This window comes from Ruminococcus sp. (assembly GCF_045129435.1).
Lineage (GTDB): Bacteria > Bacillota > Clostridia > Oscillospirales > Acutalibacteraceae > Ruminococcoides.
Genome location: NZ_JBGVJL010000118.1, coordinates 1 through 57206 on the forward strand (window position 1 = coordinate 1; position 57206 = coordinate 57206).

General features: G+C 39.9%; 50 protein-coding genes. 33 read left to right on the forward strand and 17 right to left on the reverse strand.

Annotation, left to right across the window (positions count from 1 at the left end):
• Both ACJMMI_RS05820 and ACJMMI_RS05825 read right to left on the reverse strand, forming a co-directional pair.
• The coding region (locus ACJMMI_RS05820; protein ID WP_405354264.1) for a carbohydrate ABC transporter permease at positions 1 to 1181 on the reverse strand (1181 nt) is incomplete at its 3' end.
• Between the two features lie 206 nt (positions 1182 to 1387).
• Entirely contained in the window at positions 1388 to 2677 is a 1290-nt protein-coding gene (locus ACJMMI_RS05825; protein ID WP_405354265.1) for an extracellular solute-binding protein, read from the reverse strand.
• A 497-nt stretch (positions 2678 to 3174) separates the two neighbouring features.
• Between ACJMMI_RS05825 and ACJMMI_RS05830 the strand changes: the two genes are divergently transcribed.
• Complete coding sequence (locus ACJMMI_RS05830) at positions 3175 to 4647, forward strand: UDP-N-acetylmuramoyl-L-alanyl-D-glutamate--2,6-diaminopimelate ligase (protein ID WP_405354266.1); 1473 nt, start codon at positions 3175 to 3177, stop codon at positions 4645 to 4647.
• Positions 4648 to 4718: 71 nt separating this feature from the next.
• The gene (locus tag ACJMMI_RS05835; RefSeq protein ID WP_405354267.1) at positions 4719 to 5258 is read left to right on the forward strand and encodes a DUF6985 domain-containing protein; all 540 of its coding nucleotides are present in this window, start codon (positions 4719 to 4721) and stop codon (positions 5256 to 5258) included.
• A gap of 252 nt (positions 5259 to 5510) precedes the next feature.
• On the opposite strand, the gene ACJMMI_RS05840 is transcribed toward ACJMMI_RS05835, so the two are convergent.
• From ACJMMI_RS05840 to ACJMMI_RS05860, 5 genes are all read right to left on the reverse strand, one after another.
• The gene (locus ACJMMI_RS05840) at positions 5511 to 6848 is read right to left on the reverse strand and encodes an MATE family efflux transporter (RefSeq protein WP_405354268.1); all 1338 of its coding nucleotides are present in this window, start codon (positions 6846 to 6848) and stop codon (positions 5511 to 5513) included.
• Positions 6849 to 6930: 82 nt separating this feature from the next.
• On the reverse strand, positions 6931 to 7365 hold the full coding sequence (locus tag ACJMMI_RS05845; RefSeq protein ID WP_405354269.1) for a MarR family winged helix-turn-helix transcriptional regulator: 435 nt from the start codon (positions 7363 to 7365) through the stop codon (positions 6931 to 6933).
• A 125-nt stretch (positions 7366 to 7490) separates the two neighbouring features.
• On the reverse strand, positions 7491 to 7823 hold the full coding sequence (locus tag ACJMMI_RS05850) for a cupin domain-containing protein (protein ID WP_405354270.1): 333 nt from the start codon (positions 7821 to 7823) through the stop codon (positions 7491 to 7493).
• A gap of 6 nt (positions 7824 to 7829) precedes the next feature.
• Entirely contained in the window at positions 7830 to 8081 is a 252-nt protein-coding gene (locus ACJMMI_RS05855; RefSeq protein ID WP_405354271.1) for a Smr/MutS family protein, read from the reverse strand.
• Positions 8082 to 8145: 64 nt separating this feature from the next.
• Positions 8146 to 9936, reverse strand: a complete 1791-nt coding sequence (locus tag ACJMMI_RS05860) for a VanW family protein (protein ID WP_405354272.1) — start codon at positions 9934 to 9936, stop codon at positions 8146 to 8148.
• A 291-nt stretch (positions 9937 to 10227) separates the two neighbouring features.
• On the opposite strand from ACJMMI_RS05860, the gene ACJMMI_RS05865 reads away from it, so the two are divergent.
• Positions 10228 to 11352 carry an MGDG synthase family glycosyltransferase gene (locus ACJMMI_RS05865; RefSeq protein ID WP_405354273.1) on the forward strand — a complete coding sequence of 375 codons (1125 nt, stop codon included), beginning with the start codon at positions 10228 to 10230 and terminating at the stop codon, positions 11350 to 11352.
• Positions 11353 to 11366: 14 nt separating this feature from the next.
• The gene (locus tag ACJMMI_RS05870; RefSeq protein WP_405354274.1) at positions 11367 to 12683 is read left to right on the forward strand and encodes a serpin family protein; all 1317 of its coding nucleotides are present in this window, start codon (positions 11367 to 11369) and stop codon (positions 12681 to 12683) included.
• A gap of 481 nt (positions 12684 to 13164) precedes the next feature.
• On the opposite strand, the gene ACJMMI_RS05875 is transcribed toward ACJMMI_RS05870, so the two are convergent.
• From ACJMMI_RS05875 to ACJMMI_RS05890, 4 genes are all read right to left on the reverse strand, one after another.
• The gene (locus tag ACJMMI_RS05875; RefSeq protein ID WP_405354275.1) at positions 13165 to 15483 is read right to left on the reverse strand and encodes a SpoIIE family protein phosphatase; all 2319 of its coding nucleotides are present in this window, start codon (positions 15481 to 15483) and stop codon (positions 13165 to 13167) included.
• A gap of 343 nt (positions 15484 to 15826) precedes the next feature.
• Positions 15827 to 16840: a sugar-transfer associated ATP-grasp domain-containing protein gene (locus tag ACJMMI_RS05880; protein ID WP_405354276.1), complete on the reverse strand. Its 1014-nt coding sequence runs from the start codon at positions 16838 to 16840 to the stop codon at positions 15827 to 15829.
• 286 nt (positions 16841 to 17126) lie between these two features.
• Positions 17127 to 17396 (reverse strand): zinc-ribbon domain containing protein, encoded by a 270-nt coding sequence (locus tag ACJMMI_RS05885; RefSeq protein ID WP_022235006.1) that lies wholly within the window; start codon positions 17394 to 17396, stop codon positions 17127 to 17129.
• Between the two features lie 60 nt (positions 17397 to 17456).
• On the reverse strand, positions 17457 to 18053 hold the full coding sequence (locus ACJMMI_RS05890) for a sigma-70 family RNA polymerase sigma factor (RefSeq protein WP_405354277.1): 597 nt from the start codon (positions 18051 to 18053) through the stop codon (positions 17457 to 17459).
• 207 nt (positions 18054 to 18260) lie between these two features.
• Here ACJMMI_RS05890 and ACJMMI_RS05895 point away from each other — a divergent pair, with 207 nt between their 5' ends.
• Positions 18261 to 19790: a YifB family Mg chelatase-like AAA ATPase gene (locus ACJMMI_RS05895; protein ID WP_405354278.1), complete on the forward strand. Its 1530-nt coding sequence runs from the start codon at positions 18261 to 18263 to the stop codon at positions 19788 to 19790.
• Between the two features lie 133 nt (positions 19791 to 19923).
• Here the strand turns inward: ACJMMI_RS05895 and ACJMMI_RS05900 are convergent, their stop codons facing one another.
• A complete protein-coding gene (locus ACJMMI_RS05900; protein ID WP_405354279.1) occupies positions 19924 to 20175 on the reverse strand; it encodes a type II toxin-antitoxin system RelB/DinJ family antitoxin in 252 nt (83 codons plus the stop codon).
• Between the two features lie 270 nt (positions 20176 to 20445).
• Between ACJMMI_RS05900 and ACJMMI_RS05905 the strand changes: the two genes are divergently transcribed.
• From ACJMMI_RS05905 to ACJMMI_RS06000, 20 genes are all read left to right on the forward strand, one after another.
• On the forward strand, positions 20446 to 20889 hold the full coding sequence (locus tag ACJMMI_RS05905) for a CtsR family transcriptional regulator (RefSeq protein ID WP_405354280.1): 444 nt from the start codon (positions 20446 to 20448) through the stop codon (positions 20887 to 20889).
• An 18-nt stretch (positions 20890 to 20907) separates the two neighbouring features.
• Positions 20908 to 21408: a UvrB/UvrC motif-containing protein gene (locus ACJMMI_RS05910; protein ID WP_405354281.1), complete on the forward strand. Its 501-nt coding sequence runs from the start codon at positions 20908 to 20910 to the stop codon at positions 21406 to 21408.
• A gap of 2 nt (positions 21409 to 21410) precedes the next feature.
• Positions 21411 to 22409 (forward strand): protein arginine kinase, encoded by a 999-nt coding sequence (locus ACJMMI_RS05915; RefSeq protein ID WP_405354282.1) that lies wholly within the window; start codon positions 21411 to 21413, stop codon positions 22407 to 22409.
• Between the two features lie 38 nt (positions 22410 to 22447).
• Complete coding sequence (locus ACJMMI_RS05920) at positions 22448 to 24901, forward strand: ATP-dependent Clp protease ATP-binding subunit (RefSeq protein ID WP_405354283.1); 2454 nt, start codon at positions 22448 to 22450, stop codon at positions 24899 to 24901.
• Between the two features lie 143 nt (positions 24902 to 25044).
• Complete coding sequence (locus ACJMMI_RS05925; RefSeq protein WP_405354284.1) at positions 25045 to 25242, forward strand: DUF1858 domain-containing protein; 198 nt, start codon at positions 25045 to 25047, stop codon at positions 25240 to 25242.
• A gap of 42 nt (positions 25243 to 25284) precedes the next feature.
• Entirely contained in the window at positions 25285 to 25941 is a 657-nt protein-coding gene (locus ACJMMI_RS05930; protein WP_405354285.1) for a class I SAM-dependent methyltransferase, read from the forward strand.
• Positions 25941 to 26693, forward strand: a complete 753-nt coding sequence (locus ACJMMI_RS05935; RefSeq protein WP_405354286.1) for a Nif3-like dinuclear metal center hexameric protein — start codon at positions 25941 to 25943, stop codon at positions 26691 to 26693. Before ACJMMI_RS05930 ends, ACJMMI_RS05935 begins: the two co-directional genes overlap by 1 nt.
• Positions 26694 to 26799: 106 nt before the next feature.
• Positions 26800 to 27471, forward strand: a complete 672-nt coding sequence (gene trmB / locus ACJMMI_RS05940; protein ID WP_405354287.1) for a tRNA (guanosine(46)-N7)-methyltransferase TrmB — start codon at positions 26800 to 26802, stop codon at positions 27469 to 27471.
• 18 nt (positions 27472 to 27489) lie between these two features.
• A complete protein-coding gene (locus ACJMMI_RS05945) occupies positions 27490 to 28833 on the forward strand; it encodes a hypothetical protein (RefSeq protein WP_405354288.1) in 1344 nt (447 codons plus the stop codon).
• Between the two features lie 38 nt (positions 28834 to 28871).
• Complete coding sequence (locus tag ACJMMI_RS05950) at positions 28872 to 29573, forward strand: response regulator transcription factor (protein ID WP_022235019.1); 702 nt, start codon at positions 28872 to 28874, stop codon at positions 29571 to 29573.
• A 33-nt stretch (positions 29574 to 29606) separates the two neighbouring features.
• A complete protein-coding gene (locus ACJMMI_RS05955; RefSeq protein WP_405354289.1) occupies positions 29607 to 31079 on the forward strand; it encodes an ATP-binding protein in 1473 nt (490 codons plus the stop codon).
• A 15-nt stretch (positions 31080 to 31094) separates the two neighbouring features.
• Positions 31095 to 32084, forward strand: coding sequence for a DUF1385 domain-containing protein (locus tag ACJMMI_RS05960; RefSeq protein ID WP_405354290.1), 990 nt, complete (start codon positions 31095 to 31097; stop codon positions 32082 to 32084).
• Positions 32085 to 32105: 21 nt separating this feature from the next.
• Positions 32106 to 32957, forward strand: coding sequence for a peptide chain release factor N(5)-glutamine methyltransferase (prmC, locus tag ACJMMI_RS05965; RefSeq protein WP_405354291.1), 852 nt, complete (start codon positions 32106 to 32108; stop codon positions 32955 to 32957).
• A 118-nt stretch (positions 32958 to 33075) separates the two neighbouring features.
• Entirely contained in the window at positions 33076 to 34194 is a 1119-nt protein-coding gene (recA, locus tag ACJMMI_RS05970) for a recombinase RecA (protein WP_405354292.1), read from the forward strand.
• Positions 34194 to 34811, forward strand: a complete 618-nt coding sequence (locus tag ACJMMI_RS05975; RefSeq protein ID WP_405354293.1) for a regulatory protein RecX — start codon at positions 34194 to 34196, stop codon at positions 34809 to 34811. Before recA ends, ACJMMI_RS05975 begins: the two co-directional genes overlap by 1 nt.
• Positions 34801 to 36147 (forward strand): 30S ribosomal protein S12 methylthiotransferase RimO, encoded by a 1347-nt coding sequence (gene rimO / locus ACJMMI_RS05980; protein WP_405354294.1) that lies wholly within the window; start codon positions 34801 to 34803, stop codon positions 36145 to 36147. The genes ACJMMI_RS05975 and rimO overlap by 11 nt, the downstream gene beginning before the upstream one ends.
• A 68-nt stretch (positions 36148 to 36215) precedes the next feature.
• Complete coding sequence (gene pgsA, locus ACJMMI_RS05985) at positions 36216 to 36806, forward strand: CDP-diacylglycerol--glycerol-3-phosphate 3-phosphatidyltransferase (protein WP_405354295.1); 591 nt, start codon at positions 36216 to 36218, stop codon at positions 36804 to 36806.
• Positions 36807 to 36835: 29 nt separating this feature from the next.
• Entirely contained in the window at positions 36836 to 37486 is a 651-nt protein-coding gene (gene epsC, locus ACJMMI_RS05990; protein ID WP_405354296.1) for a serine O-acetyltransferase EpsC, read from the forward strand.
• 12 nt (positions 37487 to 37498) lie between these two features.
• On the forward strand, positions 37499 to 38896 hold the full coding sequence (gene cysS / locus ACJMMI_RS05995; RefSeq protein WP_405354297.1) for a cysteine--tRNA ligase: 1398 nt from the start codon (positions 37499 to 37501) through the stop codon (positions 38894 to 38896).
• Positions 38897 to 38972: 76 nt separating this feature from the next.
• Positions 38973 to 39758, forward strand: coding sequence for a polysaccharide deacetylase family protein (locus ACJMMI_RS06000; protein ID WP_405354298.1), 786 nt, complete (start codon positions 38973 to 38975; stop codon positions 39756 to 39758).
• Between the two features lie 523 nt (positions 39759 to 40281).
• On the opposite strand, the gene ACJMMI_RS06005 is transcribed toward ACJMMI_RS06000, so the two are convergent.
• The 3 genes from ACJMMI_RS06005 to spoIIID all read right to left on the reverse strand — a co-directional run bounded on the left by ACJMMI_RS06005 (position 40282) and on the right by spoIIID (position 44683).
• A complete protein-coding gene (locus ACJMMI_RS06005) occupies positions 40282 to 42711 on the reverse strand; it encodes a hypothetical protein (RefSeq protein ID WP_405354299.1) in 2430 nt (809 codons plus the stop codon).
• A 326-nt stretch (positions 42712 to 43037) separates the two neighbouring features.
• The gene (locus tag ACJMMI_RS06010; protein ID WP_405354300.1) at positions 43038 to 44243 is read right to left on the reverse strand and encodes a DegT/DnrJ/EryC1/StrS family aminotransferase; all 1206 of its coding nucleotides are present in this window, start codon (positions 44241 to 44243) and stop codon (positions 43038 to 43040) included.
• A 173-nt stretch (positions 44244 to 44416) separates the two neighbouring features.
• A complete protein-coding gene (spoIIID, locus tag ACJMMI_RS06015; RefSeq protein ID WP_405354301.1) occupies positions 44417 to 44683 on the reverse strand; it encodes a sporulation transcriptional regulator SpoIIID in 267 nt (88 codons plus the stop codon).
• Between the two features lie 272 nt (positions 44684 to 44955).
• On the opposite strand from spoIIID, the gene ACJMMI_RS06020 reads away from it, so the two are divergent.
• On the forward strand, positions 44956 to 46482 hold the full coding sequence (locus ACJMMI_RS06020) for a dockerin type I domain-containing protein (RefSeq protein WP_405354302.1): 1527 nt from the start codon (positions 44956 to 44958) through the stop codon (positions 46480 to 46482).
• Between the two features lie 609 nt (positions 46483 to 47091).
• On the opposite strand, the gene ACJMMI_RS06025 is transcribed toward ACJMMI_RS06020, so the two are convergent.
• Positions 47092 to 47964 (reverse strand): DUF624 domain-containing protein, encoded by an 873-nt coding sequence (locus tag ACJMMI_RS06025; RefSeq protein WP_405354303.1) that lies wholly within the window; start codon positions 47962 to 47964, stop codon positions 47092 to 47094.
• Between the two features lie 359 nt (positions 47965 to 48323).
• Between ACJMMI_RS06025 and ACJMMI_RS06030 the strand changes: the two genes are divergently transcribed.
• From ACJMMI_RS06030 to ACJMMI_RS06050, 5 genes are all read left to right on the forward strand, one after another.
• Positions 48324 to 49670, forward strand: a complete 1347-nt coding sequence (locus ACJMMI_RS06030) for an ABC transporter substrate-binding protein (RefSeq protein ID WP_405354304.1) — start codon at positions 48324 to 48326, stop codon at positions 49668 to 49670.
• 89 nt (positions 49671 to 49759) lie between these two features.
• Complete coding sequence (locus tag ACJMMI_RS06035; protein WP_405354305.1) at positions 49760 to 50638, forward strand: carbohydrate ABC transporter permease; 879 nt, start codon at positions 49760 to 49762, stop codon at positions 50636 to 50638.
• Positions 50638 to 51543 (forward strand): carbohydrate ABC transporter permease, encoded by a 906-nt coding sequence (locus ACJMMI_RS06040; protein ID WP_405354306.1) that lies wholly within the window; start codon positions 50638 to 50640, stop codon positions 51541 to 51543. Before ACJMMI_RS06035 ends, ACJMMI_RS06040 begins: the two co-directional genes overlap by 1 nt.
• Before the next feature lie 109 nt (positions 51544 to 51652).
• Entirely contained in the window at positions 51653 to 52252 is a 600-nt protein-coding gene (locus ACJMMI_RS06045) for a TetR/AcrR family transcriptional regulator (protein WP_405354307.1), read from the forward strand.
• Positions 52253 to 52270: 18 nt separating this feature from the next.
• Positions 52271 to 53116, forward strand: a complete 846-nt coding sequence (locus tag ACJMMI_RS06050; protein ID WP_405354308.1) for an aldo/keto reductase — start codon at positions 52271 to 52273, stop codon at positions 53114 to 53116.
• 622 nt (positions 53117 to 53738) lie between these two features.
• Here ACJMMI_RS06050 and ACJMMI_RS06055 read toward each other — a convergent pair.
• A complete protein-coding gene (locus ACJMMI_RS06055) occupies positions 53739 to 55694 on the reverse strand; it encodes a fructose-1,6-bisphosphatase (protein ID WP_405354309.1) in 1956 nt (651 codons plus the stop codon).
• Between the two features lie 200 nt (positions 55695 to 55894).
• Between ACJMMI_RS06055 and ACJMMI_RS06060 the strand changes: the two genes are divergently transcribed.
• Positions 55895 to 56539: a hemolysin III family protein gene (locus tag ACJMMI_RS06060; protein WP_405354310.1), complete on the forward strand. Its 645-nt coding sequence runs from the start codon at positions 55895 to 55897 to the stop codon at positions 56537 to 56539.
• A 147-nt stretch (positions 56540 to 56686) separates the two neighbouring features.
• Positions 56687 to 57206, forward strand: a 520-nt coding sequence (locus tag ACJMMI_RS06065; RefSeq protein WP_405354311.1) for a LytR/AlgR family response regulator transcription factor, incomplete at its 3' end; no start/stop codon positions are given.

Genomic DNA, 57206 nt, shown 5'->3' on the forward strand with positions numbered 1-57206 from the left:
ATACGAGCTGATTCGTAAAGGTCCTCAGGAATATTCATAAGAATACCTGACATTGAAAGAATGGTGTAAGGAATACCTACCCAAAGGTTTACAATGATAACTACGATCTTTGCAAGGTTAGGGTCAGTGTTAAGCCACTTAATTTCAACCGCCGCAGCCTCCGGGCTAAACCAACGAGTAATATCTGTAAGTAATACGTTGAAAGCACCATCAGTCTGAAGCATCTGGTTCATAAGAAGAAGTGATACGAACTGTGGTACAGCGATTGCAATAACAAAGAGAGTTCTCCACAAAGCTTTGAACTTGATACCCTTCTTGTTGATCATAAGAGCAACAATCATACCAAGGATATAGTTTGTGAATGTAGCACATACAGCCCAAACGAGTGTCCACTTAGCAAGTTCAACGAATGTTGTAGCTCTTGTTGCTGAGTTTGCCACATCGAATACTGATGTAAAGTTCTGGAAGCCTACCCAATGGAAGAGTGTTCCAGGAGGCATATGCTGAAGGTCATAGCTTGTGAATGCTATGAGTACCATAAAGATGAGTGGAAGAATCTGGAAAATACCAATCATCAATACAGGGAATGACAAAAGTGTGATGTGATACTTGCCATCAAGGAATTCTTTCATATCATGTCTTAATGATGTTGGCTTTTTGCCAGCAGAAACAAGAAGCTGATGTTTGTACGCATCTTTAATGTTTGCAATGTAGATTGCAAATACAACTACTGTAATTACAATAGTAAGTACAGAGTAGAGAAGGATAAGCATTGAGTTATCACCATAAACGGTTACAGGGAAAATGCCGTCCATCTCTGTGTGAGTCTCAACAGTACCAAGTGAACCAAACTTGGAAATGTAACCCCAACCAAAGAATACCATATAGAGAATGTACAAAACTTCTGAAAGGAAGAATAAAATACCCTTGTAGTACTTACCCTTTGCAAGGTCGCCAAGGCCAAAGATGAGGTAAGAAAGCTTTGTCATAATATCTCCGTTTACAAAGGTTTTGCCGTAATTAGCAAAGCCCTTGCCAATGCCAACGAAAAACTTCACAATAGCATTTCCTATTGCTTTAAAAAAGCCTGCCACTTTACCAGGCAAAGCTTTGAAAAAGTTTTTAGCATTATAGGCAAACTTCTGGAAAGGATTAAGCTGTACATAATCAATATATTTCATTAATAAGCTCTCCTTAAAATAGTTTGCAAAACTTACACCAAACTAATAATATATTCTGCGTTATCAATTAGCATCATAAATACATTAGTAGTTTGGTGTAAATTAATTACAATGTCTGCGACATTGATAACGAGTTTTCGCTCATTGGGGCTCTCAGCGACTTGAGAGCCCCACGAGTATGAGAAGATTTATTTTGAAATCTAAAATTATTCGTCTCTTACGTTTGCGATTGTGTCTGTGATTAACTGCTTGAAGAAGTCAGCGTTTGAAGGATCTGTTTCGTCAGCAACGAGCTTGTTACCGAGGTTTGCATATGGATCCCAGAATGTTGAAGCAACATTTACCTGTGGTACAGCGAACTTACCCTGATCAGCGATAGCTGTAAGTACTGCACTACCTGTAACAACTTCTTCACCGTTTACAGTCTGGTTTGAAGGACCCCAACCGAGCTCTGTAGCTCTTTCTCTCTGGCACTCTTCGCCTGCGAGATAGTTAGCAAGGATCTGAGCTGAACGTGGGAACTTAGAAGATGCGTTTACACCGATGAACTTGTAACCGAGCATTGAAACCATCTGCTTAGCTTCGCCGTTTACATCGATTGTTGGGAGCTTAGCTGCACCAAAGTTGTCGCCAAGAGCTTCCTGGTTAGCAATTGTGTTCCAAGAACCGTCGATACCTGCACCGCAAGTCTTCTGTGAGAAACCTGAAGAAATAGCGTCTGTTGAAAGTGCCTGGAATGTACCCTTATAGTCGTGCATAAGCTTTGAGAAAGCCTGGAGTGTTGAAACTACCTCAGCCTCATCATAATCTGTGAACTTCTGAGTAATGCCATCTTCCTCAAGACCATCGATCTTAAGACCGGCTGTGAATGTGAATACACATGAGTAGAAGCCGTTACCAGCGTCCATGATGAACTTCTTACCGCCTGCCTTACAAGCTTCGAGGATATCCTCAAATCTGCCTGCCTGCTCGTCAGAAACTACTGACTTATCATATACGAGGTAGTAACCGTTGTCACCTGTTTCAGGATAAGCGTAAATCTTACCGTCGATTGTTGCAGCTGAAACTGACTCTGCTGTATCTCTCTTAGAAATGTCATCAGCATAAGCAGCCTGTGAAATAACGCCTGCTGTCTGGAGCTTGTTGAGCTGGTCACTTGCGAAACCAAATACATCGGCAGCAACTGAAGCATCGTTAAGGAGCTGTGTAGCAGCATCGCTCTCAGCCTGAGCAACTACTGTAATATCAATCTTCTTGTCCGGATAAAGAGCCTTGAAAGCTTCGCACTCTTTTTCAAAAGTAGAAACTGCCTTATCAGGAGCCCATACTTTAAGTGTAATGTTGTCTTCGTCACCAAAGTCGCTGCTTGCTGCAGAAGCACTGTCACCCTTTGATTCTGTGTTTGAAGCTGTACTGCTGTCACCTGAACCACCGCAGCCAACGAGTGCTGTAGCAGCCATCATGCTTGCCAAAAGAACGGCAAAAATCTTTTTCATCGGATATTTCCTTCTTTCATAAAAATATAAATCTTTCATTCCTTGTGAATGATGTGAGGACAGTCCCTCTGTCCTTTCACTACATTTATGATACCAAAAAATCATACAAAAAGCAACTACCTTTCTACTTTTTATACAGAGTGTTAAAACTTTAAAATATTTTTGTGCAAATTGTGAATTAAAATTTAACTTTTTGATTTTTATTACAATTTCATCATTGGTTTTTTGTTTAAATTAACAGTTTTTCATTTGTGCAACTTGTCTATTTAAGATTTACAGAATTAAATTCACAAATCTCGAATTTATTCTTTTTCCCGACTAAATACATACAAATTAGATTTTTTTAATGTTTTTTCGGTAATTTTTACCAATGGTCTAAATATTTCTTTTCGCACAATTAACACATAACAAAAAATTTCATTATTATTGTTGTATTATTTTCCGCTAATTGCTATAATGTATTAGTAATCACAAGTTTTTAGATGGAGTGAGTTTATATGAAACTAAGCGATTTGCTTGTAAACATTAAATATACCGCCGTAAATGACGGCAACCCTGAAATTTCGGATATTATATACGATTCCCGAAAGGTTACAAACGGCACAGCATTTGTCTGTCTTAAAGGCTATACCTCAGACGGACACAAATATGCACAGTCTGCCGTTGAAAAAGGTGCGGCGGCACTTATAATCAGCGATGACCTCGACTTTGAAGTTCCAAGTGAAGTGGCAGTTATTAAGGTTGAAAACACAAGAGAAGCACTCGCCTATATGAGTGCCGAGTTGTTCCAAAGACCTGCCGAAAAGCTTAAAACCATTGCAATCACAGGTACAAAAGGCAAAACCACCACTACCGCAATGATTGCCTCAATCCTTGAAAGTGCCGGAATTAAGACAGGCACAATTGGCACACTTGGTATTCTCTATGACGGAAAGGTGGTAAAAACCGACAACACCACACCTGAATCATATGAAATTCAGAAATCCATGCACGATATGCTTGAGTGCGGTTGCGAGGCTATGGTAATTGAGGCAAGCTCAATAGGCTTAAAGCACTACAGACTTGCAGGTATTACCTTTGATGTCGGTATATTCACAAATTTCTCTCACGACCACATCGGCGGTGTAGAGCACAAGGATATGGCTGAGTACCTTTACTGCAAGAGCCTGCTCTTTGGGCAGTGCAAACACTCGGCAGGAAATATTGATGACGAAAAATTTACCGAAGTAACCAAGCTTGCAAAAGAAAAGCCTGTAACCTTTGGCTTTTCTAAAAACGCAGATTTTGTTGCATCCGGCGAACATTTATTATTTGAGAATGGCTTTATCGGTGTACATTTTGAATTGAGCGGCAGAAAGCAACTTTCACTTGATGTAAATATTCCGGGCAAATTCAATGTATATAACGCACTTGCGGCAATCAGTGCCGTAGCTTTCTTTGATGTTCCGGATAAAGCTATAGTAGAGGGACTTCACAAGGCAAAAGTTAAGGGCAGAGTTGAACCTGTGCCTGTACCGGGCAACTATTCTCTTATCATTGACTATGCCCACAACGCACTTTCAATGGAAAATGTGCTTTCCACACTTCGCCTTTACAAGCCAAACCGTCTTATTACAATGTTTGGTGCAGGCGGTAACCGTCCTAAGGTAAGAAGATACGAGATGGGAGAAACCTCAGGCAGACTTTCCGACCTTTCTGTAATCACAGAAGATAACTCTCGCTTTGAAGATGTTATGGATATTATCGAAGACATCAAGACAGGTCTTGCAAAGACAGACGGTAAATATGTAGTTGTTCCTAACCGTAAGGACGCAATAAGATATTGTATGGAAAATGCACAGGACGGTGATATCATCGTGCTTGCCGGTAAGGGACATGAGGACTATCAGGAAATCAAAGGCGTAAAATACCATATGGATGAGCGTGAACTTGTAGCCGATATTATAAAAGAAATGGCAGAAAAGAAATAAAATTGCTATACATTAATATGTTTCTTTGCTAACGGATTAGTAAATTGAATTTTTTGAAAAGAGATGATAAAATGTCAGCTATCAGAGATTTACAAATAGATGAATACAATCTATTTGCTCACGGAAAATTTGATTCACAATCTTTATTTCAAGGAGAGATGAATCTTTCTATATTTGTAGATGATGGTGCAACAGAGGAAGATGCTATTAAATGTATAGAGCATTATAACAGTTTACTGTGCAAGCCGGAGATATGTAATCAGATTCAAAAAGGTTTGGAAAAGTTTTTTCTATATATGTATCACGAATGGATTGATTTTGGCGACATATATGGCGATATTGCTAAATCTTTAGAGCCGGTTATGGATGGATATAAAGCCGGAAAGCAGTTGATTACATATTTGTATAAACCTACATTATGCATTTTTCCGCAATTAAAAAACGAGATTGGTTATGGGCTTGAATGTGAATGTCCGTGGGAACCTGAACATCAATGTTTAATTCTGATTCGCAATGATAAAGTTGTTTATGTTGGACCTTCCGAGGGCAATGATCCATGGGGCGATGAAGACGATTATTATTGTATCTGGAATGACAACGACGAGGGATAAATATCTAAGCAATTTCGGTTCCTATGACACAAGCATCATTCTTTCGTGCTTAACATAGGTTTAAAATAATATCTAAAAAATAAACGCTAAAAATTCAGCAGCCGTAATCTTGCGATGACGGCTGCTTTGTTTTTTCTGTAAAATTGGACAAATTAAAAATTTTAAACCTTTTATAAATAGAACAGAAAATAGAATAGTAAATAATTTTTTTAAGTTCTTTTTTCAAGCTGTAAATTAGTTTAACCATAATTATTAAACTAATTTTTTATTTCTCCATGTGCCGTGCCTATAGCGAAGCAATGCAAAAACAGCTGTTACAGTCCATGTAAGTCCTGTAGTCAACCATATTCCCCACATTCCAATAAAAGGGATTGCAGTAAGACTTATTGCAAACGCTACTCTTGCAATAACTTCTACCACACCATTTATCAGGGCGTATACAGAATCTCCTGCTCCATTCAACATATATCTAAGAATCTGTACACCGCCCAAAGCAATAAGGAACAAACTCGTAATACGAATACCTGTTGCAGCGATAGAAATAATATTTTGATTTGCAACAAAAATACTCATTATCGGCTTTCCGAACAACCAGAATACCGCTAATAAAACAGCCGATATAACGGCACTGATTTTCATTGCCGCAACAACACCGTCAGATATTCTGTTGTGTTTACCTGCTCCTATATTTTGACCAGTATAAGTCACCATTGCCGATCCTAATGCCGAAAAAATCTGTTGTACCAATAATTCAATTTGAGTAGTTGCTGTAAAAGCACCGATAACATCTTCTCCAAAACCATTTACAATTCTTTGTAAAATAATGCTTGATACATAAATTAAAGCATACTGTAATCCTGTAGGGATACTTACTTTTAAAGTTTTATTAATTAAACCTCTGTCTATTTTTCTATATACAAAAGCCTGTTTAAATTGAGGAACTTTTACAAAAGCATAAATCACACATAACACTGCCGCAATAGCCTCTGATAAAACGGTTGCAAAAGCCGCACCGGCTACACCTGTTTTGAATACAACAACAAACAGTAAGTCCAAAACAATATTTAAAAGACTGCAAAGCACGAGAAAAATAAGCGGTGTCTTTGAATCTCCCAATGCTCTTAAAATAGAAAACGGAGTAAAATAAGCGGATACTGCAATTAAACCGCCCATAAAAATATACATATATGTAAGTGCATCCGGAAGAAGTGATTGCGGTGTATTTAATAAAAGTAAAATCGGCTTTGTTGAAACCATTGCAATTACTGTCATAATAATTGTAATTAATATACAAGTATAAGTTCCATTTGCAATAGATGCCGCAGTTCCTTTTTCGTTTTTTGCACCAAAATATTGAGAGACCACAACACCTGTACCTATTGCAGCACCCATACACATTGACATAAATGTCATAGACAATGCATTTGTCGCTCCTATTGCGGAAAAAGCCGTATCACCTACAAACCTACCAACTATAATTCTGTCAACCAGCGTATATATTTGCTGAAACAAATTACCGATTAATATAGGAATCGAAAATTGTATAAGCAATTTAATTGGATTGCCCTTTGTCATATCTATTATTTTCATTTGTTTTCTCCTTTTGTAATACCGTATTGTTTTAGGACTATATATCTAAAAACAAACCACTTGCACCGCATAATGCAAGTGGTCATTCACCGAGCATTTCTTTGCGAAAAGTCGAAGCATATATATCTATCAGTTTGAGCAATGTATCTTGTTGTTCTTCAGTCAATGCTTCCATAGCTTTACAGTCTGCCTTATGAATATGCGGAATAAAGTTCATTGCATACTGCATACCCTTCTGTGTTAAATAGATTGTTTTTATTCTGCGATTTTCAGGAATCTCTTTAAGCTCAATATATCCATTTTTAAAAAAACTTGTTATCACATTATTTACAGTCTGTTTAGGCAGCAAAGTTTTATCACATATAAGCTTTTGCGTGCAATTATCTGTATATAATATTGCATTCAAAATGTAAAGACTATTATATGAAATTCCACATTTTCTAGCATAATCTTCATAAATGATACTTATGCTCTGCCAAGCATTACAAAAAGCTCTTGTTTTTGATTCTATATCCAAAGCTATCATCTCCTTTATTAGTCTTATTTTAGGACTATTATATCTTCTTTCGTGATTTCTGTCAATATAAAATCTTAAATTTTATTTCAAAGAGTAGGATAACTTTATATATATGCAAAGTATGTTTATCTCAGTTCCGGCACAACTGCAAAAAAGATTAAATCTTCGTTGCTGTCATTGATAAGACTATGGCTATGACCTTTTGGACAATAATGGCAAGAGCCGGCTGTCAGCTTTTCCTCTGTATCGTCATACTTCACCTTGCCGTTACCGCTGAGAATATAAATAATCTCGCAATTACCATCGTGAGTATGAAGTCCGATTGATGCACCGCTTTCAAGTCTGCCACGCATAATTTTAGTTTCGCCGTCATCAAACATATCTGCTCTGAAAACCTTTTCTCCTCCCTTAAAGTTAGGGAGTTCCTTTGTCTGCATATTATCAAAATCTATATACATTATATATCACCTTTCTGTCTTTACTTTCGGAATTAATAAAAATGTGGTTTCACCCTGATTAAGTCCGAGAATTTTTCTCTCAATTCTCGGATTTTTATATCTTCTCACCATATCTCTGAGGGCAGTTCCGCCATTGTATCCATGCAAAATTCTTACTTCACGCACATCATTCGGCAGTTGCTTTAGTCTTTGTGTTAAAAGCCTGCCCGCACTTTCAACAGTTTGCCCGTGTAAGTCTATCTGCACAGAATATGGCATTTTTGCACCTCTTTTCTAAAATTTTACCTCCGCACAAACTGTACGGAGGATTTTTTGTAAAATATTATTCTTCAACTGCCGGTTCTGTAGGAGTCGGTTCCGGGTCAGGCTCCGGTTCGGTTGGAGTAGGAGTTGGCTCAGGATCAGGCTCCGGAGTTACAGTTGGCTCAGGTGTAGGTTCGGGAGTCGGTTCCGGATCAGGCTCAGGAACATACGGAGTATCGTGAGATGAACTGCTGCTTGATGACGAGCTGCTTGATGAGCTTGAGCTGTTGTTTGAGTTAGAAACCGCACCATTATCGCCGTCTGCTGAACCGCCGCCAATACCACCGCTGCTTTCATAGGTAGATGACGGAAGCTCTTCCCTGTCAACCTCTTTACCGTCTTTATAATATACTCTCCATGCTCTTGCAGAAAATTCCTTGCCGCTTGTAGAGCCGATTTCGTTTTCTGTTCTGATTTCGTCATAATCAGGACTCTGCCAACCCCAGAAAGTAACTGAAAGTGTTGTGCCGTCCATTTTACATTCAATAAACATCTGATAATCAGTCTGATTAGAGAACTTCAAGTCAAGATTTGGGTAGTCAATAGTAGCGTCAAGACCTGTTGGCACATAGTCAGATGCCCAAAGGTGGCAATATCTCTCCTCAATCTCAACATTTGCCCTGATAGCTGCATTGTAGATTGTGGAGCTTGCCTGACAGATTCCGCCGCCGTTGCCCTGTACAAGCTTGCCGTCTGCAATTACACCTGCCGGCTTATAGCCGTTTTCAGAAAGGTTTGAGTCACCTGTACATTCGTTGAATGACCACACATCACCCGGCTCAAGCACAGAACCGTTGCAAGCCTCAAGGGCAGTTTTCATATTTGAATTACCGTTTTCATTGTTGTAAGAAACGGTCTGGTATGTAGAAAGCTCAACAATATTTTTCTTGACCATATCAAGAGAAATACTTGCGTCAACATCTTTTACAACAGCGTTGAGTGCCATTGTACCGTTGCCGTTTTTTATTGCCGAAGAAAGCTGAGTAATAAGGTCTTTTTCGTCAAGCTCAGCACCCTTCTGAGCATCCTCGTATTTAAAGCGATTGTCGCCATCATAAGGATTAAATTCAGAAACACGGGCGTTCTGTGCCTTTACATCAACCTCTTTTTTGATTTTATCTGCATTGCTCTTTATTGACTCATCTGTGCAGGTTGCAATAACCGTATAGGTCTTTGCGGTTTGACTTGATGATTCTTTATTGATTTCATCTTGCTTAAGCTGATTTAAAACTTCCTCTGTGTTGTAGGTGTATTTTAAATCCTTTTCTGTAATTGTGTATGTCTTGTCCTTTGCCTTTACAGAAATTGAAACCGGTGTAATGAATGACTGTTCTTTTGAATTTAAAAGCTTTAATGCCTCATCATAGGTTTTGCCTGCAAGTGAAATGCCCGATACCTTTGCATCATCGGAGAAATGGAAGCCTAATCCGAGGTTATCAACAGTAGTCTGTCCGTTTTTGCTTGGCATAAGCATAACCACACCTGCCACAGCAATACCTACTACCACCGCACCTGCTGCACAGCTGGCAATAATAATTTTCTTTTTATTGCTCTTTTTGCCATTATCGGAGGTCTTTTTATCAGAAGCCTTTTTGCTGTCCGAAGCACCGTATTTTCCGCCCTTTTTTGCCTTACTCTCTGCCTTTTCATCGTAAGACATTACGCCCTCAAAATGGCGTGGGCTGTCGGCTGAATGTTTATTTTTAGAGCCTGTCTTTTTGTCCTTTTGTTTAACACCGTTAGAAACATCTACAAGCTCATCGTCATATGAATCATCGTAAAAGATAAAATCTTTATCAAAGTTTGCCATTAAGAAATCCCCTCCGTTGGGAAATATATTTACAGTTTCTTTATTATGTATATATCTATAATTTTACTACACTTCCTTTTAAAAATAAAGAGCAAATTTCAAAAATAAAGCCAAAAAAATTCCCAAAGTTTATTCAACCTTTGCCCCTGAATTTTTATGCAATGCCATATTTTTGTGACGATTTTTTAAGAATTAAAATTATTTATTAATCTTTTTTCTATTTCGGTTGAAAATTGTTTATATTAACGATATAATAAAGGATAAAGACATTAATTCTAATGGAGCATTTTTATGAGAATATTGATTTTTACAGCATCAACCGGCGGCGGTCACAAAAGAGCCGCAGCAGCACTTGACGCTAAAATAAAGGCACTTGACCCACAAAACGAAGTAAAGGTAGTGGACGCATTAAAGGCAATCGGCAAGGTTTACGATAAAACCGTTTGTGGAGGTTACCACTTTATGGCTACTAAAATTCCAAAGGTTTACGGTGTGTGCTATAAGGTAACAGACCGCAAAACTATAATATATGACGCAGTTATGAAGTCAAATACCGCTATGTCAAACAAGCTTTTAAGCATTATTGACGAGTTTAACCCAGATGTGATTATTATGTGCCATCCGTTTATTACAACAATGGTTTCAAAGCTTAGGAAAAAGGGCAAAATCACAGCAAAGGCTATCAGCCTTATCACCGACTACGATGCTCACCGTACCTACATTGTACCGAATATTGACGCATATGTACTTGCCGAACCGCAAATGGCACAAAAGCTTATCAACGAATACGATGTTGATAAAAATATAATCTATCCGCTTGGAATTCCGATTTTTGACAGATTTTCTCAGCCGTTTGACAAGGCAGAAATCTGCAAAAGAGAGGGACTCGACCCTAACATTCCTACTGTTTTGCTTATGGCAGGTTCGTTTGGTGTAACAGGAGTTTTAAAATTCTACAAAAGCCTTGTTATGCAAAAAAAGCAAATGCAGTTTATTGTAATTACAGGCAGAAACAAGCACCTCTACTCAAGACTTGAGGAAACAATGGAGGAAATGAATGCTCAGGACTGCACAAAGCTTTTGTACTTTGTTGACAATGTCGAGGATTATATGCACATCTCAGACCTTATCGTGACAAAACCGGGCGGACTTACAGTTACCGAAAGCCTTGCTTGCAGACTTCCGCTTGCTATTTACAACGCATTCCCCGGTCAGGAGCGTGACAATGCCGAATTTTTGGTTAAAACCGGTGCGGCAATTATGCTTGATAAGATAAACGGTGCCGAACAGGTTTGCAGACTTCTCGGAAATCCTGACAAGCTTACAGAAATGAAAAAGCTCTGTAAAAATCTTTCTCAGGAAAACTCAGCCGAAAAAATTTATGACCTTGCCAAAAAGCTTGTCAACGAGGATTAACGAAAGGACTAACAATGGAAAAAATTATTTCTGCCCTGCTTTGTGCAGGTCTTATAGCAGCTACATTCACAGCCTGCTCAAGTGCAGACAGCTTTTCAGATAAAGAGCAGCTTTCAAAAGGCGTTGAACGCAGCACAGACACCGAAACTACATTCAATTACGAGGACGGTGCCGTAACTGCACCTACCGAATACAATTCCTTTTCAAGCGAGGTAAGCGACTTTGAATTAAAGCTTTTCCGCAATTATTACAAAAATAATTCCGACAAGAAAAGCTTTGTATTTGCACCTGCAAATACAACTCTCACACTCGGGCTTATGGCAAACGGAGCGGCAAAACAGAGCCAGACAAATATTGTAAACGCTTTAAGTGATGAGCTTGTAATTGACTCGCTAAATCAATGCTCATCATATTTTCAGAGCAGACTGAAAGCCTTTTCCTCTGACGGCACTGCTGATGAAAACGGCAAAAACACTGAAAAAGCGTATGTTAAGCTTAATCAGTCATACTTCTTTAATGATACGGTTGATATAAGGAAAAACTTCCTCACAGCCAACGCAAATTACTACGGTACAGATATTTTCAGATTTGTATTTTCAGACCAAAATGCCGTTAAAAAAATGAATTCTGTACTCGGTGAAAACGCAATAACTTCACTTGACAACTCAAACAATCTTCTTTGCATAAGCTCATCGGATATGTACGATGAATGGCTTAATGCCTACAAAGATGATGCCGTTGCAGATGGAACTTTTTATTCCGAAAGCGGTGAAAAATCTGTAAAATATATGACTTCTGTTGAAAACTATATTCATACAGACAAAGCACAGGGCGTTATAAAATATATGCGTAACACACCTGTAAAATTTGCGGTGATAATACCAAATGAGGATACTTCACTTGAAAGCTACATATCCTCAATGACATATCTTGAGTACTCGGATTTGCTCGACAGCTTTAAAATCACTACTCTCACAAATGCCTCAATTCCTGAGTTCAGCATTACATCAGACTCCACACCAAAAAGCCTTAAAACCGAGCTTGAGAACTGTGGACTTACCGATATATTTACAGACAGCATCAACCTTTCAAACATCACTCTTTCAGATGATTTATTTGTAAATGACATTTCTGAAATTCAGCCGTCAATTACTGTAAATACCTCCGGTGTAGGCGGAAGTGAAAAGGTAAAAGCTACCGTTGTTGCAAACACACTCAAGTCTGATTCTAAAACTGCTGACAGCACATTAAAATTTGACCGTCCGTTTATATTTATGCTTATTGATAACGAAAGCAATATTCCGCTTTATATAGGAACTGTTGATTTTTAATTGTTGGTTGTAACGGCCAGATAACTTTTGCTTGCTAATACAAAAGTTCAATAACAAAAAGTTTAGGTCGAGCCTTTTTAAAGGCTCGTGGGTTTGGGCAAAGCCCAAGAAAAGTTATGCCTATTACAATTTTGCAGGCACAAACAGCGTTGCTGTTTGTGTGATAAAGCAAAGTTTGGTAAAACAGACGACAGTCTTTTAAAAGAAATTATTTATTAGTAAAGAATGATGACTTTTTATGATGCTGTCGCATTATAAGACTTTCACCGTTGCGTTCAAGTCGCAAAACAGCAAACTGTTTTGCTATCAAACTTTGCGTAAACTAAAAGTTTTGTGGACTCTGTCCACACCTGCAACCTTTGAAAAAGGTTGACCAAACTTTTTTATTCGAGTATTAAGTCTGTGATAATTCAAGCAAAAAATACCCGACCGTCATAAACAAAAAATTTATTCCGACTGTCCAACACAAAAATTACAATCTTTATTCATTATCAACAAGTCTAACTGCAAGCACTGTGATGTCGTCATCATGACCGTCATCACGGTGCTTTATTGCTTCTGCCACAACCGCCTGTGCAAGCTCTTGCGTACTGCCCTTGTTCCATGTTCTTATCAGGTTTTCAAGCCATTTTTCATTGCCGGTCAATACTCCGTCAGACACCATAACCACCATATCTCCTGTTGTTAAGCTTATTGTATCGGTTGAAAATTTTATATTATTTAGTATTCCGGCAGGTAACGACGGCATTTCTTTCGTCATCACCCTGCCGTTTTTCTTTATATAGGTAAGAGGTGCACCGGCTTTGTTAAGAGTTACTCTGCCGCTGTAAAGGTCAATTTTTGCCACATCTACAGTTGAAAGCGATTCGTCCTCACTCTTAACCATAAGTGCGGAATTAACAATCTGCAGCGAGCTTTCGGGGGTAAGTCCGGACTTTAAAAGCCTTGTCATAATTGATGTTGCCATATTTCCGTCAACCGCCGCTCTGCCGCCTGTACCCATACCGTCACACACAATAGCATAGGTATTGCCTGTGCCGTCATTAAAGTAATTAAGGCAATCACCGCAAAGCTTACCACGGTTGGCGATATGCTGTTCTGTACCGATTTCAACATCATAAACAGGCATTTCACAAAGCTTTACCCTTATGCTTCCACCCTCTTTTGTAACAAGCGGAAGGTCAAAGCGTCTGCCGCAGCATTTTGAAATTTCACGCATCAAAACACCCTTTGAAAAGCGTTTTGACTTTGGTGAAATCGAAAGCTCCACATTCATTCTGCCACCCTGCGTAATAAGACAGATACATTCCATAGGAATTATACCCATTGCAGAAAGTACGGAAATCACCCTTTCAGATGCCTCAGTATCGCATTTCATAGCAGTTTTAAATTCATCTGAAAGGTCTGACAAAATATCGCCTATGCCTGAAAACTGTCCCGCAACTACACCTCGCACATCGTCAACCCTGCGTTGTGCCTCAAGGCAGGAGATGTACTCCCTGTAGTTTACATTCATACTCTCGGCAATTTCTCGTTTTTTGCAGCATTTCTTAACAAACAGCTCCTCAATATCATTTTCGGTCACTCTGCCTTGCTGTTCAAGCCTTTCCTCAAGGCGTCTGAAATCATCGTAGGTCACTCCCTCCTGCTTATCATGGCAATAAACCTTTAAACCGCAGCCCGAACAGACATTTTTTCTCACATTGTCGCATACCATATCAAGTGTGGGTGAATACAGCCTTTTGAGTCTGTCGGACACTCCGTTCACATCATTTTTAACATTATTGATAGCCTTTGATGCAAAATCAAGCCTCATAACAACATTTTTTCTCAGCGTTTCTCCAAGAGAAGCGTTCTTTTCGTGAGAAAAAACAGGTGCTATAAAATTTCCGACCTCCTTTGGCAAAATCATAAATATAACCGATGCGGTAAAGCTTTCTATCAGCACCTCGGCAAGTGCAACCCTGTCACTGAAAGCAAGGCACATCACAGCGTCAGAAATTATAAACGAAATCACGCAGGCAAGCTTACCTACCGTAGAAAAAAGTCCTGCCATCAATCCGCCAAAGGCATATCCGCCACAGATAAAAGCCTGATTTCTGCTTGCAATACTGAAAATCGCACCAGTTGCAATTCCGCAAACCGAACCGCCCGCAACTCCGCCATATCTTGCACAAAGCAATGTTACAAGCACCGCAAGGATTCTTCCAACGGATATTCCCTGAATAGCAACACTGCCGAATGAAAGCATCAGCACACAACCCGTCAGCACAAGGCTTGCAGTTTCCTGCTGAGAAAAGGCTGCAATACTTCGCCTTTCTGTTGAAAGTCTTACTGTACTGCTGAAGAAATAAGCCGCTGTGCCTGCGAGCACCGCCTCAACAATGCAATCAGTGAGTGACGAAAGCGTGCTTGTGCTTACAAAGGTCAGCACAATACCTGTTGCAAGAATGGGCATAAATGCCACAAGAGGGGCGAACAAAGCACTGTTTTTTACCCTTTTTATGTCACTTGTCAGCCATCTTATTCCGCCTATTGCCACCACAACGGCTATGTAACGAAAGCTGTCTGAGGGTGCAAGCAAAATATATCCAAGCCCTGTGCCTGCAAGTGCCGACAGCAAGTATTTTTTCGGTACAGCCGCCGCAAAAGAAGCACCAAAGGGTGATAAATTTCCGAGCATTGCCCCCTTTGACACAAGAACACCGCTCACAAAATAAATTATGTTTGTAATTACCGTCCTTGCAAATTCAGCCGAGCCATCAAAATTTTTGCGTACCAGAGCTTTTTTTGCCTCCATTTTTTAACATCCTTTTCTGTTTATTTATAGATAGCATTGTCTGCAACCTTTACATATATTATAAAATCTTGCACACAATCGTTTTGTCATTATGTGGATGGCAATTTATATATTCTTTTGTAGAAATAATCTTTGCATTTAAATTTATTAATTTATATTCGGAAAACAGCTTGCTTATGCTTACATTATTCAGTATTCAAGCCATTATACGGTAATTAAAGCATAAATAGGCAACTAAAGCACAAGGCATAGTTTTCCTATTGCTTTATGTCGCAGCAAATATTCAAAACGCAAAAAAGCACAACTACTAAAGAATAGTTGTGCTAAAATGTAAAAATTAATATTAAATGCCCTTAACATACTGTCTGAGTGTTGGCAAAAATCCGATTTTGTCAGGTGCTTGCAACGGCATTTGCGGAAATGCGTCATGTCCGGGCATATTGTTTGCCTCAATAAACAAAGGACCGTCCTCTGTAATTGCCACATCCCAGCCGATATAACCAAGCTGCGGAACTTTTAAGGCAGCCTCTCGGCACATTGCCATTGACTCCTCCCAGAAAGGAATCTGATAACCTTTAATCACACAGCCTGTGCGTGGGTGCTTTTCATACACCTTTCTTTGCTTGTCGCAAGCCGGAAAAGCAATTTTGCCGGTAGCCATATCAATCGGCGAATACATTCCGCCTGCATTTATGTTATCTACGGGGCGGTCGCTGTTGCCCATACGAATACAAGCGTAAACAGCGTTTGCCTTGCCCTCGGATAAAACAGTATAAACTCGAATTGTATTTACCGAATCAGGGTTTATTTTTGCCATATCATGGTGCTGTTTAACAACCTCTTCTACAATACTGATATTTCTTCTTTTCAGTTCATCGTACATATCGTCAAGACTTTTAAAATCTGATTTTTTAAGCTTATCAACACCCTCACCACAGCACAAATCGTCCGGTTTGCAGATAATTTCATCAAATTCCTGCATAAAATCTTCAAACTCGTTCTTACTGCACTTTGCAAAGTTAAGCCACTTACGGTGAAGATATTCTCCGAATTTTGTGTAAAATTCGGTTTTATTATCAAGAATATGATAATAGCTTGGATCATTTAAAAGCTTTACAACTGAATTATTGATTCCTCTTGTAACAAAGGTTGCCCTCTGCTCACTGTTGAGATTATAAAATTCACACAGTAAATAATCCTTGTAGCCGGCACCGTATTTAAAACCGCAGGAGATTACATCGGCAAGAATTGAAACTCTCGGCTTGCCCGAAAGCTTATGCACCTGCTTAACGGTACTAAACAACGCACTATAATCCATATGTGCTATACATCTTATAATATAGCCAAGCTTTCCCATAAAGAAAACTCCTTTACCCACTATAAATTGTTAAAAACTTGTATCTAAATAATTACCATTTAGTAACCATTTTAAAGCTTGTACTACAAAATGTCAATAGAGATTTTGTGTTTTATATGTGAATATTATTTGAAACAATAACTACAAAAGTATCATAAAAAAGAGAAAAACGGCGGATTCACTACGAAATCCGCCGTTTGTTACAGCTCAAAAAAATATACAAACTATATTGGTTTTAAAACAATGTCTTTTAAAATCGCTATAATAAATATAAGTCTGTCTGTTATTACTTTCTCTTTGCAAAGCAATCGCTGCAGTAGTATGACTTGCCTTCCATTGGCTTGAAAGGAATCTTAGCAACGCCGCCGCACTCTGCACAGGTTGTTTCAAAAAGCTCACGAGCCGGCTTAGCAGCATTTTTACGAGCCTGTCTGCAAGCTTTGCAACGCTGTGGCTCATTTACGAAACCTTTTTCAGCATAAAATTCCTGCTCGCCTGCTGTGAAAACAAATTCATTTCCACATTCTTTACATACTAATGTCTTATCTTCGTACATTGTTTTTTACCTCACTTTTGTACTGTATAGTTGTTTTGCCCTTTTGCGGAGTTGCACCGCTTATTCTTTTAAGGACATATAGTGTAAGGAAATTTTCTTTTTTGCCCTTTGCAAGGCATTGTCGGTTGACTTTGCAGAAATGCTGAGTTTTTTTGCAATCTGCACATAGCTAAGTCCGCTGCAATAAAGCATTAGTACGGTATATTCCCTGTCTGAGAGCAGATTTTTAAGTTCGCTGCAAAGCACAGCAAAATGTTCCTTTGCAAGCATAAGCTGTTCCGGGTCTGTTCCTTCACCCTCAAGCTCATCAATACTGTCGTCAAGAGGAACAAGACTTGCACTCGGCACAGCCTTTTGTGCGTTGCTTTTGCGTACGATAGAAATAAATCTGCGTTCAACCAAAATATCAACATAGCTTTTAAAAGAAGCCTTTTGTGTACTGTCAAAGGTACGGCAGGCATTTAAAAGTCCCATCAATCCCTCTTGCACAAAGTCGCTTTGCTCATATCCGTCTGCGGAATATTTACGAGCTAAAAAGCCAATATTTCGCAAATATCTGAGGGTAAGCACATCAAATGCACCGTCATTTTTCTGTTTTACAAGCTCAGCAAGCTTTTCATCTGAAAGCTCTGAAAGATTTTTTACCGGCTCAGACACAAGCTCACCTCAAAAGACTTTTCCTTATCATAAATAATAACCTATTTACCTTTATTTGTCAATAAGGAAATAAATATTATTTGTAAATTTTTTTAAAGCCTCTTTCAATAATTGTGCAGATTTTACATATTTCGCAATATTTTGACTTGTAAGCAAAACAATAAAATGGTATAATATTATTTAGATTTCACACAAGAGGTGGATAAAATGGTGGTAAAAATTAACAGTTTTGGTCTTATGGGTATGGACAGCTACCCTGTAGAGGTTGAGGGAGCAATCAACAAGGGCTTTCCTGCCTTTGATATGGTCGGACTTCCTGACGCCGCAGTCAAAGAAAGCCGTGACAGAGTTAAAAGTGCAATGAAAAATTGCGGATTCAACTTTCCGACTGCTCACATCACAATAAACCTTGCACCTGCCGATATTAAAAAGGAAGGCCCTATCTATGACCTGCCAATACTCATAGCTGTGCTGAAAATGACAGGAGCAGTAGTTGCAGAAATTTCCGATTCGGCTTTTTTGGGCGAACTCTCGCTTGGCGGTGATGTACGAGCAATCAACGGCGTACTTCCCATGGTAATCAAAGCAAGAGAACTTGGTTACCAAAAGATATATGTACCTTTTGCAAACGGTGCAGAGGGTGCCGTAGTTGACGGTATTGAGGTATATCCTGTTAAAAACATTTTACAGCTTATTGCACACCTCAGCGGTGACAAACCTATAGAGCCTGCTGTTGCAGAGGTTGAGGATGAAAGCACAACAGAGCGGTTTGTGCCTGACTTTTCGCAGGTTAAGGGACAGGTCGAAGTAAAAAGAGCCTTGGAAATAGCTGCCGCAGGCGGTCACAATATACTCTTGATCGGCCCACCCGGATCCGGCAAAAGTATGCTTGCAAAGCGTATTCCGTCAATTCTGCCCGATATGACATTTGAAGAAATGATTGAAACCACGAAAATTCACTCAATAGCGGGACTGCTTGACAAAAACGGACTTGTACGCACCCGACCGTTCCGTTCACCGCACCATACAGTAACAGCTGTCGGACTTGGCGGCGGCGGTACAGGAACCGTTCGTCCGGGTGAGGTATCGCTTGCACATAACGGTGTGCTTTTCCTTGATGAATTACCTGAGTTTTCAAGAATGTCACTTGAGGTGCTTCGTCAGCCGATTGAGGACGGAAAAATTACAATTTCACGCTCACACGGCAGTTATACCTACCCTTGTACCGTTATGTTGGTTGCAGCTATGAATCCTTGCCCATGCGGATATTTTAATGACCCGTCAGGCAAATGCACCTGCACACCGCAAAAGATACATAATTATCTTAACAAAATCAGCGGCCCATTGCTCGACCGATTTGATATACATATAGAAGTATCAGCCGTAAAATTTGACGAATTAAGAGATAAAGAAAAGACAGAAACCTCTGCCGAAATTAAAAAGCGAGTAGATAAGGCGAGAAAAATTCAATCTGAACGCTACAAAGGTACAAGCACAAGCTGTAACGCAAATATAAATGCCGACCAGTTTGAAAAGGTATGTATCATTGATGACGAGGCGGAACAAATGCTCAGAAACGCTTTTGACGCTATGGGAATGACCGCAAGAGCCTATGACAGAGTACTTAAGGTTGCAAGAACCATTGCCGACCTCGACAACAGCGAAATTATTAAATCGGACCATATTCTTGAAGCTGTACAGTATCGCAGTTTGGATAGGAAGTATTGGGGCAAATAATTTTCAACATTTTATTATTATGATGTTAAAAATAAACCTGATAACCCTCAAAATACAAAATTAACCTTTTTACAATTTTCAATTACATAATGCAAAAAGTCACACCCTGCAAAATCTGCAAGGTGTGACTTTTTTAATCTACATTAGAATTTACAATTTCGGCAAATGAAGAATACTCCGGCTTTTTTGTAAAGCTTTTTAGCGTATCAAAAAAGCCCTCCTCCTCACTCTCCCTCTTTATTTCAAACGGTATCTTCTGCTCTCTTAATGACTGCTTTAAAAACAGATTTACCGCTGTTGACAAGTCAAGTCCTAAGTCGGAATACAATTCCTGTGCCGATTTTTTCAGCTCACTGTCTATGTTTATATTTGTACTTACAAGCATTTTTCTCACTTCCGTTTTTTATTTCTACGCTTATTATATGAAGAAAATTTTGATTGTATGTTCTCAAAAATCAAGCAAATATCGGCAATTTTGCAAAAGGTCAGAAAAAGTCAAAAATATTTTAAAATTTAGTATTTAAGAGTATTCGAGAGAATTTGGGAGCATTTTCAAAATTAGTATTTATTTTTTGACTTTATTTGACTTTGACTTTCTCTGACTTTAGCTTTATAATAAGGTCACAATCTGAAAGAGAGGCGAGAAAAGATGAGAATGAGCGATTTGGTCGCTAAATATATTACAGAAATGCTTGACGAGCAAAACGGCAGTGCTGAAATTCAGCGAAACGAGCTTGCAGGAAATCTTGGCTGTGTGCCAAGTCAGATAAATTATGTTATCACCTCACGCTTTACTCCGGAACAAGGTTACATTGTTGAGAGCAGACGAGGCGGCGGCGGTTACATAAGAATAAGCCGTGTAAGTATGGATAGAGGTACAGCTATAATGCATATAATTAACTCTGTGGGCAGTTCACTTGACAAGGCTTCGGCCGAGGCAATGCTGAACAATATGGTCAACAGGTCAATTATTGAGCTTAGTGTTGCAAAGGTTATGGCGTCTGCATTGTCAGACCGAGCGTTGCACACAGTTGAGCAGGAAAAAAGAGATTCGCTCAGAGCCGATCTTTTTAAGAATATGCTTTTAGCAATATCATAAGAGCAGGAGGTATTTATTATGAAATGTCAAAAATGCGGTGTTAATAACGCTAACACACATGTTAAATCTATAATTAACGGAGAAATCAAGGAATATGACCTTTGCAGTGAATGTGCAAAGAAGATGGGATATACAAATGTATTCTCAGACATTGAGGACGAATTTTCAAACTTCCTCGGCAGCTTCTTTGGCAACGCACTTCCTGCCAGAACTCAGGCAAGAAGATGTGAAACCTGCGGCAGTACTTATTCCGAGATTGCAAAAACAGGTCATGTAGGCTGTGCAGACTGCTACGATGTATTTGGCGATGAGCTCTTCCCACTTATCAGAAGAATTCACGGCAACACAACACATTGTGGCAAAAACAGCGACAGAAAAGCTGTGCAGGCTGAAAAGCACGAGCCTACAAAGGAAGAAAAAATTGCTCAGCTAAAGAGCGAGCTTGACTCAGCGGTTAAGGAGCAGAATTTTGAAAGAGCCGCAGAATTAAGAGATATAATTAAAGGAATGGAGGCATAATAATGAGTGACAATGCAGTAATTTCCACAAGAGTAAGACTTGCGAGAAACCTGAAGGATTTTCCTTTCCCATGTAAGCTTTCAAAGGATGGTATGGAAAAGGTTATTGAAAAAGTAAGATCCGCTGTCAAAAACAGCAACAGTTCGATTGCCTCCGACTTTAAATTTATTAAAATGAGTGACCTCACCGAGGCACAAAGTGTATCGCTTGTTGAACGCAGAATTGTAAGTCCTGAGTTTATCAGCAACACCGAGGGCAGAGCATTGCTTGTAAATTCCGATGAAAGCCTTTCAATTATGATAAATGAAGAGGATCACATCAGAATACAGGCAATCACAAAGGGACTTGCACTTGAGCAAACCTATGACCTCGTTGATAAGCTTGACACTTTGCTTGACGAAAGTCTTGACTTTGCATTCAGCGACAAGTTAGGTTATCTTACTCAATGTCCTACAAACCTCGGCACAGGTATGAGAGCTTCTGTAATGCTCCACCTGCCTGCACTTGAAAAGAGCAGAGCAATTGGCAGAATTGCAGGCAACCTTTCAAAGCTTGGTCTTACAATCAGAGGTACTCACGGTGAGGGTACAGAACCAAAGGGAAGCTTATATCAGCTTTCAAATCAGGTTACACTTGGCATTTCCGAAAAGGCTGCCATTGAAAACCTTAAAAATATTACAGCTCAGCTTATTTCACAGGAGGAGCTTGCAAGAGAGCGTATTTGCTCCAACATTGATGTGCAGGACAGCATAAGCCGCAGCTTGGGCGTTCTTAAATATGCCCGCACAATTACACACGATGAGGCTTTGCAGCTGCTTTCAAATGTCCGTCTTGGCATAGTTTCGGGACAGCTTAAAAATGTTCCGCTGCACACTATTGACAAGCTTATGACAGATGTTGAGCCTGCCACACTTATGGTAACAAGCGGCAAAAATCTTTCCGCTGCACAGCGAGATGTGGCAAGAGCAGATTTGCTCAGAAAGACACTTGAAGAAGTGTAACATAATTAATTAAAAAATTATCGAAAGGACTGACGATTATGTATGAATTCAGAGGATTTACTCAAAAGGCAAACAAGGCATTAAACCTTTCTATTGAGTCAGCTCAAAATTTCGGTCACGACTATATTGGCACCGAGCATATTCTGCTCGGTCTTATTAAAGAGGACAGCGGTGTGGCTGCCACAGCCCTCAAGGAATGCGGAGTAACGGCAGAGGCACTTGAAAATGAAATTGTAAGTGTTGACGGCAGAGGCATTCAAACCTCCCTCTCACCTGACAGCTTTACTCCTCGCACAAAGCGTGTACTCAGAACAGCCATGATGATTTCTGCAAGAGCAGGCAGCAGCTATGTAGGAACAGAGCACATTTTGCTTGCCATAGTTTCTGAAAGCGACAGCTACGCTACAAGTATTCTCAGAAAGCTTGGCGTAAGCTCAAACGCTATTGCAAATGCAGTAGCAGGCGGTTTGCAGAACGGTGCGTCCGAAAGCCAGTTTTCAGGTATGGAAAACGGCTATCCGCAAGGCAAAGAAGAAGGCGGCTCTGCACTTGAGAAATTTGGCAGAGATTTAACAAAGGCTGCCAAAAACGGTGAAATTGACCCTGTTATCGGCAGAGAAAAGGAAATCAAGAGAGTTATTCAGATTCTCTCAAGGCGTACTAAAAACAATCCTGTGCTTATCGGTGAGCCGGGCGTTGGTAAAACAGCAGTAGCCGAGGGACTTGCCCTTGAAATTGCAAACGGCAATGTACCTGAAATTCTGCGTGACAAAAAGGTGGTAAGCCTTGACCTTACCGGTATGATTGCCGGTGCAAAATATCGTGGTGACTTTGAGGAAAGAATCAAATCTGCCATTGATGAGGTTAAAAAGTCAAAGGATACTATCCTCTTTATTGATGAGCTTCACACCATTGTCGGTGCAGGCTCTGCCGAGGGTAGTGCAGACGCAGCAAACATCTTAAAGCCGTCACTTGCAAGAGGTGACTTCCAGGTTATAGGTGCAACAACCCTTAACGAATACAGAAAATACATTGAAAAGGATGCAGCTTTGGAACGTAGATTCCAGCCTGTAAAGGTTGGTGAGCCTACCAAGGAGCAAGCTGTTGAAATTCTTAAAGGCTTGCGTGACAGCTACGAGGCACACCACAAGGTAAGAATTACAAACGAAGCTATTGAGGCTGCCGTAAATCTTTCTTCCCGTTATATTGCCGACAGATACCTTCCTGATAAGGCTATTGACCTTATTGATGAGGGTGCGTCTAAGGTAAAGTTAAAGGGCCTTACTTCTCCTCCTGACATCAAGTCACTTGAAGAGCTTATTGATAAGCTTGAGCAAGAAAAGGCAAGTGCCATTAACGAGCAGGACTTTGAGCGTGCCGCAAAACTCAGAGATGAGCAGAAAAATGTTCAGACACAGCTTGACACAGCTAAAAAGGAATGGTATGAAAACAGAGAAAACCGCAACGGTGAAGTAACACCTGAGGTTATCGCTGAAATTGTATCCGAATGGACAGGAATTCCTGTAGTTCAGCTTACAAAAGAGGAAAGCGAGCGACTCCTTAACCTTGAAAAAGAACTTCACGAAAGAGTTGTCGGTCAGGACGAGGCTGTAAGCTCAGTTGCCAAGGCAATCCGCCGTGGCAGAGTTGGTCTTAAAGACCCTAAGCGTCCTATCGGTTCATTTATCTTCCTTGGCCCTACAGGCGTAGGTAAAACAGAGCTTTGCAAGGCACTTGCAGGTGCAATGTTTGGCGATGAAAACGCTATGCTCCGTATTGATATGAGTGAATATATGGAAAAGCATACGGTATCCCGTCTTGTTGGTTCACCTCCTGGATATGTCGGATTTGACGAGGGCGGTCAGCTTACAGAAAAGGTAAGAAGAAAGCCATACTCAGTAATCCTCTTTGATGAAATCGAAAAGGCACACCCTGATGTATTCAACATTCTTCTCCAGATTCTTGATGACGGCAGACTTACAGACTCTCAGGGCAGAACAGTTGACTTCAAGAACACTGTTATCATTATGACCTCTAACATTGGTGCAAAGCTTCTTACAGAAAAGCACAATTCACTTGGCTTTACTGATGACAACAGCAAGGAAGCTGAAACCGAGAATACCAAGGAGCTTGTACTTGGAGAGCTTAAAAAGGCATTCCGTCCGGAATTTCTTAACCGTATTGATGACATAATCGTATTTGACAGACTCAGCAAGGACAAGATCAAGGAAATCGCAGTCAAGATGCTTGCAGGTCTTAAAAAGCGTTTGTCTGATATGGAAATTGAGATTGAATTTACAGACGATGCTATTTCCGCTATTGCCGACAAGGGCTTTGATGAAATTTACGGTGCAAGACCTCTTCGCCGTGCTATTACATCAGGCATTGAAGATCCGCTTTCAGAGAAAATGCTTGACGGCACAATCAAGGCAAACAGCAAGGTTAAGTGCGACTTTGCAGACGGCGAGTTCACCTTTGCCGAAGTAAAGTAAAAAATCTTAAATTTAATAATATTTTTTGACTTTAGCTCAAAGAATATGTTATAATGATTTATCCGCTGAAACACGATTTTGGCGGATAAATCTGCTTTATGCGGATTAAGATTTCGGCTTTGCCGACAAGGAGGTTTTTAGTTATGGAAATCACAAAGAATTCTATCATCGGTGATGTTCTCGACAAATATCCCGAAACTGCTGAGGCTTTCTTCAGCATTGGCATGCACTGCCTTGGATGCCCTGCATCAAGAGGTGAAACAATCGAAGAAGCTTGTATGGTTCACGGTGCAAACGCTGATGAGCTTATCGATGTTCTCAACCAGATTGTAAACAAATAATTTGTCCGTATTACCACATTCGGGCTGAAAGGATTGATTAATTTGCAAAATAAAATATCTCTTGACCAAAGGCTTAGAATGTGTGCGGATTTTGTAAGGCAAAACTCAAGGCTTGCCGACATTGGCACAGACCACGCATATCTTCCGCTGTGGCTGTGCCTTAACGGCACCTGCCCGTCTGCCATTGCCGCAGACATCAACCCCGACCCTCTCTCAAGAGGACAGGCTGCAATAAAAAATTGCAACGCTGAGCATCTTATTTTCACAAGGCTTTCAAACGGACTTGAAAACATAGCCGAAAATGAAGCCGATGATTTTGTAATTGCAGGTATGGGCGGTGAACTTATTGCCAATATACTTGACAGCTGTACATATTCAAAAAACAGCGAAAAGCACTTTATTTTACAGCCAATGACCAAAAGTGAAGTTCTTATTAAATACCTTTTTGACAACGGTTTTGATATTTTAAAGCAGGACTGCTGTACTGCCGCAAACAAATGCTACACCGTACTCCTTGTGTGCTACAGTGGCAAAAAGCACTGCTACACTCAAACAGAGCTGTACTGTGCAAAACTGCAGCCGTCCACAAAATCCACACACAGGCTTTTTATAGAAAAGCACATATCAAGACTTGAAAAGCAGGCAAAGGGCGATGCCCGTTACGCTGAAATTGCACAAAAGCTAAGGGAGATGCTCTGATGACTACAATTAAAGATATACTTGAATTTTTTGAGGAATTTGCACCCGTTGACACCGCCATGGATTTTGATAACTGCGGTTTGCTTGTCGGTAACCAAAACACACCGATAACAAGGGTGCTTGTTGCTCTTGACATAACAAACGAGGTTGTTGACGAAGCCGATAAGCAGAATGCACAGCTTATCATAAGTCATCACCCCGTTATTTTTAATGCAATAAAAAGGCTTGATGCCAATGCCGTTCCCTATCGTCTGGCACAAAAGAATATTTCTGCGGTTTGTATGCACACAAACCTCGACTTATCCGAAAGCTTCGGTGTAAACACCTGCCTTGCAAACGCTGTGGGGCTTAAAAATATTAAGCCCTGCAAAAGCGGAGAATGTATGTTTATCGGCGATATTTCTACAGATATTGAAAGCTTTGCAAAAAAGGTTAAAGAAAATCTTGATTGCAACGGACTGAGATACACAGATGTAAAGAAAAAAATTAACAAAGTTGCGGTATCCTCCGGTGCAGGCGGTTCAAATGTGCCGTTTGCCTTTGCCGAGGGTGCAGATGTTCTGCTCACAGGTGAAATCAAGCACCACGAAATTCTGCTTGCAAACGAGCTTGGTATGTCAATTATTGACGCAGGTCATTTTAAAACCGAAGATATTGTAATATCTTCCCTCTGCCGTAAACTTTCTGACAGATTTAGTAATATTAGCTTTACAAAATCAAAGGTTTGTAACGATAAAATTAAATACATTTAAGGTTTGTATTATTTATTAAATACTCGTTGCAATATCTGTAATAATTTGATATAATAGTATGATGAATATTTATGAGGAGTTGCACTTTTAGTGCAAAATTTGTGTTATGAGAATAAGAAAGAAAAAATGGGCAGAACCGGAGCTTGCGGTTTGTGATTTTTTTGTAAAAAATCCTGAGGAGCATGCCGGCAAATGGAGCGAAGCTTTTGGAAACGGACTTCCGCTTTACCTTGAAATAGGTTGCGGTAAGGGTGGCTTTGCAGGACAGTTTGCCGTTAAAAATCCGGTCAAAAACATTATTGCGGTTGATATAAAAATTGATATGCTCGGCGTTGGCAGAAGAAACATTGTTGAGATTTTCAAGAATGAAGGCAAAACCGATGCCGACATAAAAAATCTTCTGCTTGTAAACTACAATGTTGAGCAGATTGATAAAATCATTACTAAGGACGATAAAATCAAGGGTATGTTTATTAATTTTTGCAACCCTTGGCCCCGTCCAAAGCACAACAAGAGAAGACTTACATTTCCAAGAAAGCTTGAAATGTACAAGAATTTCCTTGACGAAAACGCTGAAATTCGCTTCAAAACTGACGACGACGCACTTTTTGCCGACAGTCTTGAATATTTTGAGCAGAGCGGTTACGAAATTATTTACAAAACCTATGACCTGCACAACAGCGATGTTACAGACAATATCGAAACCGAGCATGAAAAAATGTTTTCTGCCGAGGGCATAAAAATCAAGTATTTAAGGGCTGTTGTAAAGCACGATTAAACTTTAGGAGGAACGGATATGAAAACAAAGGCTGTAATTTCTGCCATACTGTTATGCACACTTGCTTTAACCGCAAGCGGTTGTGACGGGGCAGACCTTGGTACAGACAACCTTATCCGTCCTCCGAAAACTGTCGGTGATGAGGCTGAAATTGAACAGCTTATCGCTGATACAGCCGGCAGCGGATATACGCTTAAATATCCAAAATCAGGCAATTACAGAAGTGCCATTGTTATGAAAGACCTTGACAATGACGGTACAGACGAGGCTATTGCCTTTTACCGCACCGCAAATGAAAGCAAAGCCGAGGTGCATATGCTTGTTATGTACTGTACAAAGGGCGAATGGAAGCTTTCGGAAAACTGCACCATTGAGGCAACAGATGTTGACTGCGTTGACTTTGCCGATGTAACGGGAAGCGGCACACTTGAGATTCTTTCGGGCTACACCACATATAATTCAAGCATAAACAACCTTGCCTGCCACTCATATTCAAAAGGCAAAACAAACAGGCTGACTGTTGAAAGCAGTTATTCAAGTTTTTACTCGGCTGACTTTGACGGTGACGGCACTAACGAGGTTATGCTTTTATCACTCTATACAACCGAAAACGATGCAACCGCAAATATGCTTGTATATAGTGAGGAACGCAACTGTCTTTACTCAAAAGCAAGCGTAAAAATGGACCCTAACATTACACGCTACAAAAACATTACCGTCACCCCTACCGAGGACGGTCCGAATGCACTTATTGTTGACGGTTGCTTTGCAAATGACGACACAGTTACACAGATTATTGATTTCAACACAGAGCTTTCAGTTCTGCGTAATCCGCTTTTCAAAGAAAAGGATAAAAACATTACACAGCGTTCTGCCGACATAATCTGCACAGACATAAATAACGATTCAATAATAGAAATTCCTGTTGTAAACAAATTACCGGCAACTGCTGATGAAGACAAATTGACTGTTGCAGATAAGATAAGCTGGAACATCTTCTATCCGCAAAGCGAGATTTTGAGTCACCTAACCGACCAAATCTGCGACTATGAAAATTGCTACAGCTTTACTGTTCCCGAAAACTGGGCTGACGGTACATACAGCGTAAGGCTTGACAGTGAAAAGCAATCTATGAATTTCTTTGAATGGGACGGCAGTAACCTTGGTCAAAAGCTTTTTGAAATCAGAGCCTTTAAGCTTGAGCAATGGGATATTGGCGAGGACAGCGACGCTTATACTTTAATATATAAAAACGAAAGCACAGCATATGCTTTTGCTGATGTAAACGAAGAAAGTCCACTTTCAATCAGTGAAGACGACATTAAAACCGCTTTTTCACTGATTACGGTTAAAAATATATAATTTTCTTTTGATAAAACACATTGACGGAGGTTTATTTTATGAAAAAAATTCTTGTTTGCGAGGACGAAGCTGCAATTCGTGACTTTGTGGTTATCAACCTTACAAGAGCAGGCTACGATGTAGTTGAAGCAGACTGCGGTGAGGCTGCACTTCAGAAATATGAAGAGCACAACGGTGATTTTGATGTTGCAATTCTTGATGTTATGATGCCGGGTATTGACGGCTTTCAGGTTTGTAAGGAGCTTAGAAGTCGCAACGGCGGCATCGGCATTATTATGCTTTCGGCAAAAACTCAGGAAATGGACAAGGTAACAGGCCTTATGCTCGGTGCTGACGACTATGTTTCAAAGCCATTCTCACCGAGCGAATTGCTTGCAAGAGTTGATTCACTTTACAGACGAGTTGCACTTGCACAGTCACACGCTGAAAACAACTTCAAAGAAGAGCTCAAGAGCGGTGAATTTACCCTTAACCTCAGAAACCGTGCATTAATGAAAAACGGCAAAATGATTGAGCTTACACAGGTTGAATTTCAAATTATGGAGTATTTCTTCTCAAATCCTGGCACAGCCCTTGACAGAATGGATATTTTAAACCATGTATGGGGCGATGCTTATGTGGGCGAAGACAAAATTGTTGATGTAAACATCAGACGACTCAGAATGAAGGTTGAGGACGAACCGTCTAACCCTAAGTACATCATCACAGTATGGGGACTTGGCTACAAGTGGAACGCCTGAGCTTAAAAACACCTTTAAGGAGGGCGACAGCTTATGTTTAAGGGTATTACCAAACGCTGGATGCTCAACACACTCAGCGTTATATTTACAATAATAGTTTTAATCGTTGTCAGCCTTATATTTGTTATTACATATGTTTACCAGAGCAGCGTTGAACAAACGCTTTCTTCGGCAGGCAATGAATTGTCACTTGTATTTTCTGATTACCAAAGCGACAGCACCACAAGCTTTAACTCCTCTGCCCGTGAATATGTGGAAAATTTTGACCGCAAGGAGCAGATGGAGGTTATAGTAATCAACAGCTCAGGCAGAGTTATAATGACCTCAACAGGCTTTACTCCCTCTGACAAAACAGATATGCCCGACTTTCAGGACGCACAGACTAACGGCACAGGATATGCCGTATGGAACGGCAAGCTTTTATCGGGCGAAAGAGCAATGAGCGAAACCCGCATAATCAGCAATTCAAACGGTGTTATGCTTGGTGCGGTAAGATACATTGTATCTATGGAGCCTGTTCACTCAAGAATTTTGTTTATCTCAATTCTTTGCGTTGCCGGCGGTCTTGCCATTATGGCACTTGTATTTCTTTCGGGACTTATGTTTATCCGTTCTATTGTTAAGCCGATAGGCGAGCTTTCACACATAGCGGGTCAGATTGCACAGGGTGATTTTTCGGCATCTGAGAAAATTGAACATAAATATGATGATGAAATCGGCGACCTCTGCGATGCTATTTCGGATATGGCAAAGGACTTGCAGACTACCGAACAGACTAAAAACGACTTTATCTCAAGAGTATCTCACGAACTGAGAACTCCGCTTACCGCAATCAAGGGTTGGGCGGAAACCATGCAGTTAAATGAGAAAGGCAAGCTTGACAGACGCACCTTTGACAAAGGTATGGGCGTTATTATAAAGGAAAGTGCAAGACTTACAAGCATTGTTGAGGAATTACTTGATTTCAGCCGTATTCAGAGCGGCAGAATGGTGCTTACTAAAGAAAAGCTTGACATTCTCGCTGAATTTGACGAAACCATTTATATGCTCAAAGACAGAGCGGTAAGCGAGGGCAAGCATCTGCTTTATGATGAGCCTATGGACGCTATGTATCCGCCTATTTACGGCGACAGCAACCGACTAAAGCAGGTTTTCTTAAATGTAATTGACAATGCACTCAAATACACCCCAAAGGGCGGTGTGGTTGCGGCACAGGTTATTTACAACAAAGACGAGCCTGATATTATAAAAATCATTGTTACCGACACAGGCTGCGGTATTCCTGCCGAGGATTTGCCAAAGGTAAAGGAAAAATTCTACAAGGCAAATCAGACAGTACGAGGCTCGGGTATCGGTCTTGCGGTTGCAGATGAAATTATGAATTTGCACCATGGTTCACTCAATATTGAGAGTGGCGAGGGTGTTGGCACAACAGTTACACTTACCTTCCCTATTTATAAAGAGGGTGACGAAGAACAGCCACAAACAGAAAATGTAAAGCTATAATGAAAGGATTATGCGATGAGCAAAGTCAGTACAAAAAAAATTACTTCTATTGGCGGTAGTGCTCTTATTGAGGGCATTATGATGCGTGGTCCTAAGCGTACTACAGTATGCGTAAGAACAGGCGAAAACGAAATTTACAGTGAAGACATCAAAATGACTACCATTCCCGAAAAGTGCAAGCTTTTTAAGCTTCCGCTTCTTAGAGGAATTGCCGGACTCATTGATTCTATGCGACTTTCCTATAAATCCCTTATGCTTTCAGCCGACAAGGCAGTTGAAGCCGGCGAGGTTGAAGAAGAAGAACCGACAAAGTTTGAAAAATGGCTTGATGAAAAATTCGGCGACAAGCTTGTAAAAATAGTAATGGTAATCGCCTCGGTCTTAGGTGTGGCACTTGCTGTTGCTTTATTCTTCTTTTTACCGTCATTTTTATTTGACCTTACCGCAAAGGCTGTACCTGTCTTTCAGGGCAGTGGTGAGGGTGCAGTATTCTGGAAATCAGTATTTGAAGGCGTGTTAAAAATAGTTCTCTTCCTCGGTTATATTGTTTTATGCTCACAAATGACCGAAATGAAAAGAGTATTTATGTACCACGGTGCAGAGCACAAGACAATTTTCTGCTATGAAAACGAAGAAGAGCTTACTGTTGAAAATGTAAGAAAACAGATTCGTTTCCATCCGAGATGTGGCACAAGCTTTATGGTGCTTATGCTTATTGTTGGCATTGTAATCGGTCTTTTCATTCCTGTTGCTCCATTCGGCATCGGATTTTTAAGACCTGTATTTAAAATTCTTCTCCTCCCTGTTTCCTGCGGTGTTGGCTATGAGCTTATTAAAATCTGCGGTAAGCACGATAATGCTTTCACAAGATTTATTGCCGCTCCGGGACTTTGGGCACAGAGAATTACCACAAAAGAGCCTGATGACAAGATGATTGAGGTTGCCATTGAGGCTATGAAGGCTGTTATTCCTGATGACGGCACAGATATTTTAAACAACAAATAATTACATTAAAGAGGCTTTATTATGACTGTCAGCGAGGCTTACAGAAAAACTAAAGACAATTTAACAAAGGCAGGATTTGAAGCTCCTGCCTTTGAAGCGTTGTGTCTTATTGAAAAGGTTTTCGGATTTAACCGCCTTTTGCTCATTACTAAGGGTGAGGAAACCATTGCAAGTGAAAAAAAGCTTACTGCTCTTACTGAGCTGACAGAAAAGCGTCTTAAACACGAACCGCTCCAGTATCTTCTTGGCAAATGGAGCTTTATGGGTATTGATTTGCTCGTTGGAGAGGGCGTACTTATTCCTCGTGACGATACTGAGGTAGTCACCTCCCTTTGCATTGACTTTTTATCCGGCAAAGAAAATACTGCGGTTGCCGACCTTTGTGCCGGCAGTGGTGCAATTTCACTTGCTCTTGAAAAGTATGCAGGCTGTAAGGTAACAGCAGTTGAGCTGAGTGAAAAAGCATTTTCATACCTTACACAAAACATTGAACTTAACAATTCTGCGGTAAACGCCCTGAACGGTGATATTTTTGAATGTCACACAAGCGTTGCAGACAACAGCCTTGACCTGATTGTTTCAAACCCACCATACATTAAAAGCGGTGACCTTGCCGGCTTGCAGGAGGAAGTACACCATGAGCCACAAATGGCACTTGACGGTGGCGAAAGCGGTCTGGACTTTTACCGAAGAATTGTTCCGCTCTGGAAAACCAAACTAAAGCCCGGCGGTGCAATCGCCTTTGAACTTGGTGAGGGGCAATATGACGAGGTCAGCCGAATTCTTGCCGACAACGGCTTTGGCGGAATAACCGAAAGTATCGACTTTGGCGGTGTGCAAAGGGCAATAATTGGGACTTTGCTTCAAAAATAGAAAATTAGTTCGATTTTTTAGTGTTGTTCGTATTGCATTTTTTATGCTGATATTTTATAATAATTAAGTAAATAACAAATTTCAAATAAACCTGCAAATTACAGGAGGTAATTTAATAATGGCTGTAGATAAGGAAAAAGCGTTACAAACCGCACTTACTCAGATAGAAAAACAGTTCGGCAAGGGTGCAGTAATGCGTCTTGGCGAAAACAAACATATGAATGTTGACCACATTTCAACAGGCTCTCTCACACTCGACATTGCACTTGGCATTGGAGGTCTTCCAAGAGGCAGAATTGTTGAAATTTACGGACCTGAGTCATCAGGTAAAACCACACTTTCCCTGCATTGTATTGCAGAGGGACAGAAAAATAACGGCAATGTTGCCTTCATTGATGTTGAGCATGCACTTGATCCAACCTATGCCGCTGCACTCGGAGTAGATGTTGACTCTCTGCTCGTTTCTCAGCCTGACACAGGTGAAGACGCACTCGAAATTGCCGAGGCACTTATCCGAAGCGGTGCTATTGATGTAATTGTAATCGACTCTGTAGCCGCCCTTGTTCCTAAGGCTGAAATTGAGGGCGAAATGGGCGACAGCCATGTTGGTCTGCATGCAAGACTTATGTCACAGGCATTAAGAAAGCTTGCAGGTGCTATCAACAAGAGCAACTGCGTAGCTATCTTCATTAACCAGCTTCGTGAAAAGGTTGGCGTTGTTTACGGTAACCCTGAGGTTACCACAGGCGGCAGAGCATTAAAGTTCTACAGCTCTGTAAGAATTGATATTCGTAAACAGGAAATTTTGAAATCAAACGGCGAAATGATCGGTGCTCACACAAAAGCAAAGGTTGTTAAAAACAAGCTTGCACCACCTTTCAGAGAGGCTGAGTTTGACATTATGTACGGCAAGGGCATTTCAAGAACAGGCGAATTGCTCGACCTTGCAGTAAAAGCAGATGTTGTACAGAAAGCCGGTGCATGGTTCAGCTATGACGGCAAGCGTCTTGGACAGGGCAGAGATAATGTAAAGGAGCTTCTTGAAAACGATAAGGAGCTTGCTAAGGAAATTGAAGATAAGCTTATGGCAAATATGGATAAGGTAATTGCTGCAAGTGCTCCTGCAAAAAAGGGTGCAAAAGCTAAAATTACAGAGGTTGCCAACGCTAAAAAGCCTGTTGACGCTCCTGCTGAAAATGCAGGCAACGCTAACATTGATGTTTTGGTTGACGAATAATGAAAATTACAGAAATAAGACCACGCAGAAAAAGGCTGAGTGCTGTATATATTGACGGCGAATTTGCTCTTACTCTTGACACTCAAACGCTGATTGACAATCGTTTTGATGTGGGCAAAGAGATTGATGATGACGATTTGCACGAGATAATCAAACTCAGCAATGAAAGGCGAGCAAAAGAAAAAGCTCTTTGGCTTCTCTCATACAGGGAACATTCAAAAAAAGAGCTTGAAGACAAAATCCGCCGTACCTCCGACGAAGAGGCCGCACAAAAGGCTGTTGACAGAATGGAGGAGCTTGGTCTTGTAAATGATGAACGCTATGCAAGGCATTATGCTGAAAAGTTACTTAACACAAAGCATATGTCGAAGCGTGGCATTGCCTTTGAGCTTACACGAAAAGGCATAGATAAAGAAACCGCCGAACAGCTCTGTGAGGAGCTTGAGGTTGATACTCACGAGCAGATAAGGGCGGTTATTGAGAAAAAATACAGAAATTTATCCGATGAAAAGGTAAAGCGTAGAGCAGTTGCCGCATTGCAAAGGCTCGGTTACCGCTGGGACGATATAAAAAGCGTTCTTTCGGAATATAATGAGGATGAAACAGATGAGTTCTAAGGTTGGTATAGTATCACTCGGTTGCCCTAAAAATCAGGTTGACGCTGAAATGCTGCTTTTTACACTTAAAAGCAAGGGCTTTGATTTAGTAAATGATCCCGCAGATGCAGATGCGGTTATTGTAAACACCTGTGGCTTTATTGAGTCGGCAAAGCAGGAAAGCATTAATGAAATTATTGAGCTTGGCAAGCTCAAGCAAGAAGGCAAGATTAAAGCCATTATAGTTACAGGCTGTCTTGCCGAGCGTTATAAAAACGAGATCACTCGTCAGCTTTACGAGGTTGACGCCGCACTTGGCATTGGAGCTAACTCTCAAATTGCCGATGTTGTGGCAGAATTGCTTGCCGATAATGAAAATCACGAAGAAAAGATTGAGGAGTTCCCTGACAAACAGCTTTTGTGCCTTGAGGGCAGAAGAATCCAGTCCACTCCCCCATACACCGCATATCTGAAAATTGCCGAGGGCTGCGACAATCGCTGTACCTACTGTGCTATTCCTATGATCAGAGGTCGCTTCAGAAGCCGTCAGCCTGACGCAGTAGTTGCCGAGGCAGAACAGCTTGCAAAAGACGGCGTAAAGGAGCTTATCGTAATTGCTCAGGACACCACTCGCTATGGTGAGGATCTCTTTGGTGAGCCACACCTTGCAAAGCTTTTAAAAAGGCTCTGTAAAATTGACGGCTTAAAGTGGATAAGAGTGCTTTACTGCTATCCTGACAGACTTACAGATGAGCTTATCGATACCTTTGCCGAGGAAGAAAAGCTTGTAAATTACATAGATTTGCCATTACAGCATTGCAACGGCGATATTTTAAAGAGAATGAACAGACACGGCAATCGTGAGAGCCTTACAGCCTTGCTTAACAAGCTTAGAGCAAAAGTGCCTGATATGATTCTTCGTTCAACCTTTATTACAGGCTTCCCGGGTGAAACCGATGAGCAGTTTGAAGAGCTTGCTGAGTTTGCGGCTGAGATTAAGTTCCAACGACTCGGTTGTTTTGCATATTCAGCAGAGGAAGGCACACCTGCTGCTACCTTTGCAGATCAGATTGATGACGAAATCAAACAGCACAGAGCTGATATTATTATGGAGCATCAGCAAAGCGTTATGGCTGAATACTGCGAAAGCCTTATTGACAGGGAAATTGAAGTTCTTGTTGAGGGTTATGACAGAATTGCAGAATGCTTCTACGGCAGAACCTACGCTGACGCACCGGAAATTGACGGTTGTGTATTCTTTACAACAAGCGGCACAAAGCCACATCCGGGCAGCTTTGTTAAGGTAAAAATTACAGATTACACAGACTGCGACCCGATTGGCGAACTGGTAGAATAAATTTATTTACAGATAACAGACACCGGCATATAATATAATGGTGTCATAAGGAGATCAGAGGGAAAACTATGAATTTACCAAACAAACTTACTTTAAGCAGAATAATCCTTGTGCCATTCTTTGTGGCTGCCTTGCTGATAGATTTTCCTTTTCACACAGCCGTTGCCTTAATAATTTTTGTTGTGGCAACTTTAACAGATATGTTTGACGGAAAAATTGCAAGGAGCAGAGGACTTGTGACCGACTTTGGTAAGTTTGCAGACCCTCTTGCAGATAAAATTCTTGTGCTGAGTGCGTTGTTGTGCTTTGTTCAGACAGGTTGGTGCGATTGCGTGGCGGTAATAATCGTGCTTTTCAGAGAATTTTCTGTTACCTCAATCCGCCTTGTTGCCGCCTCTAAGGGCAAAGTAGTTGCGGCAAATATTTTTGGCAAAATAAAAACCGTAACCCAGCTTATAGCTATTATAGCCGTACTTTTAATGCAGTTTTTGCTTGAAATATTCACTATGGCACCTGTTTTTGGTGCAGAAACCGTTATGCTTTTGGAAAGCGTATTTACAGTTATTTCTCTTTGCCTTATTTGGATTTCCACAATTATGGCACTTATTTCAGGCGTAATCTATATTAAACAGAACTGGCAGTATATATCAGAAATGTAAAAAATCAACACCGCATCGGATGTGATAATTTGTTTAAAACATTAAAGGCAGACCTTGATGCAGTTATGGAGCGTGACCCTGCCGCAAGAAACCGAGCCGAGGTATTTTTTCTGTACTCAGGCTTTAAGGCGGTACGCTCACACCGCAAGGCTAACTGGTTTTTAAGGCATAATATGAAGTTTATTGCCCGCTGGATTTCACAACGCAGCAGGCATAAAACAGGAATAGAAATTCACCCGGGTGCTACCATTGGCAAGGGCTTGTTCATTGACCATGGTATGGGTGTTGTCATTGGTGAAACCACAATCATCGGCGACAACTGCACAATTTATCAGAATGTAACACTTGGCGGTACGGGTAAGGATACCGGCAAGCGACATCCAACACTTGGCAACAATGTGCTTGTCGGCTCAGGTGCAAAGGTGCTTGGCCCGTTTAAGGTCGGCGATAACGCAAGAATTGCCGCAGGTGCGGTAGTTTTAAGCGAGATACCGCCAAACGCCACTGCGGTGGGCGTTCCTGCCCGAGTGGTAAAAATCAACGGTATTCGCAGCGAAACTCTCGACCAGATTCATGTTTCAGACCCTGTTGCACTTGCACTTTGCAGTCTGGAGCAGAAAATTACCGAGCTAAAAAAAGAAGTTGACGCTCTAAAATCAGAAAAGGAAAGCAAAAAGTAAAGGAGCAGTAAAATGATTTTATACAATTCATTGGGACAAACAAAACAGGAATTTATTCCACACACAGAAGGCAAGGTTAATATGTACACCTGCGGTCCTACTGTTTACCACTTTGCCCATATCGGCAACCTGAGAACCTATATTATGGAAGATGTACTCGAAAAGTATCTTCGCTTTTCAGGCTATGATGTAAAGCGTGTTATGAATATTACCGATGTAGGTCACCTCTCAAGTGACGCTGACACAGGCGAAGATAAAATGCTTGCCGGTGCAAAGCGTGAGCATAAGTCCGTAATGGAAATTGCTAAATTCTATACAGACGCATTTTTCAATGACTGCAAAAAGCTCAACATCAAAATGCCTGATGTTGTAGAGCCTGCAACAAATTGCATTGACGAGTTTATTCATATGGTTTCTGTTTTGCTCGAAAAAGGTTATGCCTACATTGCAGGCGGAAATGTTTACTTTGACACCTCAAAGCTTGATAATTACTATGTTTTCGGCAATATGAACGAAGATGACCTTGCTGTCGGTGTGCGTGACAGCGTAGAAGAGGACAGCAACAAACGCAACAAGGCTGACTTTGTGCTCTGGTTTACTAAGTCAAAATTTGACTCACAGGAGCTTAAATGGGAAAGCCCATGGGGTGTTGGCTATCCGGGCTGGCACATTGAATGTTCTGCAATCAGCTGCAAGCACAACGGCGAATACCTCGACATTCATTGCGGCGGCATTGACAACGCATTCCCACATCATACCAATGAAATTGCACAGAGCGAGGCCTATCTCGGTCACAAGTGGTGCAAATACTGGTTCCATGTACTTCATCTTAATGATGCAAGAGGTAAAATGAGTAAGTCTAAAGGCGACTTTCTCACCGTATCCTTGCTTGAAAGCAAGGGCTACAACCCACTTGTTTACCGTTTATTCTGCTTACAGAGTCATTATCGCAAACCTCTCACCTTCTCTTATGACAGCCTTGACAATGCGGCCATTGCATATGATAAGCTTATCAAGAGAATTTCTGCTCTCAAGCCTGAGGGTGAGCCTGATATGGAGGCTGCTAAGCCTTATCTCAAGGAATTTAACGATGCACTTGGCAATGACCTCAACACTTCACTCGGTCTTACTGCCGTTTACAGCGTATTAAAGGGTGATATCAGCGACGCAACTAAACTGTACCTCATCGGTGAGTTTGACAAGGTGCTTTCACTTGACCTTACAAAGGCACAGGAAAGCAAGGGCGACAACTCAGCAAATGAGGAGGTTGAAGCACTTATTGCACAGCGTACAGAGGCTCGTAAAAACAAAGATTGGGCAACTGCCGATGCTATCCGTGACAAACTTAAAGAAATGAAGGTTGTTGTTGAGGATACAAAAGACGGCATTAAGTGGCATTTTGAAAACTAATTTTAAAAATCTTATAATAAAATAATTATCCCCTTCATATACTTTGACAGAAGCAAAGTGATATGGAGGGGATTTTATGCGTCTGTATATAATAACAAAACGCACCTTGTTTTCAATAGGATTTTGTCTGCTGATTGGTGTAATAGCCGGCGGAATTGCACTTACCTCTACTGTACAGGCAATTCAGACTGCAAGCACACAGCGAGAAATCCCCATTTACTGCGTTGAAACCGATAAAAAGCAGGTAGCTTTATCGTTTGATGCGGCTTGGGGAAACGAACAAACAGAGCATTTGCTCGACATTCTTGATAAATACAATGTAAAAACCACCTTTTTTCTTGTGGGCGACTGGGTGGAAAAATATCCCGAATCTGTAAAAGAAATTGCTAAGCGTGGGCACGATGTGGGCAATCACAGCAGCACTCACCCGCATATGACGCAGATGTCAGTTGACGATATGAACACGCAGATTCAGTCCTGCAACGAAAAAATTAAGGCATTAACCGGCAACTGCACTACCCTGTTTCGTGCTCCGTACGGTGATTATAACAATGATGTTGTAAAAACGGTTAAGGCAAATAATATGTACTGCGTTCAATGGGATGTTGATAGCCTTGACTGGAAAGACCCAACACCAAATCAGATTACTTTGAATATTACTAAAAAAATTAAAGACGGAAGTATTATTCTGATGCACAACGGTGCAACCAACACTCCCGAAGCCTTGCCAATGGTAATCGAAGCAATCAAGGCACAGGGCTATGAAATTGTACCTATCAGCCAAATTTTATTAAAGGGCGACTATACTACCGATGTACAGGGCAAAATGCTGCCTGCTCAGTCAAGCACAACTACATCATAACATAAAAGCCTCCGTTTTGGTACGGAGGTTTTTATTACGAGAAGATAGTTTGAAAAATAATAATGTTTATATTCCCGACAACGGTCGGAATTTAAAGACTTTAAATTTTGCTTATGCTTTTACTCGAACATAAAATTTAGGTCGAGCCTTTTTAAAGGCTCGTGGGTTTGGGCAAAGCCCAAGAAAAGTTGTCTTTATATCAATCTATCGGGCACAAACAGCGTTGCTGTTTGTGTGCTAAAGCAAAGTTTGTAAAAACAGGCGTCAGCCTTTAAAAAAGAAATAATTTATTAATTAAGAATGAAGAATTTTTGTGTTGCTGTCGCAATTATAAGGCTTTCACCATTATGTTTGGCTATCAAAATTTTGCGTTATCTAAAGTTTTGTGGGCTTTGCCCACAACCACAACCTTTGAAAAAGGTTGACCAAACTTTTTTGTCTTTTAGCAAAGCAAATCCAATTATCGGTAAAACCGTCAGGACGCAACAAAAGCCCCCGCAATAGCGGAGGCTTTCGCTAAAACTTATCCTACTGCATTATCAGAAAGTAAAAACTGATAAGCTGTAATATCGTTTACATCAACTATACCGTCATCTGTGTAGTCAAAGCGTGTATCATAATCATCCGGCTTATCTTCTGAACCTGCAACAACAGTCTGGAAGTAAGTTGCATCATTTACATCAACCTTTCCGTCATAGTTAAGGTCGTTTTTATCTGAATTTGCTCTTCTCCAAATCTGTGTTCCGTAGAATGGGTTAGCTGTACCTATTACAAAGTAATCTGAAGTCTTTGCAAAAATACGGAGTCCATGGTTGTATCTGTCACCAAAACCGTTATTTGTAATTGTGTTAATTGTAACAGAGCCGTCTGACTTCTGGTCAATTTCATAAAGGTCAAAGCCTGCTTTTGAAGTTGCCATATAAGGAATACATCTTAAAAGAGCCTTAATGTTATCAGAAGTAGCATAGCTCATAATCATATCATAAAGATTTTTAACACTGTCAGGAAGATTTTCTTTAATCAACTCAAGAATCTTATCATAAATCTCACTAAAGCCTGAGAAATCGTTTGTATCATAAAGCATTGTAAGCTGATCAAGATAACCGTTAATCTCGTTAAGCTTATTCTTAGTTGCTGTTGAGAGGTTTGCATTTGCAAATTCACCATTAAGAATAGCCTCTCTCAAAGCTTTTCTCTGCTCGCTTGTAATAGTAACCTTTGGAATATCCTGTGACTTTGCGAGTGAATATGTGCTTGTGCTTGTAGAAGTGATAGACGCTGATGCAATAGCGTTATCAATAAGCTTGTCAGCAACTGCTGATTTGTTGCTTGCAGAAGTTGTACTTGCATTGCCCTTTAAAAGCTCAACAAAAACCTTAATATAATTAATCTGTCTTTCCCACTCTTCATCGCTCATATTTACAAGGTCACCGTTTGTAAACTGTGCAATAGGCTCAAGAAGTGTGGTAGTATCCATTGTGCTGACATAAAGCTTACCCTCGTAAACTGTAGTCTGCCATGTGTACTGGCTCATATGAGTTTCGTAGCCTGAACCCATACCTGAGATACCGCCCTCCGGGAACTGCTCTGTAGGGTCACCTACTACCATTTCAATGTTTTCATCTTTATCCATACGATAAAGGTTTACTGACTGCTCAAGGTTTGTAGCCTGAGTTGTAAAATCTTTTTTGAGAACAAAACCCTGAAGTGCACTTGAAACATCGTTGTAGTCACCGATGTAAAGGTAATCCTTATAAACCTCAAGTGTACAAGCACCACAGCTTACACGGTCTTTGTCGATACCAAACGGATACTTTGCACCGTCTTTTTCGTCACCAACAAGAACAGTCCATGTCCAAGCGTCCTTATCTGTTACCTCACCGTTGCACTCACCACGAACAATAGCAAATGTCTGGAGTGTGCCTGTTGTAGGGTCTTTGCTTGCCTCTGTACCTGTGCAGATTACCACATAAAGCTTGCCGTTGAACTCGATAACCTGATAGATACCGCCACCGCCGTTTACATCCTGACGATGATAAGCAGGGTAATTGTACAAATCGTCCATTGTAGCGATTACCTTAAATGAATCCTGTCCTTTTGAAGGGTCATCAGATGCACTGAGGAATACACCGTCTGTATCAAGGCAACCTGCAATTACAGAATCCTTGTATGTACAAATAGCTCTTGTTGAAGTAAATACATTATCAGCAACAAGCTCTCTGAAGCCGTCAACATCTACGCAATCATAAACACAGGTGAGTTTATCATTATTTTCCGGGTCAACCTCATAAATACATGGGAAGCCGTTCTGTCTTGCAATAGCTGTTGCAATTTCCTGCTGTGTAAGCTTTGTAATATCTACAACCATACCGACAAAGTAAAGCTTGCCGTCCTTTTCAAGAGCACTTCTGAATGTAGGAATCTTACCGTTAGTATCTCTTGACATCAAAATCTTTGTTTCGCCTGTCTTAACATTAAACTTAAATAAGATACCGCCTGCATATTTGCCATCAGGCTCACCTGTGTAGAGGTTACCGTTATACATAACATCCATCATAGCCTTAGCCTGCTCAGGTGACATTCCGCTCATACCATAACTCAAGATACTTGAAACACCAAGACCGCCGTACATAGTATTGATATATACCCAGTCGCCATAAACAGCAGATGCATAGCTGTATGACTGACCTCTGTCGCCATTGCCTGCACTCTCACCGTTTACAAATGGAGTAATACTGCCGTTACCAACATAATCAACAACGCCGTCTGCTGATTCAAGAGGAGAATCAGGATGTGAAATTTTTTCAAATGTATACTTTCCATTTGAATATGTAATCGGATATTCTGTTTCTGCTGCAAGAGCTGTTGCACCTGCACCAAGGCAAAGAACTGCACTAAGCGAAAGTGCTAATGCTTTCTTGCCTAATTTTGACATAAACTTTGCTTTTTTCATACATTCTTTCCTTTCTGAAATTCAATTTAAACTTTTGCAAAATGCAAAAATTTGCCTATAAATTTTAACAATGTGATTTTATCATTATTGCCAAATAAAGTCAAGCAACTTTTTTGCAACATTGCCAAAAATTCGTTTAAAATGTAGGAATAAATACAATTTTTATATTCCTATATTATACATAAATATGTATTTATAATTTTATAAGTACAACAAAAATGTATAAAAATTACGATTTGTTTATATTTATAAAATCTGCAATATATGCAATATTGCAAAACAAAAAAGCTTCGGAACTTTTTGCTCCGAAGCTTTTATAAATCAGGTTATTTTAATGTATTAATGCACTGCTTAAAGGTTTCAATTACATACCAAGCATCATCGTCTGACATTGTAGTGTTAAGCGGCAATGTAAGCTGATTTTTGTGCATATTATAAGTATTTGGGAAATCTGCTATCTTAAAGCCTCTCTTCTTATATGCAGAAAGCATTGGGAGTGGCTTAAAGTGAACATTGCACATTACGCCGTTTTCAGCCATCATATTATAGAACTTATTACGGTACTCGTCATCTTTGCCAATAAAGCGAACAAAATAAAGGTGACCGCTGCTCCTGTGGTTTTCGTCACAATGGTTTAGTACCTGAATAGGCAAATCCTTGAATTCTTCGTTATAAACCTTGATAAGCTCATGGCGGCGTTCAAGAATTTTTTCGTATCTCTGCAGCTGTACCACGCCCAAAGCTGCCAATATATCAGGCATATTACACTTATACTGTGTATCTACAACATCGTATTCCCAAGATGCTACCTTGTTTTTCTGGTAAGCGTCCTTTGTCTGTCCGTGAAGCGACAAAAGCATATACTGCTTGTATATATCGTCCTCATCAAGCCATTCGTGTGGACGATGCACCGCTGCACCACCCTCGGCAGTAGTCATATTCTTAACTGCGTGAAAGCTAAAGTTAGTAAAGTCGGCAATTTCACCGCACATTTTGCCTTTTCTTCTTGCACCAAAGGCATGTGCTCCATCTGCCATAACAATTACTCTGCCAAACTTCTCCTGAATTTCATTCTTTGGTTTAAACACGCCCTTCTGACGCTCAACAGCCTCAAAAATTCTGTCATAATCGCAGATAACGCCTGCAAGGTCAACAGGAATAATTGCTTTTGTGTTGTGGTTAATTGCAGCCTCCATCTTGTCATAATCCATTTCAAAGCTGCCGCTTTTGCAATCAATCATAACAGGCTTTGCACCTACATGGTAAACAATAGACGCTGTAGCTGTGTATGTGTATGCCGGCAGAATTACTTCATCTCCCGGACCAATGCCAAGAATACGGAGTGTAAGCTCTGCACAAGAGGTCTGTGAAGAAAGGCAGGCGGCACGCTCAACATTGCAGTACTCGGCAATGCGGCTCTCAAAAAGCTTGGTTTCCGGACCTGTAGTAATCCAGCCTGACTTTAATACCTTTACAACCTCGTCAATTTCAGCCTGAGTAATATCAGGCGGTGAAAACGGAATCTTTCTCATTTCAACTTCTCCTTGTAACGGGACATTCGGTGAAAACAGTTTATAAAAATATTCTTAATCTTTGTTTTATTAAAAAGCTAATAAAAGCTAATCTTCATTATACAACATATGTTTTTAAAAGTAAAGCAAACAAATTGACTTTTCACTACTTTTGTTCACAATTTTTTGTTTTTTCACTTAACAATGCCTGTTTTTTTCAAAAGATATTTTTTCTTTGTTGCCATTCCGCCACGAATATGCCGCTCGTTTTTATTGGTTTCGAGTATCTGCCTTACCTCTCGGTACAATGCAGGATTTACCTTTTTAAGCCTTTGGCTTACATCTTTATGTACTGTTGATTTTGAAATACCGAATTTTTTAGCAGCTTTTCTTACAGTTGCCTTGCTTTCTATTATATATTCTCCAAGCATTGCCGCCCGTTCTTCAACTATACCTTTCATAAATTCCCCTCCAGTTAGGTTTATGATAAATTATATGAAAGGCACAACTTGTGTATGCAAAATTATCATTCTTGTGGAAAAGCCACAATTCATAGTTAAATCTTTGTTGAAAATAAGCCGATTAATACCGAATTTGTGGGAAATGATGAAAACATAGGTCAAAGTTTGTCTAATACTCTGTCTTGTTATACTTTTGTGTTTGTGATAAAATATAATCAGGAATAATAACGATTTTGTATAAAATGCTTAACAAAATAAAGGAGGTTGATGGTATGAAAAAGCATAATTATTTTAACAAAATAATGTCTGTTATTACAGCCGTTGCCATTACACTTCCAATGTGTATGCTTACTGTTTCAGCCTCTGCTTATACCGTTCCAGAAGAATGTCCGAACTGCATTTCCTTTAACACTCATTTTTACAGAGCAAATAACGAGCTTTGCGACACACTCGCAAACGGTATGAAAAAGCTTGAAAACGAAATTGATATTGAGCGTTTCAACGCTTCTGTTGATAAAGTAAAAAGTGCAATGCGTGTTGCATCTGAAATGCACCCCGAGCTTTTCTACATCAGTAAAACCACATTTGGTATAGTTATGGGTGCAAATGCAGTTAAGGTTATACCGAAATACACCTATAAAACTGATAAAATACCTGATATGCAGGAACAGCTTGGAGAAAAGACGGACTACATTTTGAGTAAAATTACACCTGATATGTCTGATTTTCAAAAAACAATGATTATTCACGATGAAATTGTACTCGGCTGTGAATATTCAAATACCGCAGATTCGCAGTATCTTCGCACATCTGTTTATGATTGCCTTGTAAACGGATATGCAAACTGCCAGGGTTATGCAAGCTCAATGTCTTACCTGCTTGAACAGGTCGGAATTAAATCAGAAATTGTCGAATCCTCACAAATGAATCATGTCTGGAATTTAGTAGAAATCGACGACAAATATTATAATATTGATGCAACATTTGACGACCCTACTCCAAACAAGTTTGGCTTTGTATCGCATAAATACTTCTTACTAAGCGATGTTGCAATCAAAACCTATCCTAACATCTCTATTCATTATGGATACAATGCTTATCATTCGGCATCAAGTAAAATCTATGATGATTCATATTTTAAAACAATCAATACAAAATTGTGCTACAGTAACGGTTATTTTTACGCTGCTGACAATAATCACGACAGCGAAAACGCCAAAAAATTAGTTAAGCTCGATTCTTCGGGTAACTTTATAATGGCGGTTGCCAAAATTTCAGACAAATGGTATGCACCCGGTGGCTATCGCTATTGGCAGGACGGTTTTATCAGTACAGACGAATTAAACGGCGATATTTACTTTAATCTTAATGACTCTATTTGTAAATTTACCGTAGCAACGGGTCAAGTACATATTGTTTCAGATGACATTAATGTTTCGGATTATAATTATATTTATGGTATGCACATAAGTCAAGACGGCAGATTTTTTGTTAATCTTGTAAATGCTCCGACTGCCGACCCTAATATTCAGGAAGTAAAAATACTGCCTGAAAGCAAGCACGAAATACTCGACATCAGCTTGGTAGGCAATGATATATTTATTCCAAAATTTACATTGGGTGATGTTAATAGTGACGGTGATCTCTCTGTAGTTGATGTTACATTACTACAAATGATATGTTCAGGATCTCTTGAGCCTACAGAGGCTCAAACTCTTGCTGCCGACTATAATTCTGACGGTAAGGTAGATATAAACGATGCTACAGCATTGCAAATTCATCTCACCTCTGAAAATTAAAGCAAATAAGTTTTTTCATTTTTTACTGTTTCTCCTAAAGGGCAGCTTCGTTAATGCGGAGCTGTTCTTTATTATAGCTCTTTTTCAATAGTTGAGGGAAATTATTGTTTAGCTATGGTCGGGAAATTTTTGCTTGAATTATTACAGACTTTATACTCGGGCATAAAAATTTGGTCAACCTTTTTCAAAGGTTGTGGTGTGGGCAAAGCCCACATATACTTTAGATTACGCAAAATTCTTATAGACAAACAGCTTGCTGTTTGGCGGCTTGAGCGAAACGGCAAAAGCCTTATAATTGCGACAGCAACAAGAAAATCCATTCTTCTTTATAATGAATTATTTCTTTTTAATAGCTATCGCCTGTTTTGTCAAACTTTGATGTATCACACAAACAGCAAAGCTGTTTGTGCCATATGAAATGTTATGAAAACAACTTTATTTGGGCGTTGCCCAAACCCACGAGCCTTTAAAAAGGCTCGACCTAAATTTTATGTTAATTACCCGAAGTTTTCTGCTAAACCATAATTTATCGGATTATTCCGACACTCGGCAAGATTTTTCTCTTTTAATCAAAAACTCCGCATAAGTTTTGGCTTATGCGGAGTAATTTTATTTTTGTGTATCTTCTTTTTTCTGTTCCTTTTTAATCATTTTTCCGTTTACAAACACATAGTCGCTGTTGTTGTCGGCTCTTTCAATCGCCTGATGTTCAACAATTTTCTCAACCTTTTCGTCAAACTCCTCGGAAACCGCTACAGCCTTTCCGGTAAATGAGCCTACATTTTCCTGCAAGCCCTTTGCTATAATCACATTTACTCCATATGTAGAAATAAGCGGGTAAAATAAAACCGCAACGATTATCGCAATCACAAGCATTGCTCCCTCTGCCGCCGCAATCCATAGTATAAAACCAAGTGACACAGCTATAAACAACAGCATTGCAAGTATATTTCTTAAAATATTTCCGAAAACAAGAATAAATGAGTTTTTATAAATATCAAGGAGCTTAAGCTCATATGTAACCGACATTATCGGCACATAAAACATCATTGATATAAGGATAAGTGAAAACAACACATAAACGGTGAGCATTGAGCCATATATAAGGCTTTCGTTTATGAGTGAAAAATAATACATAAACGCAAATATCGAGCAAGCTATAATTGCGTAGGTTACCACACCGTGCAATAAAAATGCTTTGAAATTTTCTTTTACTGTGTCAAAAAAAGTTTTGACAACCGGTATGTCTTTCTTTTCTATGCCAACTTTTCTCACAATCATTATAAGCCCTGCAAAAAACGGCATTGATGGAATAATTCCCAGACACCATACTATTATATTATTAAAGCCTGTAAGATAACCGATTAAAACAAAAATAGCTGTAAATACTGCAAAAAAGCCTGCGTTTATAAGCTGTGCAAGCAACAGCTTTAGAAACTTCGTAAAAAATCGTACAAATGCACTATTCGAAAAACTGTTCATAAAAACCTTCTCTTATAAAAAATATTTAATTAATTTTACCACATCATAAGCTTTCATAGCAATAGCAAACGCCTATTTATTAATTACAAAACTGTAAACGCAAAGCAAAATCAATGCTATTTTGCAGTTTTTATGTGAAAAGACTCAGACTGTGACTGCAAAATTTGCCGTAATTTTTTGTAATTATTTATTTTACGCAACACCGTGTTTTTATAACAAATATAAATTTTTTAAACTTTTTTCAAAAAACTCTTGCAACTGTGACAAAAGTATGTTATTCTTGTGATAACAAGAAAAGCAAGGGTTGCTTTTCACAATGCTCGCAAAGAGTAAATAATTGAAATTAAGGTGAAAGAATTATGAAAAAGTCAACAATCATAAGAGCATCTGCTCTTTCCGTTGCTGCTCTCATGGCTGCAACATCACTCGTAGGCTGCGGTGGCAACTCAAGTTCAAGCGACAGCGACAGCAAATCTGACGGTGCTAAGAAAGGTTCGGTTTATTATCTCAACTTCAAACCTGAGCAGGACAAGGCTTGGCAGTCATTAGCCGCTAAGTACACAGAGGAAACAGGCGTTAAGGTTACTGTTGAAACTGCTGCTGAGGGTACATACGAATCAACTCTTACAGCTGCAATGGATAAGGACAACGCTCCTACACTCTTCCAGGTAAACGGCCCTGTTGGTCTTGCAAACTGGAAAGATTACTGCTACGACCTCAAGGATTCAGGTCTTTATTCACAGCTCACAAATCAGGATTATGCTCTTAAAGAGGGCGACAGCGTTTACGGCGTTGCTTATGTAGTTGAAACCTACGGCATCATCTACAACAAGACACTTCTTAAAAAGTATTTTGATTCTGATTTTGCTACAATCAAATCAATTGATGACCTCAATAATTTTGCAGCATTAAAGACAGTTGCAGATGAAATTCAGGCTCACGCTTCTGACCTTGGTGTTAAGGGTGCATTCACATCAGCAGGTATGGATTCATCATCAGACTGGAGATTCAAGACTCACCTTGCTAACCTCCCAATCTACTATGAGTACAAGGCAGACGGCATTACTTCTACAGACGCTATCAAGGGCACATACCTTGACAACTACAAGAACATCTTTGATCTTTACATCACAGATTCAACTTGTGCACCAACTGATCTTGCTAACAAGACATCAACAGACGCTGTAACAGAGTTTACATCAGGCGAAGCTGTATTCTATCAGAACGGTACTTGGGAATACACAGGTCTTAAGGACGCAGGTCTTACAGACGATGACCTCGGTATGCTCCCAATCTACATTGGTGTTGACGGCGAAGAGAATCAGGGTCTTTGCACAGGTTCTGAAAACTATTGGTGTGTAAACAATCAGGCAAGCGAAGATGACATCAACGCTACTCTTGATTTCGTAAACTGGTGTGTAACAAGCGAAACAGGTACAGCTGCAATGGCTGACGATATGGGCTTTGTAATTCCTTTCAAGGCTGCTAAGGAAGCTACTAATGTATTTGTAAAGGCTGACGCTGAGTACACAGCAGCAGGCAAAACTCCGGTAAGCTGGAACTTTACAACAATGCCAAGTGAAGACTGGAAAAACGGCGTAGGTACAGCTCTTACACAGTATGCAGCAGGCACAGGCTCATGGGACGATGTTAAGACAGCATTCGTACAGGGCTGGGCTACAGAATACGCTAAGGCTAACGGCTAATCCGTAAATCCATTAATCATTAAAGGTTAAAATGTATGGCAGGGGAGGCGGCATCGTCTTCCCTGTTTTTTTGACAGAAAGGTAATACTATGTTTAAAAAACGCAGCAGAAAAATATATTTTCTTATTTTTGTTGTGCCTACTCTGATTGCTTTTATGATCGGATTTATATACCCATTCTTTCAGGGCATATACCTTTCATTCTGTAAGTTTCGCACTACCAGTAACGCAACCTGGGTAGGTTTTGACAACTACATAAAGGCATTCCAAAACGAATCCTTTATCCGCTCATTCTGGTTTACCGCACTTTTTGTGGTAGTATCAGTTATTCTCATCAACGCAATAGCTTTCTTTGTTGCCTATGCACTCACACTTGGCATCAGAGGTTCAAATGTATTCAGAACAGTATTCTTTATGCCAAACCTCATTGGTGGTATTATTCTCGGTTACATCTGGAAACTTATCTTTGATGGTATTTTACAAAATTTCGGCACAAACCTTGTGCTTGACGCAAACTTCGGCTTCTGGGGACTTGTAATTCTTATGTGCTGGCAACAGGCAGGATATATGATGATTATTTACATAGCAGGCTTCCAGAGTGTTCCGTCTGACCTCTACGAGGCGGCAAAAATTGACGGTGCAAACAAAAAGCAGCTACTCACAAATGTAACTTTGCCAATGATGGCACCATCAATCACAATTTGTACATTCCTTACACTTACAAACTCATTTAAGCTGTTTGACCAGAACCTTGCCCTCACAGGCGGTGCTCCCGGCGTTGTATCGGAAACAAGTGGTACAATGATTTATCAGACACAGATGATGGCTCTCAATATTTACAACACATTCTATGCTAATCAGAATTCAAGAGGTGTTGGTCAGGCTGAGGCTGTAATCTTCTTTGTAATTGTAGTAATTATCGCACTTGCACAGCTTTACTTTACAAGAAAGAGGGAGGTGCAGCAGTAATGGCTGAAACAACAAAAGTTGCACCTGCAACAAAGGTTAAGGCTAAAAAAGAAAAGCCTCCTAAGAAAAAACAAACCAAGGGTATGAAAATACTTACCGTTATTTTCTCAATAATTTCAGTATTTTATGTTGCCCCTGTTTTCATTGTTCTTATGAACTCATTTAAGACAAATGCCGGCATCAGTAAAGAGCCTTTTGCATTGCCAAATGCCGAAACTTTTTACGGATTAAAGAGCTACATCACCGGTATGTTCTTTGGTAACTTCCCATTTTGGAAAACAATTTTATGCTCGCTGTTTATCACAGTCGGCGGTGTATTTTTAATTTTGTTCTGCACATCAATGTGTGCGTGGTATTTGCAGAGGTCAAACTCAATCATCTGTAAAATCATCTACTATTTCTGCATTTTCTCAATGGTAGTACCTTTCCAGATGGTAATGTTCACACTTGCAAAAACTGCTGATAATCTTCACCTTACAAACCCTGTAGGTATTCTGGTAATTTACCTCGGATTTGGTGCAGGACTTGCGGTGTTTATGTTCTCGGGCTTTGTAAAGTCAATTCCGCTTGAAATTGAAGAGGCTGCCGATGTTGACGGTGCAGGTCCAATCAGAACATTCTTTGGTATCGTTCTTCCTATTATGAAACCAACATTTATTTCAGTTGGTATCCTTGAAACCATGTGGATCTGGAACGACTACCTCCTCCCTTACCTTATCCTTGATAAGTCACTTTACAAGACCATTCCTATTCATATTCAGTATCTTAACGGTAGCTATGGTCACACAGACACAAGTGCTATTATGGCATTGATCGTGCTCAGCATCATTCCGATTATTATTTTCTACTTTGCTTGTCAGAAATATATTATTGAAGGCGTTGTAGCCGGTGCTGTAAAGGGTTAAAAATTTTTCAGGACATTTCAAATGTGAAAATGTCCTGAATTTTTTACTGATTTCATTGACTTTCGTTCAATGAATGTGATACAATGAAATTAAAGAAAGGAGTGATAAATTGACAAACAGACAGCTTGCGGCGTTGGAAACCAAAAGAAAGCTTTTAGACGCTGCAAAAAAAATAATATGTGAAAAAGGTCTTACAAACACCTCTGTTGCTGAAATCACAAAGGCTTGCGGTGTGGCTAACGGCACTTTTTACACATATTTTAAGCGAAAAGAAGATGTTCTTTTTGAACTGAGCGAAGAAGTTTTTGGCAGCATTTTAGAAAAATCACAGGCCTATGAGGGCAGTTTTACAGAAAGACTTGTGTACTTTATGACAAGTTTTTCAAGATATATCGAAATAAGCAGTCTTAAGCTTTGTCAGGAATGGGTGCGAAACACAGTTGACCCTGACCTTATAGAAAACTCTGCCAATAAAACCAAGCTTGAGCGTGATATTCTTGCTGTTAAGGAATTAATTGAGGACGGCATTAAGCGTGGCGAAGTAAAGGCCGACACGCCTGTTGATATGCTTGCTCACACTCTCACCGATATTTTATACGGACAGATGCTCTGCTGGGATATGTCGGGAGGAAAGCACAGCTTTGAAGAACGCACAAAGGAATTTTGCGATAATTTTTTAAATTCAATCATTTTACCATATTTATTATAACAAAAAGGAGATTTTACTATGGAATACAGAGAATTATACAACGGTGTAAAAATGCCAATGCTCGGTTATGGTGTTTTTCAGATTCCGGATTATGAAGAGGCAAAAAAGTCTGTACTTACAGCATTGCAGACAGGCTACAGATTGATTGATACCGCACAGGCATATGGCAACGAAAAGGCTGTTGGCGATGCAATCAAGGAAAGCGGTATTGCAAGAGAAGAAATTTTCATCACAACAAAAGTATGGGTTAAAGATTTCACTTATGAAAAAGCCTTGAAAGCTGTTGAAGATTCTTTAGAAAAGCTCGGAACAGATTATATTGATTTAATGTTACTTCATCAGCCAATCGGCGACTACTACAGTGCGTGGAGAGCGCTTGAAAAGCTTTACAAGGACGGCAAGCTCAAGGCAATCGGTATGGCAAACTGCTATCCGCATGTAATTGCTGATTTCTGCGAAACTGTTGAAATCAAGCCAATGGTTAATCAGGTAGAGCTTCACCCGTTCTTTCAGCAGGAAAACAGTCTTGCAACTATGAAGGAATACGGCATCGTACCTGAGGCTTGGGGTCCTTTTGACGAAGGCTTAAGAAACTTCTTTACTGACCCTACACTTACTGAAATTGGTAAGAAATACAACAAAACTGCCGCACAGGTTGCATTAAGATGGAACATTCAGAGAGGTGTTGTGGTTATTCCAAAATCTGTACACAAGGACAGAATGGAGCAAAACTTTGATGTATTTGACTTTACACTTTCTAAAGAGGATATGGATAAAATCGCAACAATGGACATCGGTCACAGCGAAATTGTAAACCACTTTGACCCGGCTTTTGTAAAGTTTATTCATTCTTATAAATTCTGATTTAACAATGGTCGGGAAATTTTGTTTGAATTAGCATAGACTTTATACTCGGATAAAGAAATTTGGTCAACCTTTTTCAAAGGTTGTGGGTGTGGGCAAAGCCCACAATACTTTAGCTAACGCAAAGCTTTGATAGCCAAACAGCCTGCTGTTTGGCGGCTTGAACGAAACGGCAAAAGTTTTATAATTGCGAGAGCAACAAAAAACAGAAAAATATTCTTTTTATTTTTTATAAATCATCTCTTATTAAAAGGCTGTCGCCTGTTTTTACAAACTTTGCTTTAGCACACAAACAGCATTGCTGTTTGTGCCCAATAGACTGATATAAAAACATCTTTTCTTGGGCGTTGCCCAAACCCACGAGCCTTTAAAAAGGCTCGACCTAAATTTAATGCCCGAGCAGAAAGCATATGCAATCTCAATACTTTTAACTCCCGACTATTACTAAGTCATTGTCGGGAACAAGAAAATTATTACTTTTCAAACTATCTTCTCGTAATAAAAACCATAATTTATTAATGTAACCCTAACATTTAAAGCAAAACCTCATTCCAAGTATAAAACCAAATACTCCGGATTATAGCCGGCAAAAAGCCGAACTCAGCTACGAGTTCGGCTTTAATTAGTTTTTCTGATTTTGTCTTAAAGTACCGTTTCTATATGCTTTTATAAGCTCTTTGAGGTCTTTTATATTCTCTCTTATCTTTTTGCCGTTGTCGGTATCGCCCACAAGGATTCGTTTTTGGCTCACTTCTGTTGCCACCTGATTAGTCTGCATATCTCTGCCGCTGCGGATTGTGTAATCAACCGATTTAAAAGGCTCGTGTGCAGTGAGCATCAAGCCGTATGAATTGTAAATCAGCGTGTAGCCGGCAATGCCCGTAACCTTATGATACGGCTGAGAAAAACCTCCGTCAATTATAATCACCTTGCCGTTGCATTTAACCGGACTTTCGCCCTCTGTATGGTGAATTGGTACATGACCGTTTATAATATGTGCATTTTCGCCCTTGATGCCAAACATCTTGAAAATTCTTTCCACTACCTCTTCGTCATTAAAGAGCCTGTAATACACATCTTTAACTTCCTTATGGGTGCTTTCATCAGCAATAAAATACCTTTCAAAGGTGGTCATTTTATCTCTGCCATAAAGCGGAGAATCCGCACCGTTCCACAAAAACCATAAAATGTCCCTGCCTGTGCGTTTATCGTCCTCATTTACTGAGAAAAACGCCTTTCTCGCCCATCTTTCAAGCTCATCATAAAGCTCTTTTCCGCATAAATCCTCACCAAAAAGATTTATCATTCTAAAGCTTCCGTCCTCATTCATCGGAATACAGCCATGGAAAAGCAAATTATTGTTACACACCTTGTAAAGGCTGCCCTTTTGCAAAAGCAAGTTTATATGCGATTTAAGCTTTGAGCAGTTCATAAATGAGTTGCTCAGCTTTGCAATTACCGACTGTTCCTCGCTTGTAAGCTCATACGGATTGTTAAAATCAATAGTCGGAAAATATCTGTCGAGCATCGGATATTCCTTGCCGTCAATCGTAACTGTTCCCTTTTTCGGGTCAATTTTATCGAGCAGGCGTCTGCTGTCCATATGGTATTCGGGGTGCTTTGCAATAAGCTGTCCCTCAAGCTTGAACTGAATAATCGTGATTGCCTTTTGCATTTTCATTGCAAGCATTGTTTGTGTATCCATTTCACTTCCGTGCCTGCTGCGGATTGTAAACTGTGCACACGGATCATCCACATAGGTTTCCATTGCAAACAGCACAAGCGGCATCATACTGATTCCGTAGCCGTTTTCGAGCACCGAAAGATTATCGTACAAAAGGCTTGTACGCACAATATTTGCAATACAGGCGGTTTGTCCTGCAAAAGCACCCATCCACAGCACATCGTGATTGCCCCATTGAATGTCAAGTGAATGATAATTCATTAAGCTGTCCATTACAAAGTGAGAACCGTAGCCTCTGTCGTAAATGTCGCCGATAATATGCAAATGGTCGATAACAAGCCTTTGAATAAGGTTTGACATCTCAATAATAAACTCATCTGCACAGCCGATTTCGATTATTGTATTTATAATTTCATCATAATATGCCTTTTTGTTGAGGACCTCCTTTTTCTCGGTGATAAGCTCCTCAATAACATATCTGAAATTTTCAGGCATTGCCTTTCGCACCTTTGAACGGGTGTATTTTGAAGAAACTATCTGGCACACAGACACAAGTCTGTAGAGGGTTGTTCTGTACCAACTACTGTCGGCTTTGCCCTGGTTTTTTACATACTGCAATTTTTCTGACGGATAATAAATAAGTGACGCTAAATCTTCCTTTTGATCCTCAAAAAGAGTATCGCCAAACACATCGTCAATTTTCTTCATAACAGCACCGGAGCCGTTACGCAGAACATGGGCAAATGCCTTGTATTCGCCATGAATATCCGACAAAAAATGCTCTGTACCCTTTGGCAAATTCAAAATTGACTGCAAATTAATAATCTCTGTCGCTGCACTGTCTATGGTAGGATACTGCTTTGAAAGACATTCCAAAAATCGTATTTTTTCCATAAATTCACCGCCATTTCATTATATCTTTATTATATATTCTGCTTTCTGCAAATTCAATATTTTTCTTAAAAATCTTTACATTGTTATGCTAAAAGTCAATAGTCAAAGCTTAAAATTTTACAATTTGCATTATGTTTTATATTGAATAAAGCCAATATTAAATGTATAATTATAATTACACTAATTCTATGGAGGAAAAAATGTCTGAAAAACGAAAATATACACTTGGCGAGGAAATCTTTAACTCGGTTTCACACGGCGTAGGTGCTTGCCTTTCTATTGCAGGAACTGTTGTGCTTATTGTTGCCTCTGCCATTCACACCAACGCATGGGGAATTGTAAGCTCGTGCATTTACGGAGCTTCTCTTATAATTCTTTACACCATGTCAACGCTTTACCATTCATTCACCAACAAAAAAGCAAAGGCTTTTTTCAGAATAATGGATCACAACACAATTTTTCTGCTAATTGCCGGCACATACACACCTATCACCCTGTATTATCTGCAAGGTGCTGTGGGTTGGATTTTATTTGGCGTTGTGTGGGCGGCGGCAATATTTGGAATTGTAATGAATTCAATAAACCTTGAAAAAGCAAGGATTCCGTCCATCTTCTGCTATGTGGCAATGGGCTGGGTAATAATTTTCGCCATAAAGCCGCTTATTGCATCAATGCCGAAAATTTCGCTTGTCTTTCTCATATTGGGCGGAGCATTCTACACACTCGGTATTATATTTTACGCAATTAAAAAGGTAAAATACTTTCATTCAATCTGGCACTTGTTCACCATTGCCGGCAGTGTTTTTCACTATTTTGCAATTTTACTCGGCTTCTGGAATATTTAATAAACGGCTGTTGCTATTTTATTAGCAACGGCCTTTTCATTTCACAGCAAACGACTAAATTTTTGCCTTGCTTTTTTATTTAAAAGTAATATAATAATATTTATAGTGCAGTAACTTATAGGTAATTTGAAAAGAGGGCGTTTGCAAATGAATATACTTGCGGTTGATGACGAACCTTTGATGCTCGGTGCATTAACTGAATGTCTTAACAATATTTTTAAAGACGACAATGTGAACGGCTTTGATGAAATTGACGATGCAATGGCATATGTTCTCGGTCTTGGCAACGAACCACTCGATTACGCTTTTCTTGACATAAAGCTAAGAGGAATGAGCGGAATTCAGCTTGCTGTTGAAATAAAAAAGCACAAGCCACGCACAAAGATTATTTTCTGCACAGCCTACTCCGACTACGCACTTGACGCCTACAATGTAAACGCTGTCGGTTATTTGCTAAAGCCCATTACCGAAAAGCAGATTCGTGAAAAATTAAATCAGCTTGATATGGTGCTTTCTGCTCCCCGCACTATGCCACAAAAAGCAATCAGAGTGCAGACATTTGGCAACTTTGATGTTTTTGTAAACGGCAAGCCGATACATTGGTACAGAGAAAAGGCAAAGGAGCTTTTTGCCTTTTTGGTTGACAAGCGTGGTGCGTCAGTTACAA

What these genes read in the sequence shown, in the direction of transcription:
- ACJMMI_RS05825 (WP_405354265.1), bottom strand. Translation starts at nt 2,677, where the DNA reads ATGAAAAAGATTTTTGCCGTTCTTTTGGCAAGCATGATGGCTGCTACA.
- ACJMMI_RS05830 (WP_405354266.1), top strand. Translation starts at nt 3,175, where the DNA reads ATGAAACTAAGCGATTTGCTTGTAAACATTAAATATACCGCCGTAAAT.
- ACJMMI_RS05835 (WP_405354267.1), top strand. Translation starts at nt 4,719, where the DNA reads ATGTCAGCTATCAGAGATTTACAAATAGATGAATACAATCTATTTGCT.
- ACJMMI_RS05840 (WP_405354268.1), bottom strand. Translation starts at nt 6,848, where the DNA reads ATGAAAATAATAGATATGACAAAGGGCAATCCAATTAAATTGCTTATA.
- ACJMMI_RS05850 (WP_405354270.1), bottom strand. Translation starts at nt 7,823, where the DNA reads ATGTATATAGATTTTGATAATATGCAGACAAAGGAACTCCCTAACTTT.
- ACJMMI_RS05855 (WP_405354271.1), bottom strand. Translation starts at nt 8,081, where the DNA reads ATGCCATATTCTGTGCAGATAGACTTACACGGGCAAACTGTTGAAAGT.
- ACJMMI_RS05860 (WP_405354272.1), bottom strand. Translation starts at nt 9,936, where the DNA reads ATGGCAAACTTTGATAAAGATTTTATCTTTTACGATGATTCATATGAC.
- ACJMMI_RS05865 (WP_405354273.1), top strand. Translation starts at nt 10,228, where the DNA reads ATGAGAATATTGATTTTTACAGCATCAACCGGCGGCGGTCACAAAAGA.
- ACJMMI_RS05870 (WP_405354274.1), top strand. Translation starts at nt 11,367, where the DNA reads ATGGAAAAAATTATTTCTGCCCTGCTTTGTGCAGGTCTTATAGCAGCT.
- ACJMMI_RS05875 (WP_405354275.1), bottom strand. Translation starts at nt 15,483, where the DNA reads ATGGAGGCAAAAAAAGCTCTGGTACGCAAAAATTTTGATGGCTCGGCT.
- ACJMMI_RS05880 (WP_405354276.1), bottom strand. Translation starts at nt 16,840, where the DNA reads ATGGGAAAGCTTGGCTATATTATAAGATGTATAGCACATATGGATTAT.
- ACJMMI_RS05885 (WP_022235006.1), bottom strand. Translation starts at nt 17,396, where the DNA reads ATGTACGAAGATAAGACATTAGTATGTAAAGAATGTGGAAATGAATTT.
- ACJMMI_RS05895 (WP_405354278.1), top strand. Translation starts at nt 18,261, where the DNA reads ATGGTGGTAAAAATTAACAGTTTTGGTCTTATGGGTATGGACAGCTAC.
- ACJMMI_RS05900 (WP_405354279.1), bottom strand. Translation starts at nt 20,175, where the DNA reads ATGCTTGTAAGTACAAATATAAACATAGACAGTGAGCTGAAAAAATCG.
- ACJMMI_RS05905 (WP_405354280.1), top strand. Translation starts at nt 20,446, where the DNA reads ATGAGCGATTTGGTCGCTAAATATATTACAGAAATGCTTGACGAGCAA.
- ACJMMI_RS05910 (WP_405354281.1), top strand. Translation starts at nt 20,908, where the DNA reads ATGAAATGTCAAAAATGCGGTGTTAATAACGCTAACACACATGTTAAA.
- ACJMMI_RS05915 (WP_405354282.1), top strand. Translation starts at nt 21,411, where the DNA reads ATGAGTGACAATGCAGTAATTTCCACAAGAGTAAGACTTGCGAGAAAC.
- ACJMMI_RS05920 (WP_405354283.1), top strand. Translation starts at nt 22,448, where the DNA reads ATGTATGAATTCAGAGGATTTACTCAAAAGGCAAACAAGGCATTAAAC.
- ACJMMI_RS05925 (WP_405354284.1), top strand. Translation starts at nt 25,045, where the DNA reads ATGGAAATCACAAAGAATTCTATCATCGGTGATGTTCTCGACAAATAT.
- ACJMMI_RS05935 (WP_405354286.1), top strand. Translation starts at nt 25,941, where the DNA reads ATGACTACAATTAAAGATATACTTGAATTTTTTGAGGAATTTGCACCC.
- trmB (WP_405354287.1), top strand. Translation starts at nt 26,800, where the DNA reads ATGAGAATAAGAAAGAAAAAATGGGCAGAACCGGAGCTTGCGGTTTGT.
- ACJMMI_RS05945 (WP_405354288.1), top strand. Translation starts at nt 27,490, where the DNA reads ATGAAAACAAAGGCTGTAATTTCTGCCATACTGTTATGCACACTTGCT.
- ACJMMI_RS05950 (WP_022235019.1), top strand. Translation starts at nt 28,872, where the DNA reads ATGAAAAAAATTCTTGTTTGCGAGGACGAAGCTGCAATTCGTGACTTT.
- ACJMMI_RS05955 (WP_405354289.1), top strand. Translation starts at nt 29,607, where the DNA reads ATGTTTAAGGGTATTACCAAACGCTGGATGCTCAACACACTCAGCGTT.
- ACJMMI_RS05960 (WP_405354290.1), top strand. Translation starts at nt 31,095, where the DNA reads ATGAGCAAAGTCAGTACAAAAAAAATTACTTCTATTGGCGGTAGTGCT.
- prmC (WP_405354291.1), top strand. Translation starts at nt 32,106, where the DNA reads ATGACTGTCAGCGAGGCTTACAGAAAAACTAAAGACAATTTAACAAAG.
- recA (WP_405354292.1), top strand. Translation starts at nt 33,076, where the DNA reads ATGGCTGTAGATAAGGAAAAAGCGTTACAAACCGCACTTACTCAGATA.
- ACJMMI_RS05975 (WP_405354293.1), top strand. Translation starts at nt 34,194, where the DNA reads ATGAAAATTACAGAAATAAGACCACGCAGAAAAAGGCTGAGTGCTGTA.
- rimO (WP_405354294.1), top strand. Translation starts at nt 34,801, where the DNA reads ATGAGTTCTAAGGTTGGTATAGTATCACTCGGTTGCCCTAAAAATCAG.
- pgsA (WP_405354295.1), top strand. Translation starts at nt 36,216, where the DNA reads ATGAATTTACCAAACAAACTTACTTTAAGCAGAATAATCCTTGTGCCA.
- cysS (WP_405354297.1), top strand. Translation starts at nt 37,499, where the DNA reads ATGATTTTATACAATTCATTGGGACAAACAAAACAGGAATTTATTCCA.
- ACJMMI_RS06000 (WP_405354298.1), top strand. Translation starts at nt 38,973, where the DNA reads ATGCGTCTGTATATAATAACAAAACGCACCTTGTTTTCAATAGGATTT.
- ACJMMI_RS06005 (WP_405354299.1), bottom strand. Translation starts at nt 42,711, where the DNA reads ATGAAAAAAGCAAAGTTTATGTCAAAATTAGGCAAGAAAGCATTAGCA.
- ACJMMI_RS06010 (WP_405354300.1), bottom strand. Translation starts at nt 44,243, where the DNA reads ATGAGAAAGATTCCGTTTTCACCGCCTGATATTACTCAGGCTGAAATT.
- spoIIID (WP_405354301.1), bottom strand. Translation starts at nt 44,683, where the DNA reads ATGAAAGGTATAGTTGAAGAACGGGCGGCAATGCTTGGAGAATATATA.
- ACJMMI_RS06020 (WP_405354302.1), top strand. Translation starts at nt 44,956, where the DNA reads ATGAAAAAGCATAATTATTTTAACAAAATAATGTCTGTTATTACAGCC.
- ACJMMI_RS06025 (WP_405354303.1), bottom strand. Translation starts at nt 47,964, where the DNA reads ATGAACAGTTTTTCGAATAGTGCATTTGTACGATTTTTTACGAAGTTT.
- ACJMMI_RS06030 (WP_405354304.1), top strand. Translation starts at nt 48,324, where the DNA reads ATGAAAAAGTCAACAATCATAAGAGCATCTGCTCTTTCCGTTGCTGCT.
- ACJMMI_RS06035 (WP_405354305.1), top strand. Translation starts at nt 49,760, where the DNA reads ATGTTTAAAAAACGCAGCAGAAAAATATATTTTCTTATTTTTGTTGTG.
- ACJMMI_RS06040 (WP_405354306.1), top strand. Translation starts at nt 50,638, where the DNA reads ATGGCTGAAACAACAAAAGTTGCACCTGCAACAAAGGTTAAGGCTAAA.
- ACJMMI_RS06050 (WP_405354308.1), top strand. Translation starts at nt 52,271, where the DNA reads ATGGAATACAGAGAATTATACAACGGTGTAAAAATGCCAATGCTCGGT.
- ACJMMI_RS06055 (WP_405354309.1), bottom strand. Translation starts at nt 55,694, where the DNA reads ATGGAAAAAATACGATTTTTGGAATGTCTTTCAAAGCAGTATCCTACC.
- ACJMMI_RS06060 (WP_405354310.1), top strand. Translation starts at nt 55,895, where the DNA reads ATGTCTGAAAAACGAAAATATACACTTGGCGAGGAAATCTTTAACTCG.